Consider the following 46,730-nt stretch of genomic DNA (forward strand, 5'->3'; position numbering starts at 1 on the left):
GGGACGAACTGAGGGAGATCATTATGATCGACTACACGACCAGGTGGTCCCTTCCTCGTGGCAACTGGGTGGTCCCATCAGGCTGGCAAGCGACAATGGCGGGAGATGGTCGCGAAGAAGTGAAATCGGACAGACCTACGGGGCAGCCGCCGCCTTGCTCTCCGTCTTCGCATTGGCCGCGATCACTGTTTCCTTAGTCCTGCAAGCCCGTGAAGCCAAGCTGGCCCGGGAACAGGCGTCACGGGCCACTCACAATGAGTTGATCACGATGGCTCTGGAAAACCCGATTTATCGCGAGTGCTGGGGGGTGTTCAGCACCGAGACGGACGAGAGGTCCCTCAGGCAGCAGTTGTACACCAACCTCATCTTGTCCTACTGGCAGACCCGGTTCGAGCTCGGCACCTTTTCCGAGACGCATCTACGTCACGGCGCGACAACCATCTTCTCGGCCAGGCCTGGGCGGACTTTCTGGCATGAAGCCAGAGAAGCACGCATCCGGACGTCCCAGACGCGAAAGGCTCGGAGGTTCCACGCGATTCTCGATGAGGAGTACAACAGGTCGGTCGCGGCCACGCCCACGCTCGACCTGCCCTCAGAGCCGCGCGCCACGCGAATCGCCGGGCTCATGCGCAGGGTCGCCGATCGGCTGGACAGGTAGGTGTCGCCTCCGCGCCCGGCAGGGGAGGTGGAGTGTTGTTCTCTGGGGGGATCACGTGCAGTGTGTGGGGTGCCGTGCGTGGGAGTACCGCGGTGGTGGGATGGGCCTCGCGGAGCGCCCCGAGTACGAGAAGGAAGCATATTGAGCTCAGAGTCAGCGGGGCGTTTCGGTCTGGTCGGCAGCGGGTGGCGTTCGCGGTTCTTCCTGCGCCTGGCCAGGCAGTTGCCCGAGCGGCTGTCGGTGTCCGGCGTGGTGACCAGGTCGGCCGAGCGCGGAGCGGAGGTCGAGTCGGGCTGGGGTGTGCCGACGTTCCGCTCCGTCGGGGAGATGCTCGCCGCCGGACGTCCCGAGTTCGTCATCCCGTCGGTTCCGTGGCCGGTCACCCCGGAGGTGACCAAGGAACTGGTCGCGTCCGGCGTCCCCGTGCTGGCCGAGACGCCGCCGGCGGCCGACCTGGACGGGCTGCGCGACCTGTGGGCCGCCGTCGGTTCCAGCGGCCTGGTGCAGGTGGCGGAGCAGTACCTGCACATGCCGGGGCACGCGGCCAGGCTGGCGCTGATCCGTGAGGGCGTCATCGGGCAGGTGACCTCCGTGCAGGTCTCCTCCACGCACCTCTACCACGCCGTGTCGATGATCCGTCACCTGCTCGGCGCCGGCTTCGAGGCGGCCACGGTGAACGCCCGATCGTTCACCGGCCCGCTGGCCGACCCGCTGACCCCGGACGGCTGGACGGGTGACGCGTCGCCGAAGAAGGCGGCCACCACGATCGCCACGCTGGCGTTCGACCGCGGGATGGGGCTCTACGACTTCACCGACAACCAGTGGTGGAACCCGCTGCGCACACGCCGCATCGTCATCCGAGGGTCGCTGGGCGAACTGGTGGACGACCGCGTCGTGCGCCTCGCCGACCCCGCCACCCCGGTGGAGTCGCACCTCATCCGGCGCCAGACCGGGATCGACCTGAATCTCGAAGGCTTCGAGCTGGACCACATCAGCTTCGACGGGCGGATCGTCTACCGCAACGACTACAAGGGGGCGCGGTTCTCCGAGGACGACCTGGCCGTCGTCTCCCTGCTGTGCCAGATGACGGCCTGGGTGCGGGGCCAGGCGCCCGAGCCGTACCCCCTGGCCGACGGCTGCCAGGACCATCTGATCAGCCTGGCGATCGGCGAGTCGCTGCGCACGTCGGCCGACGTCACCACCACCCGCGAGGCCTGGGCGCGCTGACCCTCCGCCCTAGTAGGACGAAGGCCCACGAGGAGGACGAACACCCACGACGGCTCGCCCATGGACAGGGGTGGCCGTCGTGGGTGTCACCGGGCTCCCCCACTGCCGGCCGGTGGCGCGGCGACCTGGCGGAGTTCCACGTCGCCTACCACCTCGGCCTGGCGTGCCGCCCATTCGATCGCCTCCTCCCTCGATCTCACCTCGATCAACGCGAACCCGGTGATCAGTTCCTCCTCGCCGGCGGACGGGCCTCCTGTCACGATCCGCCTCCTCTCGAAGACCGAGACGCGTGCGCCCGCCGAGCCGGGCAGGAGGGCTTCGGCGGCGAGCAGTACGCCGGCCCGTACCATCTCGTCGATCAGCCTCCCCAGGCCGGCGAGCGGGTCGGCGGCCGGGTCGGCGGCCTGAACCACGCGCTGCCCGGTGGCCCTGTGCATCAGCATGAACCGCATCGTCGTGCCTCCTATAGGGACATTAGGGACATCTATAAGGACATCCGCGTCCATCTAGATGTCGATCGACGGGCGGGGACTTCGACAGGCTCTCGCGGGAACTTCCGACGTTTCGCTTCCCCGAGGCGTACGCATTGGGGTGCGGTATGGGCGCGGTGTGGGTACGAAACGGCAATGTCGCCCGACAAGCTGGACGCCTACCGGAGCAAGCGCGACGCCACCCGCACGCCGGAGCCCGTGCCCGAACCGGGGCCCCTCCCCACGGGCCAGGACGACACCTTCGTGATCCACGAGCACCACGCCCGCCGCCTGCACTGGGATCTCCGCCTCGAACGCGAGGGCGTGCTGGCCTCCTGGGCCATCCCCAAGGGCCTCCCCCTCGACCCCAAGACCAACCATCTGGCCGTGCACACCGAGGACCACCCCATCGAATACTCCACGTTCGAGGGAGAGATCGCCCAGGGCGAGTACGGCGGGGGCCTGATGCTCGTCTGGGACCGGGGCACCTACGAGACCGAGAAGTGGACGGACCGCGAAGTCAAGATCGTGGTACACGGGTCGCGGGCCTCCGGCCGGTACGTGCTGTTCCCGACCCACGGCAAGAACTGGATGATCCACAGGATGGACCCGCCGCCGGAACCCGGACTGCCGACCGCCGCGGACCTGCGTCCCATGCTGCCCGAGGAGCGCAGGCGCCTTCCTCGCGACCAGGACGCCTACGGCTTCGAGTTCGACCTCGGGGGCACGCGTGCCCTCGCCGGCATCGAGAACGGCAAGGTCGGCCTCTTCGCCGAGGACGGCACGCCTGTCGACCACCCCGACCTCGCCGGCCTCGGCAAGAACCTCCTCGGGCTGCCCTCCGTCCTCGACGGCCAGATCGTCGAGATGGACGGCACACCGATTTACATGATCTTCGACGTGCTGCGCCTCAACGGCGGAGTCCTGCTCGACCGGACCTACAGGGACCGGCGCCGCACCCTCGACCACCTGTCCCTGCGCGGCCCGCACTGGCAGACGACTCCATGGTTCCCTGGCGACGGCAAGGCGGTGCTCAAGGTGGCCAGGGAGCAGGGGCTTCCGGCCGTCCTGGCCAAACGGCTCGACAGCCCGTACGTCCCCGGCGCGCGGTCGCCGTACTGGCTGCGCGTCCCCGTAGGCGACTGACTCTCTCTCCTGGCCGAACGGCGGCTCGTACGCGCCGCCGCCGGTCAGCGGAAGTCGTCCGCGTGGTCCGCCGCCCACTGGGCGAACGTACGGGCGGGCCGGCCGGTGACCTTCTCGACGGTGTGCGTCACCAGGGCCTCCCGGCCGACGGACCTGGCCTGGAGGTCCATCAACGTGTCGACGATCTCCTCCGGGACGCGCTGGATCATGGCCTGCCGGGCGACCTCCGGCGGCACCTCCTCAAGGCGGAGCGGCCGTCCGGCGGCCTCGCCGACGATCCGTACCTGGTCGCTCAGTGTCAGCGAACGCGGGCCGGTCAGCTGGTACCGCGCGCCGTCGTGGCCGTCCGAGATCAGCGCCTGGACGCCCACGGCGGCGATGTCGGCCTCGTGGATCGGCGCCGTGGCGGCCTGGCCGAACGGAAGCCGCACGACGTCCCCCGTCTTGACCTGGCCCTGCCACTGGTAGGCGTTGGTGGCGAAGGCGCCGGGCCGTATGAAGGTCCGCTCCAGGCCGGACTCCTCGATCGTGTCCTCGATGACGGCGTGGAGGGCGGCGATGGGGTTCGGCTGAACCTCGGCGTCGTCGTCCACGGCGATGGACGAGAGCAGGACGACCCTGCGGACGCCGGCGTCCTTGGCGGCCTTGAGGAACGCGGGTGCGGTGCCCGGCACGGCGTACAGGAAGGCGGCGGTGACGCCCTGAAGCGCGGGAGGGAGGGTGCCGGGCTCGGACAGGTCCCCGCGGACCACCTCGGCCCCGGGCGGCAGGCTCGCCCTGTCCGGATCACGGGTGAGGGCCCTGACTTGCTGACCAGCGGCGAGAAGCTGCTCGACCACGTTCCGGCCGACGTTGCCGGTGGCTCCGGTTACCAGGATCATGAGCTTCCTCCAGAGTGGTGACCATAATCGCGGAACCATGGGTTTCAGCGAGTATCGGATGGCTTCTATCGCGAATGTCAGCCCAAGGATGATGATCCCCGGATGGCGGGTTCTCACCCGGCCGATCATCCAAGCCGCCCTCCCTCGACACCCGGACCAGGTACCTGACCAGGCAAGATGTGTGAGCAACGACACGCCGAGCTCGTGCACGATTTCACATGGCGTTCATAAATGGGCAACAGCTTTGAAACGGCCGGTTGACAATCTCGGCGTTGCGGACACGTGTGGGGTCTGCTTGTCTGAAGGGATCGTCGTGACCTACAAGGCCGAGTACATCTGGATTGACGGCACCGAGCCGACCGCCCGCCTCCGGTCCAAGACCAGGATTCTTGCCGACGGCGCGGAGCTGCCGATCTGGGGCTTCGACGGGTCGAGCACCAACCAGGCGCCTGGCAAGGCCTCCGACTGCGTGCTCAAGCCGGTGTTCACCTGTCCGGACCCCATCAGGGGCGGTGACAACGTGCTGGTCCTGTGCGAGGTCCTGCTCACCGACATGACGCCGCACCCGACCAACACGCGGGCGCAGCTCTCCCCCGTCGCCGAGCGCTTCGCCGACCAGGACTCCTGGTTCGGCATCGAGCAGGAGTACACCTTCTTCAAGGACGGCCGCCCGCTCGGCTTCCCGGTCGGCGGCTTCCCCGCCCCGCAGGGCTTCTACTACTGCGGCGTCGGCGCCGACGAGGTGTACGGCCGTGAGGTCGTCGAGGCTCACCTCGACGCCTGCCTGGAGGCCGGTCTGGCGATCTCCGGCATCAACGCCGAGGTCATGCCCGGCCAGTGGGAGTTCCAGGTTGGCCCCGCCGGCCCGCTCGCCGTCTCCGACCACCTGTGGGTCGCCCGCTGGCTGCTGTACCGCATCGCCGAGGACTTCGGCGTCACCGCCACGCTCGACCCCAAGCCGGTGAAGGGCGACTGGAACGGCGCGGGCGCGCACACCAACTTCTCCACCCAGGCCATGCGCTCCGGGTACGACCCGATCATCACCGCCTGCGAGGCCCTCGGCGAGAAGGCCGAGGAGCACATCGCGGGATACGGCGCCGAGATCGAGAACCGGCTCACCGGCATGCACGAGACCGCCCCGTGGAGCGAGTTCAACTACGGCGTGTCCAACCGTGGCGCGTCGGTCCGCATCCCGTGGCAGGTCGAGGTCGACAAGCAGGGTTACATCGAGGACCGCCGCCCCAACGCCAACTGCGACCCGTACGTCGTGACGCGTCTGATCGTGGACACCTGCTGCGCCGCCCTGGAGAAGGCCGGGCAGGTCTGACCCCGGCCCCGGCCCACACGGCCGGCCGACGTCCGACAGGTGGCGCCGCTTCCAGCGATGAAGGTTCTCGCGGGCGGCGCCACCGGCGTGTCATCTGGCCACGGACTTGACCAAGGTGGGCTTGCGCTTCCTGCTGGTGAAGATCTCGTCCACGATGCCGTAGGCCTTGGCCTCCTCGGCGGTGAGGATCTTGTCGCGTTCGATGTCCTTGCGGACGCTCTCCAGCGACCGGCCCGAATGGGCGGCGACGAGGCTTTCGAGGAGCGCGCGCATCCGCATGATCTCGCGCGCCTGGACCTCCATGTCACTCGTCGGCCCGAAGCTGCCCTCGGTGGAGGGCTGGTGGAGCAGGACGCGCGACTGCGCCAGCGCCGCCCGCTTGCCCGGTGTGCCGGCCGCGAGGAGTACGGCCGCGGCGGACGCCGCCTGGCCGATGCACACCGTCTGGATCTCGGGGCGGACGAACTGCATCGTGTCGTAGATCGCCGCCATCGCCGTGAACGAGCCGCCCGGCGAGTTGATGTAGATGCTGATGTCACGGTCGGGATCGAGTGACTCCAGGGTCAGCAACTGGGCCATCACGTCGTTGGCCGAGGTGTCGTCGATCTGCACCCCGAGGAAGATGATGCGATCCTCGAAGAGCTTGTTGTACGGGCTCATCTCCTTGACGCCGTAGCTCGTACGCTCGGTGAACGTGGGCATGACGTACCGGCTGTCGATCGGGGCGACCCTGGCGGGGATCCCGGGCCGGCTCTGATCACTCATAATGCCTCCACTCGTGCTTCGAGGTCATGCTCTGGCCGGTCAGGAGACCGGGCCGGCGGAGGGAACGAGGTTGGCGCTCCGCACCACGTGGTCGACGAAGCCGTAACTCCTTGCCTCCTCGGCCGTGAACCACCGGTCGTGGTCGGAGTCGCGCGCGATCTGCTCCACGGATTGGCCGGTGTGGAAGGCGATGCGCTCGGCGAACATCTTCTTCGTGTAGAGCATCTGCTCGGCCTGGATCTTGATATCGGAGGCCGTGCCGCCGATGCCGCCCAATGGCTGGTGCATCAGAATGCGGGCGTGCGGCAGGCTGTAACGCTTGCCGGCCGTGCCGGCGCAGAGCAGGAACTGCCCCATCGAGGCGGCCAGCCCCATCGCCACCGTCGAGATATCGTTTGGGACGTATTGCATGATGTCGTAAAAAGCCATGCCGGCCGTTACAGAACCGCCAGGCGAGTTGATGTAAAGAAAGATGTCCCGCTTGGAGTCCTCGGCCGAGAGCAGCAGCAGCTCTCCGCAGATCCTGTTGGAGATCTCGTCGTCGACCTCCTGGCCGAGGAAGATGATGCGCTCGCGCAGCAGCCGCTGGCTGATCGGATCGATCATCGAGGGTGAGGGCACCTCGACGGGATGCGAGCTGGACTCGAAGGTCGCCGCGAACGGGTCACGGCTGGAACGCCTCGGGGTCACCGTTTGCCACCTGCTCCCAGATTAGTCGCCGGAAATCGCGGTTTTTACGTGCCGCGAAATTCTGAGTTTAACGCTGCCAGAAATCACACCCGCCCGACAGCTTTTTCACTGTCGGCACATTTTCACTATGAGCGGATTCCGCTTTAAACGTATTCCGCTCACAACGTATTTCGCTTGACAGAGTTTTGGCGATTACACCAGATGATCAGACCAGTGGAGTGACCGCCTCCGCCCGGCGCGTGGGGCGGTTTCAGCCCGTCATGGGTCTCTATGTGTCGTCGCCCGGGGGTTGGGCCGCCTGGAGGCAGAGGGGGGGTGCCCTGGAGGGGTCCGGCCGGGGGCATCGGGTGAGGGTGGGAACGGGTGGCCTGGATCTCGCCATCCCGCAGCCACCGGGGAGACCAGGAGTTGGGTGGGCAGCACTCGGATCACCCGTCAACCGGATCACGGGGTGGGAACGGAACCCAACAAGCCCGACCTCTTTCTCCAATTCAGGCCAGATCCCCTCGATTTCTGCGGTGTCGGCGGTGTCGGCGGTGGATCCGGCCAGCGCTGTGCCTCGGTCCCGGGCGCGATCTACCGTCTGCTCGAATGGGACGGACACGAAGATGCGCAGGTCCCACCGGTCGATGAGTTCTGGGCGCAGGAGGAAGACGCCGTCGAACAGCAGTACGGCGTCTGCGGGGGCGGTCGTGGCCGGCGGGGACGATGGGGTGTCGGTGTCTCTGTCGTAGACCGCGTGTTGGAACCTTCGGTCTCCGCCTGGGCCCAGCGGATCGAGCAGGACCCGGCACAGCGCGGCGTGGTCGTGGGCGTCGAAGTAGCAGCCTTCGGCCGAGTACTGGCCGCGTCGGTAGCGCTGTGCACGGGGGAAGAGGAAGTCGTCGACGGTCGCGCGGATGACGTCGCGGTCCTGCGCGCGCAGGACGACGGCGAGCTCGTCGGCCAGTGTGGTCTTGCCGGCGGCGGGCGGCCCGTCGATGGCGACCCGCAGCGGGTGCGCGGTCGTGACGGACCTGATCGCCTCGGCCAGCCGACTGATGAGCTCGCCGCGGGTGCCTTGGTCCATTGCTGCCTCTCTCACGGTGTCTCTGTTTAGCACCGCACGTCAGGGTTTAGCACCGCACGTCAGGGTTTAGCACCGCACGTCAGGCTGCGGTCACCGGGTCGCGTTCGACGAGGACGCCTCGTTCGAAGCGGGCTCCGGCGCGGACGAGGGCGACTCCAGTAACTGAGGAGGTTGGAAAACCCTCAATAGCCGACGCGGATTCGGCGCTGGAACGACCCGGGTAAGCACGCTTGCGGGACTAGTCGCCGGGTTCGCTCTGCGCAGCGGCGGGCGGAAGGACGACGCAGCGGCTTCGTCGGCGGCGACGTCGCGGAGTTCCTCGCGGGCGCCCGGCGCCGCGCACAACGCAGCGGCGCACAAAGAACCGCGGGGACCGGCCGTGACGGCCGGATCCCCGCGGGCGGGACGAAAGGGCGGGGGAGGTTACCGGCTCACTCGGGTTTCGGTGCCCGCCAGCACGTTGCCCGGGTCGGTGGCGACCAGGACGAACGACGCCCCGGAGGGGTCGACGTACACGTTGAAGTTCGCCGAGCTGTCGCCCAGGTGGAACGACGCCTTCCCGCTGCAGTCGCTCTTGATGTTGTAGGAGAGCGTGATCGGGGTGTGGTCGTTCACCAGGGCGTCCTTCACCACGAAGGCGGCGATGCCGGTGCCGCCGCCCTTGCCGTCGAAGTAGTCGAGGCCGCCCGTGGAGATCGGGATGCTCTCGCCACTCGGGGGCACCGACGTGCCGTTGGCGCCGAAGATGTAGTGCCCCTTCAGCGTGGCGTTGCTGCACCGGATCGTCGACTTGCCGGGCGCGTCGGCGTCGGCGTTGGTGGGGGCGACGAACGTGAGGATACCCGCGGTGGCCAGGGCGCCGGCCGAGGCAAGGACGGCGATGCTCTTGCGCGGGCCGATCCTGGAGATGAGTGATCGGGACATGGGTCGCTCCACTTCTGGATGTTCGGGGGCGTCAAAGGCTCAGGCGCGCTGGACATACTGACATCGTTCACATACCGATGCTTCTTCTGCTTTGCGGTCATGGTCGTTTGTTTTCGGCCGTGATAGCCGCCACCCGGGGAAGGCGGCAGGAAGCCCGCTGAGGAGAAGGAGGGGCCACCGCTGGGTGGTCGAGCGGACCGTCTCCTGGCTGGCCGGCTGCCGACGCCTTCACCGGCGCCACGAACGCCGCGCTGACCACTTCGCGTCCTTCGTTGCCATCGCCGCTGCCCTATTTGCTACCGCCGCATGACCAAATGAGTCACGGTCCTAAGACGTTCACGCCCACCCGTCAAGCAATTGGCGGGTGATCCGTGTGCTGCCCACCCGAAAAGCCCGCCCCCGGAGACAGCAAGCCTGCCTCGCTACCCACCCATCAGGCTCACCACGAAATCACCATGGCGACAGGCTGAGAGCACAGAAAGGACCCCAACAAAAGGGACCCAGAGACGAAGTGAGCCCATCCACCGCACCACGAGAGACCACGACCTGGGTGGGCAACGCCCGGACCACCCGTCAACCGGGCCACGGGTGGGAACAAAACCCAACAAGCCCAACCAGGCCAGATACCCCGCAAAGAGCGGCAGCCATGGCCACCAAGCCACGAGCGCTCAGAATCCCGGCCGCTCAGAATCCAAGGCGCTCAGAGTCCCGAGTGCTCAGAGTCCCGAGCGCTCAGAGTCCAGGGCGCTCAGACGGGAGGGAGGCCGCCCGTTTCCAGGTGTTCGTGGATGAGGCGGATGGCCATGGAGCCCTCGCCGACGGCTGAGGCGACGCGTTTGATGGAGCCGCTTCGCACGTCGCCCACGGCGAAGACGCCCATCCGGCTGGTCTCCAGAGGGAACGGCCTTCCGGGCTTCTCCCACCGCTCGCCGTCGCCCCCGGCGCGTACGGCGTCCGGACCGGTGAGGATGAACCCCTTGTCGTCCAGCGCGACCTCGTCGGCGAGCCACTGCGTGTGCGGAGCGGCGCCGATGAACACGAAGATCGCGTTCGCCTCGATTTCGCGCCGCTCCCCGGTCCGGTTGTTCTCGGCGACGACGCCCTGGAGCACCTTGTCGCCGATCAGTTCCCTCACCTCGGTGTTTAGGAGGACCTGGATTCCCGGGTTGCGCTCGATCTCGTCGACGAGGTACCGGGACATGTCCCTGCCGAGGTCGCCCGACCGCACCAGGAGCCGCACGCGCGCCGCGTGCTGGGCGAGGAAGAGCGACGCCTGGCCGGCGGAGTTGCCGCCGCCCACGACGATCACGGGCTCGCGGAGGCAGAGCTGCGCCTCGAACAGGGTCGCGGCGTAGTAGATGCCCTCCCCTTCGAACTCCTCCAGGCGCGGCAGGTCGAGCCTGCGGTACCGCGCGCCCGTGGCGACGACGACCGCGTGCGCGTTGGCCACCTTGCCCTCGTCGAGGCCTATCACGTAGTACCCGTCCCGCTGGCCGAGCGAGAGGGCCTCGGCCGGCACCGAGAAATGGGCGCCGAACTTCTCCGCCTGGATGACCGCGCGATCGGCCAGCTCTCCTCCGGAGATGCCCGAAGGGAAGCCGAGGTAGTTCTCGATACGCGAGGACGTCGCCGCCTGCCCACCCGAGGCCACGGCGTCGATCACGACGGTGACGAGCCCCTCCGACGCCCCGTACACGGCGGCGGCCAGACCTGCGGGTCCCGCGCCGACGACCACGAGGTCACCGACGATCTCGCGTGCCAGCGGTACGGGCATGCCTATCCCGCGCGCCAGCTCGGCGTTGGACGGATTGCGCAGCACCCGCTCGCCGCGCAGGATCACGATCGGGGTGTCCTGCGGCGTGAAACCGAGGTGGTGGAGCAGTTCGTCGGCCTCCTTGTCCTCTTCCAGGTCGATCCACTTGTGGGGCACGCGGTTGCGGGCGGCGAACTCGCGGAGCCGCCGCGCGTCCGGCGAGTAGCGCGATCCGATGATCCGGAACCCGGCTCCCAGCTCGATCAGGATGGTACGCCGGATGAGGTAGGCGCGAAGGATCACGTCGCCCAGTTCGGGCTCCTTGGCGACCAGGGCGCGCAGCTCGTTCACGGGCACGGCGAGCACCTCGCCCGCCTCCCGGACGACGGCCCGCAGGAACCCGGCCTGCCCGGTGAGCAGCCCGAGCTCTCCGAGAAACCGGCCGCGTCCGTGGACGCCGAGCACGTGCTCCTCGTCGTCGTACCGCTCGACGATCGCGACCTTGCCGGAGAGGACGACGTAGAACGTCGGGCACGGCTCCCCCTCCCGGAAGAGGATCTCTCCTACCTGCGTCGGCCGCCGCTCGCCGCACCCTTCGAGGCGGGCGATCACCTCGTCTCTCAGACGGGGGTAGGCCCCGTAGAGATCGGGCGTCTCCTGTATCCGCTCGCTCATGCCGTTCCTCGCGTCGTAGGTCGCCTGCCTCCCCTCTGGACGGATCCGGCCGACCGAGGGCGTTCCGCTCGTACCGAGGGCGTTCCGCTCGTCCGAGGGCGATTCAGCTCGTCCGAGGGCGATTCAGCTCGTCCGAGGGCGATTCAGCTCGTCCCGAGTGCCTCCTCTGTCCAGGCGCGGAGTACGGGGCCGGGCGCGGCGCCCGCGCGCTGGGCCACGACCTGACCCTTGTTCATGATCATCAGCATGGGTACAGCCTGGATGCCGGACCGCTCGGCCACCTTGGGCGACCGGTCGACGTTCACCTTGACGAGCTTGACCTTGCCCGCGAGATCACCCGCCAGCTGTTCCAGCACGGGGGTGACCACCCGGCACGGCCCGCACCACTCGGCCCAGAAGTCGACGAGGACCGGGACGGACGCGGCCTCGACGACCTCACCGAAGTCGTCGTCGCCCGCCTCCGCGATCCACGGCAGCGGCTCGTGGCAGTTGCCGCAGCGCGGGATCCCGTCGGCCGCTGCGGGCACACGGTTCTTGTGCTCACAATTCCGGCATTTCACGATTGTCGAGATGGACATCCGTATGGCCTCCCTCACGTCAGACGACTATTTGGACCATTACGCCGCTCGCCGCCCGGCGGGGTTCTCGTACGAGACCGCGAGATGGTCGCCGACCAGGTCCACGCGGATGACCGCGCCCTCACGGACGTCCCCGGCGATCAGCGCGCGCCCGATCCGGGTCTCGACCTCGCGGGCGATGAACCGCCGCAGCGGGCGGGCGCCGTAGACCGGGTCGAAGCCCTGCTCGGCGATGAAGCGGAGCGCGGCCTCGCTGACGTCGAGGGTCATCTGGCGGTCGGCGAGCCGGACCCTGATGTCGTCGAACATCAGCGAGACGACCCGCTCGATCTCGGGCAGGGTCAGCGGCTTGAACAGCACCGTGTCGTCGATCCGGTTGAGGAACTCGGGGCGGAAGCGCGAGCGCAGCTCCGCCATGACCAGCTCGCGCGCCTCCGGCTCGATCTCGCCCGTGGACGTCACGCCGTCGAGCAGGTAGTGCGACCCGATGTTCGACGTCATGATGATCACGGTGTTGCGGAAGTCGACCGTACGGCCCTGCGCGTCGGTCAGGCGCCCGTCGTCGAGCACCTGGAGCAGGATGTTGAACACGTCCGCGTGCGCCTTCTCGATCTCGTCGAACAGCACCACAGAGTACGGCTTGCGCCGCACCGCCTCGGTGAGCTGGCCGCCCTCCTCGAAGCCGACGTATCCGGGAGGCGCGCCGACCAGCCGGCTGACCGTGTGGCGCTCCTGGTACTCGCTCATATCGACCCTGACCATGTTCTCCTCGGTGTCGAAGAGCGCCTCGGCCAGCGCCTTGGCCAGCTCCGTCTTCCCGACGCCCGTCGGGCCGAGGAAGATGAACGAGCCGATGGGCCGGCGGGGGTCCTTGATGCCCGAGCGGGCGCGGATGATCGCGTCCGCCACCGCCCGCACCGCCTCGTCCTGGCCGATGACCCGCTCGTGCAGGATCTCGTCGAGCCGCAGCAGCTTCTCCCGCTCGCCCTCCTTGAGGCGGCTGACGGGGATGCCCGTCCACCGGGACACGATCGAGGCGATCTCGTCCTCGGTGACGACCTCGCGGAGCAGCCGGTGGCCGCCCTGCTTGGATTCGAGCTGCTCCTCGGCGGCGTGGAGCTTCCTCTCCAGCTCGGGCAGTTTGCCGTGCGTCAGCTCGGCGGCACGGTTCAGGTCGTACATGCGCTCGGCCTGCTCGGCCTCGCGCCGCACGGCCTCGATCTCCTGGCGGAGCTGCTGCTCCTTCTTCAGGGCGTGCCGCTCGGCCTCCCACTGGGCGCGCATGGCGTCGGCCTCGGCCCGCAGGCCGGCCAGTTCCTTGCGGAGCGCTTCGAGCCGCTGCCCGCTCGCCGGGTCGTCCTCCTTGGCGAGCGCGGCCTCCTCGATCTCCAGCCGCATGACCCGGCGCGTGAGCTCGTCCAGCTCGGCGGGCATCGAGTCGATCTCGGTGCGCAGCATCGCGCAGGCCTCGTCCACGAGGTCGATCGCCTTGTCGGGCAGGAACCGGTCGGAGATGTAGCGGTGGCTGAGGACCACGGCGGCGACGATCGCGCTGTCCTGGATCCTCACGCCGTGGAACACCTCCAGGCGCTCACGCAGACCGCGCAGGATGGAGATGGCGTCCTCGACGGACGGCTCGTCCACGAACACCGGCTGGAACCGGCGTTCCAGGGCCGCGTCCTTCTCGATGTACCTGCGGTACTCGGCGATCGTGGTGGCGCCGATCAGGTGCAGCTCGCCGCGCGCCAGCATCGGCTTGAGCATGTTGCCCGCGTCCATGGCGCCCTCGGTGGCGCCCGCGCCGACGACGTTGTGCACCTCGTCGATGAACAGGATGATCCGTCCCTCTGAGGCCTTCACCTCGGTGAGGACCGCCTTCAGCCGCTCCTCGAACTCGCCCCGGTACTTCGCGCCCGCGATCAGGGAACCCATGTCGAGGCTGAAGATGGTCTTGTCCTTCAGTCCCTCGGGGACGTCTCCCCTGGTGATGCGCTGGGCGAGTCCCTCGACGATCGCGGTCTTGCCGACTCCGGGGTCGCCGATGAGCACGGGGTTGTTCTTGGACTTGCGGGACAGGATCTGGATGACCCGGCGGATCTCTGCGTCGCGCCCGATGACCGGGTCCAGCTTGCCGGCCCGGGCGGCGGCCACGAGGTCGAGCCCGTACTTCTCCAGGGCCTCGTAGGCGACCTCGGGGTTGGCGGAGGTCACGCGCTGGTTGCCCCGGATCTGGGTGAGCACCTCCAGCAGCCGTTCACGGGTCATCCCGTGGCCCTGGAGCAGGCGGCCGGCCGCGCTCTCGGCGCCCTCGTCCATGAGCGCGAGCAGGAGGTGCTCGACCGAGACGTAGTCGTCCTTGAGCCGCTTGGCCTCCTGATCGGCGAGGTCGAGCACGCGGGACAGACGCTGGGTGACGTACACCTGCCCGGGGGAGGCGCCGGGACCGCTGACCTTGGGACGCCGTTCAAGCTCGGCCTCCAGCTCCAGGCGTAGCTTGTCCGGGTCGCCGCCCGCCGCGGACAGCAGGCGGGGCACGAGCCCTTCGGGCTGTTCGAGCAGCGCCAGCAGCAGGTGCTCGCCGTCGACCTCGGTGTGCCCGTACCGGATGGCCTTGGTCTGCGCGTCGTGCAGGGCTTCCTGCGATCTCTGGGTCAGTCGGTTCGGGTCCACGATGAGACTCCCGTAGGTCGTGAGCGGGTACGCAGAGCCGACTCCAGCTCCGCGATACGGTCGAGCAGGTCGATCACCACGCCGAGCGACGCGTAGTTGAGCGCGAGGCCGGCGTGCAGGCGCTCGATCCGGCCGAGCAGGACGAGCTGCGAGGGCGGGAACCTCATGTCGTCCCCGCTCTCCGCCACGGGGTCGAGGAGCCCGAGGGCGACCAGCCGGCGCACCTGGTCGGGGTGGAGCCCTCCGGCACGCGCGAACGACTCCAGGCCGATGCCCGGCATCCGTACCAGAGCCGTCGTGGACCTCTGCGCGCCTTCGGCGCGCGGCCCGGCCCGGCGAGAGTTCATCGCGTCGACCTCCTCGGGTTGAAGTCGGAGACCGCCGCCAGCCGCTCGAACAGGTTCCGCTCCTCGCCGGTCAGACTGGGCGGCACCATGATCTGGGCCTCGGCGTACAGGTCGCCGGGCTGGCCCTTCGGGTTCGGCAACCCCCGCCCGCGCAGGCGCAGCCGGCGGCCGGTGGAGGTCCCCGGCGGCACCTTCAGCTTGGCCTCACCGCCGGGCGTGTCGAAGGCGACGGTCGCCCCGAGCGTCCCCTCCCACGGGGTCAGCGGCAGCGGCACGTAGATGTCGCGCCCCTCGACGCGGTAGCGGGGATCGGAGATCCGGACGACCAGGTACAGGTCCCCGGCCCTGCCGCCGTCGGCGCCGTGGCCGCCCTGGCCGGCGAGCCTGACGCGCCGGCCGTCCGTCACCCCGGGAGGGATCGTGACCTGGAGGGTGCGCGGCCCGTCCGGCCCCTGGAGGGTGATCGTGCGGCGCCCGCCGTGGTAGGCGTCGTCGACCGTGAGGGTGATCTCGGCCTCATGGTCGGCGCCGGGGACCGGCCCCCAGCGGCGTCCGCCTCCCCATGCCCCTCCTTGGGCCCCTCCTTGGCTCCCTCCTTGGGCCCCTCCGCCGAACATGCCGCCGAAGAGGTCTTCGAGGTCGACGTCCACGCCCTCGTCGGAGGTGAAGCGGAACCCCTGGCCCTGCCCGGCCGTACGGCCGCCGCCCGCGCGTCCCCAGCCTCCGCCTGCGCCCCAGCCCGCTCCGGCCCCGGCCCTCGCCCGCGACCTGGACCAGGCCTCCGGGTCGACGTCCTCGGGCACCGACCGCCAGTCGGCCCCGAACGCGTCGTACCGCCGCCGCTTGCCGGGGTCGGACAGCACGTCGTAGGCCTCGGAGACGTCCTTGAACTTCTCCTCGGCGCCGGGGTCCTTGTTCACGTCGGGGTGGTAGGCGCGGGCGAGCTTGCGGTAGGCACGCTGGATCTCGTCCTGGCTCGCCGTCCTCGGCACCCCCAGGACCTGGTAGTGGTCGCGCGCCGCCATCGCTCGCCTCACTCCGGCTTCGTGGAGACGACCGACTCCGGCTTCGTGGAGACGACCGCCGCGGCCGGGCGGAGCTGCCGCTCGCCGTCGCCGTAGCCGGGCCGTACGACCTCGACCACCGTCCCCGGCGGGAGGTCCGGATCCGCCACCGTGCTCACGGCTTCGTGGCGGCTCGGGTCGAACGGCACCCCGGCCTCGTCGTGGCGTGGGAACCCGAGCCGGGCGAGCAGCGCCACGGCCTGGTCACGCACCGCGCGCACGCCCTCGATGACGGCGTCCGGGTCGGCGCCGGCGTGCCGGAGGGCGAGGTCCAGGTTGTCGACGATCGGCAGCCACTCCCTCATCAGGCGGGCCCGCTCCTCGGCACGGATCCGCTCGGCATCCCTGGCTATGCGCTTGCGCAGGTTGTCCAGCTCGGCGGCGGACCTCAGCCAGCGGTCCTCCAGTTCGGCGATCTTCGCGTCCATGTCCGCGACGGCCGATTCGCCGGAGGGCGCCTCTGTGGCGGATGCCTCTGTCGCGGGCACCTCCCCTGTCGCGGGTGCCTCGGTCGCGGGCACGCCGAAGCCGGCGTCGAGGCCGGTGCCCCCGGCGGACGCGCCCGCCGGCGGCCGGCCCCCGCCGGGAGGACCCGCGCCCGGAGGCGTCTCGTCGTGGTGGCCGGCCATGTCAGTCCGATGTGGTGAACTCGGCGTCGATGACGTCGTCGTCACCGCCGCTGGACGGACCCTGCTTGGCGGACGTCTCGGCGCTTCCCGCCTCCGCGCCCTGGGGCTCGCCCTGCGGCGCGTGGACCGCGCTGAGGCTGTGGTAGATCTGCTGCAGCTCCGAGCTGAGGTCGCGCAGCCGCTCGACGGGCGCCTCCTCCTTGATCGCCTGGCGTGCGTCGGCGACGAGCTGCTCCGCGCGTGCCTTCTCGTGTACGGGCACCGTGTCCCCGAGCTCGGCCAGCCGACGTTCGACCTGGTAGGCCACCGAGTCCAGCGCGTTCCTCGCGTCGATCGCCTCGCGGACCCTGGCGTCCTCGCTGCGGTGTTGCTCGGCGTCCTGGACCATCCGGTCGATCTCGCCCTTGTCGAGGTTGGAGCTCTCGCTGATCGTGATGCGCTGCTCGGCGCCGGTGTCCTTGTCCTTGGCCGTGACGTTGAGGATGCCGTTGGCGTCGACGTCGAAGGTGACCTCGACCTGGGGGACTCCGCGGGGCGCCGGGCGGATGTTCTCCAGCCGGAACCGGCCGAGTGCCCGGTTGTCCGCCGCGCGCTCGCGCTCGCCCTGGAGGACCACCACGTCCACGGCGCTCTGGTTGTCCTCCGCGGTGCTGAATGTCTCCGTACGGCGTGCGGGGATGGTCGTGTTCCGGTCGAGGACCTTGGTCATCACGCCGCCCAGCGTCTCGATGCCGAGCGACAGGGGCGTGACGTCGAGCAGGAGGACGTCCTTGACCTCGCCCTTCAGTACTCCGGCCTGGACGGCCGCGCCGTCGGCCACGACCTCGTCCGGGTTGACCGTCATGTTCGGTTCCTTGCCGCCGGTGAGGCGGCGCACCAGGGCCTGCACGGCGGGGATGCGCGTGGAACCGCCGACCAGGATGACCTCGTCGAGGTCGTCGGCCGTCAGCTTGGCGTCCTGGATGGCCTGCTTGACCGGTCCCATGGTGCGTTCGATGAGGTCGTGGGTGATCTCCTCGAACGTGGAGCGCATGAGGGTGGTGTTCAGGTGCTTCGGGCCGTTGGCGTCCGCGGTGACGAACGGCAGGCTGATGGTCGTCTGGGTGACCGACGAGAGCTCCACCTTGGCCTTCTCGGCGGCCTCGAACAGCCGCTGGAGCGCCTGCGGGTCGCGCCGGAGGTCGATGCCCTCCTGCCTCTGGAACTCGTCGGCCAGGTGGTCGACGATGCGGCGGTCGAAGTCGTCGCCGCCCAGGTGGGTGTCGCCCGCGGTGGAGCGGACCTCGATCACGCCCTCGCCGATGTCGAGGATGCTGACGTCGAAGGTGCCGCCGCCGAGGTCGAAGACCAGGACGGTCTCGCTGCCCTTCTTGTCCAGGCCGTAGGCGAGGGCGGCCGCCGTCGGCTCGTTGATGATCCGCATGACCTCCAGGCCCGCGATCTTGCCGGCGTCCCTGGTGGCGTGGCGCTGGGCGTCGTTGAAGTAGGCGGGCACCGTGATGACCGCCTCGGTGATCTTCTCTCCCAGGAACTTCGCCGCGTCGCCGACCAGCTTGCGGAGGATCAGGGCGGAGATCTCCTCCGGCGCGTAGAGCTTGTCCCTCACCTTGAACCGGACCGCGTCGTCGGGGCCCGGCACGACGTCGAAGGACACGGCGTTGATCTCGCTCTGGACCTCGTCGTAGCGGCGCCCGATGAACCGCTTGACGGAATAGATCGTGCCCTTGGGGTTGAGGATGGCCTGCCGCCGGGCGAGCTGGCCCACCAGGCGTTCACCGGTGTCCGTGAACGCGACCACCGAGGGCGTGGTCCGCTGCCCCTCGGCGTTGGGAATGACGACCGGCTGGCCGTCTTCCGTCGTCGCGATGACGGAGTTGGTCGTGCCGAGATCGATCCCGACTGCCTTCGCCATTTCTACCTCCCCTGGCGGCGTGCGCACTGGCACAGCGAGACGCGCGCCCGCCCCGGCACCGCGTGCCGCCACGTGCGCCCACACCTTGACCCTCGCCAGTGGAGAAGAGCCCCACATCCTCCAACCTGCTAGTCGTTGAGGTGCCCGGACCCGGCGCTCACGCCCGGCGCGGGCCGGGGAACCGGCGAGAACCCGATCGCGGGAGCCGAGCAGGCGGCGCGCGGACGCCGATGTCTATCCGAATTGAGGATGCCTCCCCGTTCGAGAAGCCGTTCCCGGGCCATGTGTACTGTGGTCAAAGGCAGGTGACCCGGTGAGGAACGCGGCCGGCCACCGGTTGAGCGGGGTCGCTCACCCCGGCGGGTCTAAGGACCCGCGCCGAGGACGGCACCCCGTCACAGGGGGAGACATGCGTGGACGCGAGCCCGAATGGCACACCTTCATCCACCTCCTGAGAGCGGCCGGAGACGGCCGAGGGGGGACGCTGCTCGTCGAGGGCGAGCCCGGGACGGGCAAGAGCCTGCTGCTGGCCGAGGCCGCCGCCCATGCCTCCCGGCAGGGGTTCCTCCCGGTGACGGGCGGGTCGGAGGAGCTGGAGGAGGTCATCCCGCTGGCCCCGCTGTTCATGGCCCTGGACGAGCCGCCCGCCCACGCCTCCCGCAACGAGGAGCTGGACCCCCGCGTCCAGGTGGTGGAGCAGCTACGGGTGCGACTGAAGAGCTGCACGGCCACCTGTCCCGTGCTGGTCGGCCTGGACGATCTCCAGTGGGCCGATCCCGCGACGCTCGCGGCGCTGCGGACGCTCCACTGGGAGCTGATCGCCGAACCGGTCGTGTGGCTGCTGGCCCGCCGCACCGTCACGGGCCCGTCGCCGGCCCTGAGCCTCCCAGGGCCGTCCCGGACCCGCGGAGCCTCGTGGACCCCGGAAGCCTCGCGGACCCCGGGAGCCTCGCAGACGCCGGGAGCCTTGTGGACGCCGGGAGCCTTGTGGACGCCGGGATCTCGCAGGACGTCCGGACCCGGCACGGCACGCGACGACGAGGCCGAGCGCCTGTTCCGCTGCCTCGAAAAGCACGGGGCGATCCGCGTCGAGCTCGGGCCGCTCCCGGACGACATCGTGGCCGAGGTGGCCGCCGACGTCCTCGGCGCCGTACCGCAACCGGACCTCCTCGCCCTCGCCGCGGGCGCCGGCGGCAACCCCTTCCTTCTCACCGAACTCCTCTCCGGCCTGCGCGAGGAGGGCTCCGTCGAGGTGGCGGGAGGCCGGACCCGCCTGCTCTCGGCCAAGGCCCCCGAACGGGTCCACGCCCTCGTACGGCACCTGCTCGACGGCCTGAGCCGTGACACGCGGCAGCTCGTGGAGGCGGCCGCCGTGCTCGGCCGGTCCTTCTCACCCGAGGACGCCGCCGAGCTGGTCGGGACGTCCCCGGCCGCGCTGCTCCCCGCCTTCGAAGAGGCCATGGACGCCGGGATCCTCGTGACCACGCAGGAGGCGCTGGAGTTCCGGCACGAGCTGGTCTGGCAGGCCGTCGTCGCCGCCCTGCCCCCTCCCGTGCGCCACGCGCTGCACCACCAGATCGGCAAGATCCTCCTCGACCGGGGCGGTTCGCCCATACGTGCCGCCGGCCACCTGATCGAGGGCACCCGGCCCGGCGACGCGCGTACCCTGATCGGCCTCGACCAGGCCGTCGCCGAAGTCCTGGCCTGCTCCCCCTGCGCCGCCGCGGACCTCGCCGTACAGGCCGTCGAGCTCAGCGACCTCTCCGACCCGAGCAGGTTCGCCCGGGTCGTCACCGCCATCGAGGCCACCACCGAGGCGGGACGCCTCGACGACGCGGGGAGGCTCGTGCGTTCGGCGCTGGCCCGGCCGGTGTCGCCTCAGGCCGCCGCCGAGCTGCGCTGCGCGCTCTCTGGCCTGCTGTTCATGAACGGCCGGGCCGCGGAGGCCGTCGCGGAGGCGCGTGCCGCGCTCGCGGAGCCGGGCCTGCCCTGCCACCTACGCGACCGCGCCACCCTCGCCCTGCTGTACGGCCTCGCCGGGCTGCCCGACGGCCGGCGGGCCGCCGAGGAGGCCGAGGCGGTCCTGACGGCGGCCGACCGCCACGGGGAGGCGGTGGTCGTCGGCGCGATGGTGGTCCTGGCGACGGCCCGATGGAACTCCGGGCGGCTCGCCGACGGGCTCCAGCTCGCGCGCGAAGCCGTGCGGCGGGCGCAGGGCGGCTCGGTGGCGGTGCGCCGCACCCATCCGCGCCTGGCCCTGGCGTCGATGCTGACCGACATACGGCGGCTCGACGAGGCGGAGATCGCCGTCAGGGAGGCCGGGGAAGAGGTGGAGGCGCTCGGCCACAGCGCATGGGCCTCCGCCCCCGCCGTGCTCCGCGCGCGGGCCGAGCTCGTGGCCGGGCGGCTGGACGACGCCGTGGCGGACGCCCAGGATGGTCTCGACCTGGCGGGAAGCCTCGGCACTCACCTGTTCAGCTCGCTGGCGGCCTCCGTGCTGAGCACCGTGGCGCTGCGGCGCGGAGACCTGCGAACCGCCGCCCAGCACGTCGAGGCCGACCGCGACCGGCTGACCCGCCATGCCGCCCAGCACGTCGAGGCCGACTACGACCGGCTTTCCCCCCACGCCGCCCCCGCCGCTCCCGGGTGGTGCGCGATGCCCGCCGCCCGGGTCGCCGAGGCGCGCGACGGCCCTGTGGAGGCGATGAAGCTGGTCGGGGGCCTGTATCCCGCGCTTCGGGAGCACTGCCGGGTCCTCGTGGACGACCCGGCCTGCGCCCCCTGGCTGGTCCGCGTCGCCCTCGCCGCGGGCGACCGCGCCAGCGCCGTGCTGGCGGTCACGGCCGCCGAGAGCCTCGCGGGCGGCAACCCGGGTTTCCGTACGGTCCGCGCCGCCGCCACGCACGCGCGCGCGCTGCTCGAAGGGGACGCCGAAGCGCTGGGCCTGGCCGCCAAGGAGGGGACGGACGCGTGGGCGCGCGCCTCGGCCGCCGAGGACCTCGGCGTGGTCCTGGCCGCCTCGGGCGACCGCCAGGAGGCGGTCCGGAGTCTTGACCAGGCGCTCGCCGGCTACGAGGAGACCGGTTCGGCCAGGGACGCCGCCCGCCTGCGCCGCAGGCTGCGCAGGATGGGCGTACGGCACCGGCACTGGGCGACCGCCGAGCGGCCGATCTCCGGCTGGGCCAGCCTGACCGACACCGAGTGCGCGGTCTCGCTCCTGGTCACCCAGGGTTGGACCAACCGCCAGGTCGCCGACCAGATGTTCATCAGCGCGCACACGGTCGCGTTCCACCTGCGCCAGATCTTCCGCAAGCTGGGGATCGCCTCCCGCGTCGAGCTGACCCGCCTGGCCGTCGAGCAGCGCCGCGACCTGGAACACCCCTCACGGGCGAAGGGTCACGGGTAGAGGCGCAGCAGGTCCTCTTCGGTCTCGCGGCGGACGATCACGCGGGCCGAGCCCTCGTTCACGGCGATCACGGGCGGTCGGGTGACGTGGTTGTAGTTGCTCGCCATCGCCCGCTGGTACGCCCCGGAGGCCGGGATCGCCAGCAGGTCGCCAGGGCGCAGGTCCGAGGGCAGCGGAAGGTCGCGGATCAGCACGTCACCGCTCTCGCAGTGCCTGCCCACGACCGTCACCACACGAGGCGGGGCGTCGGAGCGGCGGGAGGCCAGGGTGGCCGTGTAGGCCGCGCCGTACATCGCCGGGCGCGGGTTGTCGCTCATCCCGCCGTCCACGCTGACGTACGTCCTCACGCCCGGGATCTCCTTGACCGTGCCCACCTCGTACAGCGCGACCGTGGTCGGCCCGGCGATCGAGCGGCCGGGTTCCACCGCCGGCCGTACGTGGCCGGGGAGCGCCGCGCGCAGGGCCGCCACCACGTCGGCGGGCCGGGGCGGGACCGGGTCGCCCGGACGGTGGGCGATGCCGAGGCCCCCGCCGAGGTCGAGCTTGGGGATCGAGACGCCGTGCTCCACCTCGCAGGCCAGGAGGAACCCGGCCATCCGGCGGGCGGCGAGCGCGAACCCGTCGAGGTCGGTGATCTGCGAGCCGATGTGGGAGTGCAGCCCGGCGAGCTCCAGCGAGGGCTCCGCCAGCACCCGCCTGACCGCCTCCGCCGCCAGGCCGGCGTTGAGGGAGAACCCGAACTTGGAGTCGTCGCCGCCGGTGGCGATGAACTCGTGGGTATGGGCGTTCACGCCGGGGGTGACGCGGACCATCACGCTCTGCCGCACACCCGCCTCGGTGGCGACGGCGGCCAGCCGCTCGATCTCGGTGAACGAATCGACCACGACGCACCCGACGCCCCATGCGACGGCGGCGCGCAACTCGGCGACCGACTTGTTGTTGCCGTGGAACACCACGCGCGCGGGCGCGATGCCGCCCGCCCGCGCCACGGCAAGCTCTCCCCCGGTGCACACGTCGAGGCACAGGCCGAGCCGATCGAGCCAGCGGACGATCTCGGGGCACAGGAACGCCTTGCCGCCGTAGTGGACCTCACCGCCGGGGAGCGCGTCCCGCCATTCGGCGCATCGGGCTTCGAACTCCGCCTGGTCGACGACGTAGGCGGGGGTCCCGAACTCGGCGGCCAGCTCGCGCGCGCCGACCCCGCCGATGGTCAGTTGCTCTCCGGCCCAGGCCGCCGTACGGGGCCACACATCGTCGATCACCAGTGTCATGGGCTCCGACGCTAGAACGCCGGACGGCTCGCCGGGGGTGAGCATCGAAGACTTCGAGGCTGAGGCTCGCAAGCATTCACGACTGTTGGGACCGAGACCTCCCGTCGCCAGCATATGGTCAGGCACCAGCAAAGTAGGAGATTCCATGACAAAGCGCCTATATGTGGCCATTGCCGCCACGCTGGCTCTCACAGCGGTCGCCGGCGGCTGCGGGCGTTCGTCGTCGGGGGCCGAGACGGGCAAGAGCACGACCGCCGCCCAGGCCAAGACGGCCAAGGACCTGGTGCCTGAGGCGCTGCGCACGTCCGGGGAGCTGCGGGTGGCCACCTCCGAGGGGTACCCGCCGATGGAGATGTACAAGGAGGGCACCCAGGAGCTGACCGGCGTCGACCCCGACCTCGCGGCGGCGGTCGCCACCAAGCTCGGGCTGAAGGTCAAGGTCACGAACGCGGCGTTCGACGGCCTGATCCCCGGCCTGCAGGGCAAGCGGTGGGACCTCGTGATGTCCTCGCTGAGCGACACCGAGCAGCGCCGCGCCGCCGTGAACTTCGTCGACTACTTCAACGCCGGTGGCGCGATCATGGTCAAGAAGGGCAACCCCGAGGGGATCACGACCCTCGACGACCTCTGCGGGAAGACCGTCGTGCTCGCCAAGGGCAGCTCGAACCTCGCGATCGGGCAGAGGCAGAACGACAAGTGCGCCGAGAAGATGCGGATCATGCAGAGCGAGGACGCCCCGACGGGCCTGCTCAGCATCGACTCCGGCCGCGCGGTCGCCACGATCGTCGACTCCCCCGTGGCGGCGATGTACGCCAAGGAGACCGGCAAGTACGACGTGCTCTCCGAGCAGTACGACGCCGGGCCGTGGGGCATCGCGATCGACAAGCGTGACGAGGGCCTGCGGGACGCCGTGGCCAAGGCCATGGAGGAACTCCTGGCCGACGGCGGCTACAAGGCGATCCTCGACCAGTACGGGGTGAGCGCCAACGCCGTTCCCCAGGTGCTCGTCAACACCAAGCCATGGCAGTGAGCCCATCCTTGGACTCCACACCGGACTCCGCATCGGGCTCCGGACCGGACTCCGGACCGGACTCCGGGCACGGGCCGCATCGCGGCCCCGGGCTCGCGGCGCGAAGCGGCGAGCTTCCGATCAGGGCGGTCCATCCGCCGCGCCCCGGCCGGTGGATCATGGCGGCGCTGGCCGCGCTGTTCCTGGTCTGGCTGGCCTACACGATCATCGTCAACGAGAACCTGCACTGGGACGTCATCGCGTCCTTCCTCGTGGACGGCAGGATCCTCGGCGGCCTGTGGGTGACGATCCAGCTCACCGTGCTGTCGATGGCCATCGGACTGGCGCTGGGCGTGCTCGCCGCGGTGATGCAGCTGTCCGGCAGCCCGGTGCTGCGCGGGGCATCCGCGCTCTACACCTGGTTCTTCCGCGGCACGCCGCTGCTGGTCCAGCTGATCTTCTGGTTCAACATCGGCCTGGTCTTCCCGGCGTTCAGCATCGGCATCCCCTTCGACGGGCCCAAACTGATCGAGTGGCAGGCCAACGAGCTGATCACCCCGTTCACGGCCGCGCTGCTCGGCCTGGCGATCAACGAGGGCGCGTACATGGCCGAGATCGTGCGGGCGGGCATCCGATCGGTCGACCCCGGGCAGCGCGAGGCGGCCGAGTCGCTCGGCATGTCCCACCGCCAGGTGCTCAGCAGGGTCGTCCTGCCCCAGGCCATGCGCGTGATCATCCCGCCGACCGGGAACCAGTTCATCTCCATGCTCAAGACGACCTCGATGGTGTCGGTCATCGCCGGCGCCGAGCTGCTGACCGTGGCCCAGCGCATCTACCTCGGCACCTTCGAGGTCATCGCGATGCTCGTGGTGGCCTCGATCTGGTACGTCGTGCTCACCACGCTGGCCAGCATCGGCCAGCACTTCATCGAGAAGCGGTTCGAACGCGGCCACCACACGATGCCGGGGAGGGTCCGCCGCAACCTGCGGCCGTTCGCGAGGGGCGGGGTGTCATGACCGGGCCCATGGTGAGGATCCGCTCGGTGCGCAAGAACTTCGGATCGCTGGAAGTGCTGAAGGGCATCAGCCTGGACGTTCCGGCGGGCGGGGTCGTGTGCGTCGTCGGCCCGTCCGGCTCAGGCAAGTCGACCCTGCTGCGCTGCGTGAACCGCCTGGAGACCATCGACGCGGGGCGCATCTGGGTCGACGGCGAGCTGATCGGCTACCACGAGCAGGGCGAACGCCTCCACCTGCTCCGCCCGGCCGAGCTGTCCCGGCAGCGGCAGGGCATCGGCATGGTCTTCCAGCGCTTCCACCTCTTCCCGCACCGCACGGCGCTGGAGAACGTCATGGAAGGGCCGGTCACGGTCAAGGGCGTCTCGAAGGCGGAGGCGCGGCGGGCGGCCGTCGAGCTGCTGGAGCGGGTGGGGCTCGCCGACCGGGCGCACCACTACCCCGCGCAGCTCAGCGGGGGCCAGCAGCAGCGGGTGGCCATCGCCCGCAGCCTGGCCATGGACCCCAAACTGATGCTGTTCGACGAGCCCACCAGCGCGCTCGACCCCGAGCTGGTCCAGGAGGTGCTCGCGGTCATGCGCGACCTCGCCGCCAGCGGCATGACCATGATGGTGGTCACTCACGAGATGGGATTCGCCCGCGAGGTCGGCGACCACCTCGTATTCATCGACGACGGCATGATCGTCGAGGAGGGCGACCCCCGGAAGGTCCTCGCCGACCCGCGCCACGAGCGCTTCCGCGCCTTCCTCGGACAGGTCCTGTGAGCGGCACGGGCCCGAGGCGCTTCGACCTGCTGGTCCGCGGTGGCCTCGTGGTCGACGGCACGGGGGCGCCGGGACGTATGGCCGACGTCGGCGTGGCGGAGGGACGGATCACCGTGCTGCCGCCGGGCCGTCCCGTGGAGGCGCGGGAGGTGCTCGACGCGGGCGGGACGGCCGTCGCGCCCGGCTTCGTCGACGTGCACACCCACTCGGACGGCGTCGCCCTGATCGGCGCGGACGGTGACCGTTCGCTCCTGTGGGCGTCGGTGCTCCAGGGGGTGACCACCGAGATCTGCGGGAACTGCGGCTCCAGCCTCTTCCCGGCCCTCCCCGAGCGGCTGGAGGAGCTGCGTGGGGAGACCCGGATCAGCTTCGGCGGCGAGGTCGGGATATTTCGGGACTTCGCGGGGTTCGCCGCGCGGCATTCCGCGCTGCCCAGGGCCAACCACCTCGCCTCCCTCGTCGGGCACGGCACCCTCCGCGCCGGCGTGATGGGCCATGTCGACCGTCCCGCGACGCCCTCTGAGCTCGGCGCCATGTGCTCGCTGCTCGATCTGTCGCTCTCCCAGGGGGCCGCCGGCCTCTCGACCGGGCTCATCTACACCCCCGGCACGTACGCGGGCACCGACGAGGTCGTCGCGCTCGCCGCCGTCGCGGCCCGCCACGGCAAGCCGTACGTCACGCACCTGCGCGACGAGATGTCCCGGGTGGAGGAGGCGCTGGAGGAGGCCGTCGAGATCGCCCGCCGGAGCGGGGCGGCGCTGCACGTCTCCCACCACAAGACCGCGGGCAAGTACGCCTGGGGCCGCACCTCGCGCACCCTGCCCCGCATCGCCGGGCTGCGCGCCGGGGGCATGGACATCACCTGCGACGTCTACCCGTACACGGCGGGCAGCACGGCCCTGGCCGCGATGCTCCCGCCCTGGGCCAACGACGGCGGCTTCGCGGCCCTGGCCGTACGGCTGGCGGATCCCGCCGAGCGCGATCGCATGCGGCGGGCCATCGCGGAAGGCGTCCCCGGCTGGGAGAACACGGTCGGCAACGGCGGCTGGGACCGCGTCTCGATCGCCTGCGCGCCGCGCCACCCCGAGGTCGAGGGCCGTACGGTCGCGGAGCTGGCCGAGTCCAGGCACGCCGACCCGGTGGACGTCGCCGCCGACCTTCTGATCGCCGAGGACGGCGAGGTGACGATCATCAGCCACTCGATGGTCGAGGAGGACGTGCGGCGGGTGCTGGCCTCGCCGTACGCCATGATCGGCTCAGACGGCGTGCCGAAGCCGGGCGGGCGCCCGCACCCCCGCTGGGCGGGCACCTACCCGAGGGTGCTCGGGCACTACGGCCGCGACGTCGGCCTGCTCACGCTGGAGGCGGCGGTGCACAAGATGACCGGCATGGCCGCCGCCCGCTTCGGACTCGCCGGTCGCGGGGTGATCCGTGACGGCGCCCATGCCGACCTCGTAGTATTCGACCCCGCCACCGTGGCCGACCGCGCCACCTTCAGCGAGCCGCTCCTGCCTCCCGCCGGGATCGGAGCCGTGATCGTCGGCGGGCAGATCGTGGTCAGGGACGGCACCCCGACCACCGCCCGCCCGGGAACGGTGCTCGCCACATGATCGACCTGGACTCCCTGGGAGACGAGTGCCCGGGGACGCTCGCCGTCTCCGTGCCCGGCCTGCTCGCCCTGAACGAGGACGTGGAGCTTCCGCTGGCCAGCGCCGGGAAGCTCCTGCTGCTCGCCGAGGTCGCCCGGAGCGTCGCCGCGGGGTCCCTCGACCCCGCCGAGCCGGTGACGCTGCTGGACGAGGACTACCGAGGTGGGTCGGGCCTGCTGGTCGGACTGTCGGCCCGCCGCTGGACCGTGGCCGACCTCGCCCTGCTCACGGCGGCGGTGAGCGACAACACGGCGACCAACGCGCTGCTGCGGCGGCTCGGACTCGACCGCGTCAACGCCAGGGCCGCCGACCTCGGGTTCGCCCGCACCCGGATCCTCGACCTGATCCGCGAGCCCCGCCTTCCGGAGCACCCGCCCACCTTCTCGGTGGGCACGGCCGCCGAGCTGGCCCGGTTCGCCGCTCTGCTGGTCGCGGACGGTACGGACGAGGCGCCGTGGAAGGCGATGCTGCTGGGCTGGATGGCGCACAACACCGACAGGAGCCTCGTGCCCGCCCTGCTCCCCCACGAGCCGGAGGACCGCGTCATCCCCTCGGCGGCTCCGCCCGGCACCGTCTGGGTGGCGAACAAGACGGGCACCGACACCGGCGTCCGTACGGATGTGGGCGTGCTGGTCGGCGCCCGCGGCGTCGGCTACGCCGTGCTGGCCAGTGGACCGGCGGGCCAGGAGCACGACCTGGTCAAGGCCGTACGGCAGGCCGGGCTGAGGATCGGCGCCCTGGCCCTGCGGCGCGAGTGACCGACGCGTTGGTCGGCGCGAGTGACCGGTACGGGGCATCCGGTCCGGCCAGGATGGTGAGGGGTCAGCGCTGGGCGTTGCGTAGCTGGGCCGAGGCGTCGCGCAGGTAGTCGATGAAGGAGCGCAGCGCCGGGTTCGGGTTGGTGGGCCGTATGGCCGCGCCGATGCGGCGGAAGAGCTTCGGCCCCTCGACCCGGCAGACGTGGATCCCCGTGGCGCCCTGCGCGCCGAGGCTCGGCACCAGCGCCACGCCCAGCCCGGCCCGTACGAGCCCGAGCGTGACCTCGTAGTGGTCGCTGCGGCAGCGGATGGCCGGGCTGAAGCCTTCCAGCGCGCTGGCACGCTCCAGCACCGAGACCGGCGTGCCGGTGCCGTAGGTGGTGATCCAGGGCTCGTCGGCCAGGTCGGCCAGCCGTACCTTCGGGCGCTGCCCGGCCGGATGCCCCACCGGCACGACCAGGAGCTGCGGCTCGTCGAACAGGTGGATCACCTCGACGCCGTCGGGAGCCTTCCAGGGGTCCAGGGCGTTCTCGAACACCACGAGCACGTCGAGCGCGCCGCGTTCGAGGTCGGGAAGAAGCTCGTGCGGCTGGCCGAGGACCAGGTCGAGCTCCACGCCGGGGTGCCGGGCGCTGAACGTCGACAGCGCCAGGGGCAGCAGCCGGTAGCCGGCGGAGGCGAAGAAGCCGATGCTCAGCTGCCCGGAGTCCGCCCGCGCCTGGGCGAGCAGATCCTTCTCGGCGGCCTCGATGATGTCGAGCACCTCCTGCGCCCGGGTGGCGAGCCGGCGCCCGGCCGCGGTGAGGCGCAGGCTGTGCGCGTCACGCTCGACCAGCCCGATGCCCGCTTCCTCCTCCAGCCTGGAGAGCTGATGGGACACGGCGGACGGCGAAAGGCGCAGGCTCCGCGCGGCTCCGGCGATGCTGCCGGTGCGGAAGACCTCCAGGAGCACCCTGAGGCGGTGACTGCTCAGCACCCCCCCAGTATCGGCGCAGACCGGGACAGGTCGGGGCAGGTCGGGCACCCCGGCGGGGCCTCACGGGGAGGCACGACCCGGCGGGCGTCAGGCGGAGGTGCGGTCGCGGCCGAGTGCGAAGGGAGCGGTGAAGGCGGCCCACACCAGCTTTCCGTGGCCCTCCTGGAGCCGCCAGCCCCAGGAGCAGCTCAGGCTCTCGACCAGCCACAGGCCCCTGCCGCTCTCGGCGAAGTAGTCGGCCTCCGTGACGACCGGCGGCCGGTCCTCGGGGTCGAAGACGGCGCACACCACGTGGGACGCGCGGTGGAGCAGGCGGAGCCGGGTGGGCTCCCCGGCGTGCCGCACGGCGTTGCTGACCAGCTCGGAGACGACCAGACGGGCGTCGCAGGTCAGCTCGTCAAGACCCCAGTTGCTCAGAGTCGTCACCGTGAAGTCCCGTGCCATCTTGACCGACGCGCCCGTACGGCCGAGGGCCCGCAGCTCCGCGACGGGCTCCCAGAGGTTGTCCTCCATCGCGGGCAGCAGCCACCAGGGAGCCTCACCCCGTACAACGGACTGGCGGCGTGCCAGGTGGTGTGCGGTCATCAAGGTCCTCACTACGTTGGGCCGTTCACGCGGTCGGGACATGACGTGGACAGTCAATCTTTCTTCACGTTGCGTACGGATGCAAGGACAGATGCACGTGCAGGCCGCTCTTTTCTCACGGAACTGTGACATTCACTCTTAAAACAGGGGTCATTCTGGGGGGTTAGTCCGAAAAGACCCACTCTGTGAGACGCGGTATACGACCGACACCCGAGGATGAGACACTGTCGGCTCATTCATCCGAGGCTCCAGGGAGCTCGCATGATTTCGGCGCTGGGGTCTGACGATTCTCCTGACGGGCATCTCCTTGCCCACACCACCCGAGGCGGGCCCACCGCGCTCCGCATCCTCCTGGGCTCCCAGTTGCGCCGCCTGCGCACGGCCAAGGGCATCACGCGCGAGCAGGCGGGCGAGGCCATCCGCGCCTCCCACGCCAAGATCAGCCGTCTGGAGCTCGGCCGGGTCGGCTTCAAGACCCGCGACGTCGCCGACCTGCTCACCATGTACGGCGTGGGCGAGTCCGAGGAGCGCGCCACGTTCCTCCATCTGGCCGAGAAGGCCAACGCGCCGGGCTGGTGGCACAAGTACAGCGACCTGCTCCCCACGTGGTTCGAGCTCTACGTCGGGCTGGAGGAGGCCGCCTCCGTCATCCGCACGTACGAGATCCAGTTCGTCCCCGGCCTCACGCAGACGGAGGACTACGCCCGTGCGGTGATCAGGCTCGGCCACTCGGAAGCGCCCACGGAGGAGATCGACCGCCGCATCTCCCTGAGGATGGCCCGGCAGCAGCGCATCGCCTGCTCCGACGGCCCGAAGTTCTGGGCCCTGCTCGACGAGGCGGCGCTCCGGCGCCCGCTCGGGGGCCCGAAGGTCATGCGCGCGCAGGTCGAGCACCTCCTGGAGCTGACCGCGTCGCCCACGATCACCCTTCAGATCGTCCCGTTCGGCCACGGCGGGCACGCGGCGGCGGGCGGACCGTTCACCATCCTTCGGTTCCACGAGCGCGAGATCCCCGACGTCGTCTACATGGAGCAGCTCACCAGCGCCCTGTACCTCGACAAGCGCGAGGAGACCGACCCGTACATGAAGGTCATGGACCGCCTGTGCGTCGAGGCGTCCACCGTGGCCGAGTCCAGGCGGTTCCTGGAGACACTCCTCAAGGAGATGTGAGACTCCGTAGGCTCCGGCGCATACACGCCAAGATGCCGGGCACGGGGCTAGCGAGGAAGGAAACGCAGCTCAGAGGAGTCAACATGCTTCAGGGCAAGACGATCGCCTTTCTGGTGGCCCCCGAGGGGATCGAGCAGATCGAGCTCACCGAGCCGTGGAAGGCCGTGGAGCAGGCCGGAGGAACCCCCCGGCTGATCTCCACCCTGCCGGGCAAAGTGCAGGCCTTCAACCACCTCGACAAGGCGGACACGTTCGACGTCGACGCCACCGTCGAGGAGGTCAGCGCCGGCGACTTCGACGGCCTCGTGCTGCCCGGCGGCGTCGCCAACCCCGACAACCTGCGGCTCGACGCGAACGCCGTGCGGTTCGCGGGGGCGTTCTTCGACGCCGGCAAGCCGGTCGCGGCGATCTGCCACGCGCCGTGGACGCTCATCGAGGCGGGCGTCGTGGGCGACCGCGCGATGACCTCCTGGCCCAGCCTCAAGACCGACCTGCACAACGCGGGGGCGTCCTGGGTCGACCAGGAAGTGATGATCTGTACGAACGGCCCGAACACGCTCATCACCAGCCGCAGGCCCGACGACCTCAAGGCCTTCTGCCAGGCCGCCGTCGACGCCTTCAGCGGCTAGGCGGGCCGTCCGCGAACCGGCGGTCATGCCGCAGGAGATGCCGAAGTCGTCATCTCATTGTGAGTGACATCGGTCTCTGCCATGCTTTCGGCCATCCGCGGCAGATGGGCGTTGTCGCATGGCACGAAAGATCCTGACATGACCGAGGTCTTCACGCTCGGAGAGGCGCTGGGTGTCATCTCCGCCGACCGTCTCCGCCACGACACCGACGTACGTCTCGACGTCGCCGGGGCCGAGTTCACCGCCGCCGTCGGCCTCGCCCGGCTCGGCCACTCCGTGACCTGGCTGGGGAGGGTCGGCGCCGACGAGCTGGGCGCCCGGGTGCTCACGGTGCTGCGCGGCGAGGGGGTCGACGTCTCCCACGCGCAGTCCGACCCCGGCGCTCCAACCGGCATGGCGATCAGGCAGCGGCGCATCGGCCGGGTCGGCCACGTCGTCCACTACCGGGGCGGGTCCGCCGGGTCCCGGCTCGGGCCGGGCGACGTCCCCGCGCGCGCCCTGCAGTCGGCCAAGGTGCTGCACATCACCGGCATCACCCCGGCGCTGAGCGGCACCGCCTGGAGCGCCGCCCACCACGCGATCAAGCTCGCCAGGGACTCCGGCACGGCCGTCTCGGTCGACGTGAACTACCGGCCGCAGCTCTGGGTCGACCGCCAGGAGGCCGTCGAGGCGCTCAACGAGCTGGCGACCGGAGCCGACGTCCTGTTCGCCAACCAGGACGAGTTGCAGCTCATCGAGCCGGTCATTGGAACGATCCGCGAGCTGGTGGTCACCAGGGGCGCCAAGGGCGCGAGCGCCACGATCAACGGCATGCGGTACGACGCGCAGGCCGCGCCCGTGAGCGTCGTGGACCCGGTGGGCGCCGGAGGCTCCTTCGCCGCCGGGTACCTCAGCGGGCTCCTGGAGGAGCTGCATCCGACCGATCGGCTGCGCCGGGGGTGCGCGCTGGCCGCCTTCACGGTGGCCAGCGGGAGCCCCTGGCAGGGCCTCCCCACCCGCGCCGAGCTTCCCCCGCTCACGTTCTGAGCTCCGCCGCGAAGGCCGGTCAGCACTCCCGGATCTTCGCAGGTCCGCGAGGTCGAGGGCATGCGGAAGCCCGCCGCCCGTGGCGTTCCCCAGGGCGGCGGGCGGGCCGTTCGTCACCGCCTCAGGAACCGGATCCCTCGCCAAACCGGTTCCGCCCGCGGCTCACGGGTGGGTCAGAGTTTCAGCGGCAGCCGGGCCAGCCGCCAGGAGCCCGGCATCGGCTGGCGTTCCAGCTCGGACGGTTCGACGGCCAGGGCCAGGTCGGGGAAGCGCCGGAGCAGTGCCGCGAACGCGACCTCGCCCTCCTGGCGGGCGAGCGCCGCGCCCAGGCAGTAGTGCAGGCCGTGCCCGAACCCCACGTGGTTCTCCCGGCGCCCGTCCGGCTCGCGGGTGATGTCGAGCCTTTCGGGGTGGTCGAACTCCCGGGGGTCGTAGTTGGCTCCGACCAGCACCGCCATGACCGCCTCCCCCTTGCGCACCGGCATGCCGCCGATCTCGACGTCCTGAGCGGCGTAGCGCAGCCGGGTCGCCTGTACGGGACCGCACCAGCGCATGAGCTCGTGGACGGCCCGGGGCATCTGCCCCGGATCCTTCCTGAGAAGGTCGAGCTGGTCGGGATGGGCGAGCAGGGCGGCGGTCCCGTTGCCGATGAGGTGGGCCGTGGTCTCGTGTCCCGCCAGCACGAGGGTCAGGACGAGCGTGACCATCTCGGTGTCGCTGAGCCGGTCGCCGTCCTCGTCGTGCGTGCGGATGAGCCCGGTGAGCAGGTCGTCGGTGGGGGCGGCGCGGCGCCGCTCGATCAGCTCGTGGATGTGGGTGATCATGTCCCGCAGGGCGGTCGCCATGCCTCCCGACTGCAGCGTGACGAGCGCCTTTCCCCACTCTCGCCACTGCGCGCGGTCCTCTTCGGGGATGCCCACCAGCTCGCAGATGACGGTGATCGGCAGCGGGTAGGAGAAGTGCTCCATCAGCTCCACGACACCGCCCTCGGCCGTGGCCGCGAGCCTGTCGAGCAGGCCCTCGGTGATCTCCTCCACGCGTGGCCGCAGCTCCGCGACCCGGCGGGCGGTGAACGTGCGTGACACCAGCTTGCGCAGCCGGATGTGGTCGGCGCCGTCGGCGTCCAGGACGCTGTCGAGCACGTACTGCGCGTACTCCTTGGGGATGCCCCGGGCCTCGATCTCCTTCTCGCGGATGTTCTCGATGTCCAGGCCCGGCACGCTGGCCGGGTTGTTCACGAACCGGGGGTCCCCGAGCACCATCTTGACGTCGTCGTACCTGGTGACCAGCCAGATCCGCGTGCCGCGTCCGAAGAAGGAGCCCCGTACGAGGGGTGCCTGCTCGCGCATCCGGGAGTACCCGCCGAAGGGGTCCCTCATCAGCTCCAGGTCCATCATGTTGACCGTGGCCGCCATGGTGGCGGCGCCCGCGCCACCGGGTGTGTCGTCGGTGCTGGCCGTGCTGTGATCGGCCGAAGTGCCCATGCTTGCCCTCCTCGGGCGTTGGGTGATGTTCCGCCTGGTGTTCCCTCCTGTTTCCGGCTCCGCGGTGCTCGACGCGGCCACCGCGCAGTCAAGAGGACCGCGTAGTTCTATGCGCGTTCCTGGTACGTCTCAACCCTGCTTCACGGAACTGTCGAACCGGTGTAAGCCCCGTCAACCCCTGGGACGCCTCTACGAGCCGGGGAGGCGGCGGACGCGCTTGTTGCTCGGGTCGTAGAGCGGCTCGCCGGCGATCTCGGCGGTGACCCACCCGCCGTTGACGCCGACCTCGACCCGGCCGGTGAGCTCCGTGCTCTCGGCGCCGGGCTCGCCGGCCGGCAGGTAGGCGTAGGCGATCGAGCGGTCGACGCGGTGGCCGTACCCGCCGCTGGTCACCCGGGACGCGGGGATGCCTCCGACCCGCACCGGCTCTCCGCCGAGGCAGATCTGCCTGGGGTCGGCGAGCACGAGGCAGCGCAGCGCGTACCGGGGGGCGCCCAGCGCGTCACGGCCGACGAAGTCCTTGTCCCCGTGAACGGCGAAGCCCAGGCCTGCCTCGATGGGCGTCGTCTCCGGCGTGATGTCGAGCCCCCAGACGCGGTAGCCCTTCTCCAGCCGCAGGGAGTCCAGGGCCCGGTAGCCCGCGGGGCGCATGCCGTGCGGCAGTCCGGCCTCCATCAGCGCGTCCCACAGGGTCAGCCCGTACTCGGTAGGACAGTAGAGCTCCCATCCGAACTCGCCGGCGAAGGTGACGCGCTGCGCCAGCACCGGCACGAGCCCGACGCTGATCTCCCGCGCCCGCATGTAGCCGAAGGTCAGGTCGTCGCCGGTCAGCTCGCCGAGGATGTCGAGCGCCTTGGGCCCCCACAGGCAGTAGCAGGCGTACGCCGAGGTGACGTCCCGCACGTCGAGCCCGTGGCGGCGCAGCCAGGCCGCGTCGTGCACGCCGAAGGCCGTGCCGGTGACCATGCGGAACCGATCGCCGGCCAGCCGGGTCACGGTCACGTCCGCCTCGATGCCCCCGCGCTCGTTCAGCATCTGGGTGTAGACCACCGAGCCGGCGGGCCGGTCGAGGTCGTTGGCGCAGAGCCGCTGGAGACCGGCCAGCCCGGTGATCTCCAGCTTGGAGAACGAGGTCTGGTCGAACAGCCCGGCGGCGTCGCGGGTCGCCAGGCACTCGGCCCTGATCGCGGGCGACCAGAACTTCCCGGCCCATCCGGCGGGCCGGAACTCCTCGCCCTCGCGCGCGTCGCCGGGGGAGAACCAGTTGACCCGTTCCCAGCCGGCCTTCTCGCCGAACTCGGCGCCGAGCTCCACGTGCCGCGCCCACGCGGGCGAGCGGCGCAGCGGGCGAGCGGCCGTACGCTCCTCGCCCGGGTACACCACGTCGTAGTACTTGCTGTAGGAGTCGAGTGCCTTGGCACGCGCCCATCGGGAGCCGCGCGCGTGGGAACCGAACCTGCGGACGTCCATGCCGAAGACGTCGTACTCAGGCGAGCCGTCGACGATCCACTCGGCCATGACCTTGCCGACGCCGCCCGCCGCCGCGAGCCCGTGGACGCAGAACCCGGCGGCGACCCACAGCCCGGCCACCGCGGTCTCCCCGAGCAGGAACTCCCCGTCGGGGGTGAACGCCTCGGGCCCGTGGACGACCTTGGCGAAGGCGGCGGGGTCCTGGCCGCCGCCGCTCTCCGTGCGGGCCAGGTCGCGGAGCTCGGGAAGCCGCCGGCACGCCGACTCCCACGATTCACGAAATTTCGGCATATTGGGGGCGAAGAGGGTCCGTGGCTCGGCCAGCGGCGCCTCCGCCTCCCAGATCTCCGGGGTGCGGATGTAGCCGCCCACGAGGATGCCGCCGCCGTCCTCCCGGAAGTACACGATGTTGTCCGGGTCGCGAACGGTCGGCGTGCTCGCGGGCACCCCGAACGGCCGCGTCACGACGTACTGGTGCTTGATCGGCACGATCGGGATGTCGGCCCCCGCCAGCCGCCCGATCTTCCCGGCCGCCGCCCCCGCCGCGTTGACCACGGTCTCTGTGGCGATGACCTGCTCGCCCACCCGGACGCCGCGTATCCGGCCGTCCTGGACGTCCAGCCCGGTGACCCGCGCACCGGTCACGATGCGCACGCCGAGCTTCTCCGCGCCCGCCGCCAGGGCCCGAGCGAGGCTCGCCGGGTCGAGCCAGCCGTCGCCCGGCAGCCACAGGGCCGCGCGCACGTCGCCGACCTCCATCAGGGGCAGCAGGTCCCGCGCCTCGGCCGCCGACAGGACGTCCAGGTCGAGCCCGTACGTCTCGGCGGCGCCGGCCTGGCGGAGCAGCTCCTCCAGCCGCTCGGCGGTGGTGGCGAGCCGCAGGCCGCCCGCGCCGTGCCAGCCGGGGTCGAGCCCGGTCAGATCCCTGAGCTCGGGATACAGCCCGGCCGAGTACATGATCATGCGGGTCTGGGTGACGGTGGACCTGAGCTGGCCGACGAATCCGGCCGAGTGCCACGTGGTCCCTTCCGTCAGCTCGTGCTGTTCGAGCAGGATGACGTCCGTCCAGCCGAGTCGTGCCAGGTGGTAGGCGACACTGCACCCGGCGACACCGCCACCGACGACAACAGCCTGCGCCTCGGCGGGAAGTTTCACCATTGGTACCCCCGTGTAACACCCAACCCGCAGAATCGGATCAATGGTCTGAAGGTAGACCAAAGGAGGCCCGCGTGCCAGATGTCCTCAGCTCGGCACTCGAACTCGTGACGGCCTGGGCCGGCCGACCGGTCACCCATACCCAGATCAAGGGTGGCCTGAGCCACCGCATCGTCCGGGTGGACACCGAGGCGGGCGACCGCTGGCTGCTGCGGATCCTCGACCCCAGGGTCTCGGCCGCCGGGCTCGGCATCCCCCTCGATCTGGAGATCGTCAACACGGCCAGGGCCGCCCAGGCCGGGGTCGGCGCGAAGGTGCTGCTCCGGCTCCCCGGCGCGGTGCTGCTGGAGTACATCGAAGGCCCCACGCTCGACGCTGCGGCCGTGCGGGATCCGGCGATGACCGAGGGCATCGCCGAGGCCTGCCAGCGCCTACACGCGGGGCCGCGGTTCGCGACCGACTTCTCGATCTTCCGCAAGCTGGACGAGCTGCTGGCGCTCTGCCACGCCCACGCGCTGAGGATCCCCGGGGGCTACGAGGACTGGCTGCCGGCCGTGGCCGCGATCGAGGAGGCGCTGGCCGTACGGCGGGTGCCGACCGTGCCCTGCCACAACGACCTGCTGCCGGAGAACTTCATCTTCGACGGCTCGGCGGTGCGCATCGTCGACTACCAGCTCTCGGGGAACAACGACCCGGCCTTCGAGCTGGGGGACATCGCGGCCGAGGCGGATTACGACCAAGAAATGGTCAAGCGGTTGACGCGTGCCTACTTCGGGGACGAGGATCCCGCGTCAAGAGTCCAGCTTTATCTAATTATGTCCAACTTCACCTGGACGTTGTGGTTCAGCGTCCACCACGGCCTGCTCGCCGAGCAGGCCGCTGCCGCCGACTTCGACTACGACGCCGAAGCGGCCGACAAGTTCGCCCAGGCCGTACGGGACCTCAACGATCCCGGACTCGGCCTGCTCATCGACGACGTCCGAGGCCGGCGACGGCCCCGGGACCCCGATCCACGCAGCCCCTCTCCTCCGGCCGCGCCGTCTCCGCCGTTCCCACCGGCCTGACGTCTAGCCACCCGCGGCACCGCATCACCCGCGCCACGCAAGGAGGCCTGATGGCCCAGCAGTCTTACCTCGACGACGATGCCGAACGCCTGGCCGAGCTCGGTTACAAGCAGGAGCTCTCGCGAAGCTGGAGTGGCTTCTCCAACTTCGCGATCTCCTTCTCGATCATCTCGATCCTCGCCGGCTGCTTCACGACGTTCGGCCAGGCATGGAACAACGGCGGCCCGATCGCCATCTCCATCGGCTGGCCGCTGATCTCGATCTTCATCCTCATCATCGGCCTGTGCATGTCCGAGCTGGTGTCCGCCTACCCGACCGCGGGCGGCATCTACTGGTGGGCGGCCAAGCTGGGCAAGCCCATCCACGGATGGTTCACCGGCTGGCTCAACCTGATCGGGCTCATCGCGGTCACCGCCTCTGTGGACTACGGCTGCGCCACCTTCCTCAACATCACCATCGGCCGGTTCAGCGACGGCTGGGCGCAGGGCGACCCGCTGCGGCAGACGTTCCTGCTGTTCGCGATCGTGCTCGTGCTGCACGCGCTGATCAACATCTTCAGCCACCGGCTCATCTCGATCCTGCAGAACATCTCGGTGTGGTGGCACGTCTTCGGCGCGGCCGTGGTCGTCCTCATCCTGATCTTCGGCCCGTCCAAGCACCAGAACGTGGGCTTCCTGTTCGAGCAGTTCAACAACTCGGGCTTCGGGTCCAGCTCCTCGGGCCTGACGTTCTGGCTGTACGTCCTGCCGCTCGGCTTCCTGCTCACGCAGTACACGATCACCGGCTTCGACGCCTGTGCCCACGTGTCGGAGGAGACGCAGGGCGCGGCCATGAGCGCGGCCAAGGGGCTCTGGAAGTCGATCTTCTACTCGGCGATCGGCGGCTGGGTGCTGCTCCTGGCCTTCCTGTTCGCGGCCACCGACGTCGACGCCGTCAACAAGGAGGCGGGCTTCGTCGGCGCGATCTTCACCTCGTCGCTGACGCCCGGCCTCGCGACCGTGATCTTCGGCATCTCGACGATCGGGCAGTTCTTCTGCGGCATGAGCTGCGTGACGTCGATGTCCCGCATGACCTACGCGTTCTCCCGTGACGGCGCCGTCCCCGGCTGGAGGCTGTGGTCGCGCGTCGACAGGAACAAGACGCCGGTCAACGCGATCATCGCCGGCTGCGTCGTGGCCCTGCTGATCACGATCCCCGCCCTGTACGCGCCGGAGGGCACCACGACCCCCGTCGCGTTCCTGGCCGTCGTCTCGATCGCCGTGATCGGGCTCTACCTGGCGTTCCTCATCCCGATCTGGCTGCGCCTGCGCATGGGCGCCGCGTTCAAGCCGGGGCCGTGGACGCTGGGCGGCAAGTACAAGGTGATGGGCTGGATCGCGGTGGTCGAGATCATCATCATCTCGATCTACTTCATCATGCCGATCAGCCCGGCCGGCGTGCCGGGCAACGCGGACTTCACCTGGACCTCGGTGAACTACGCGCCGCTCGCGGTAGGCGCGGTGCTGATCGGCATCGCCCTGTGGTGGGCGCTGTCGGCCCGGCACTGGTTCACCGGGCCCCGCCGCAACATCGAGGACGTCCCGCTGGGTGACTCCGAGCCCGTCGCCTGAGCTCTTCTCCGCCGTACGGCCCGCCGCGCGCGGGCCGTACGGCGGGCGTCTCAGACCGCCTCGAACACCTCGGAGACCACCCGGCGGACGTGCTCGGAGGACGGCGGGCCGGCCAGCTCGCGCGCCAGCGAGGTCATGTCGACGTCCGGCATGCCACAGGGGACGGCGTGGTGCCAGGGGTCGAGGTCGCCGTCGACGTTCAGCGCGAAGCCGTGGCTGGTGACGCCCCTGCCGGCCCGCATACCGATCGAGACGATCTTCCGCCCCGTCTCGCGCGTCCAGACGCCCGTGAGCAGCTCCGAACCCTGCGGGGTCTCACGGCGCTCCGACGGGAGTCCGAGCTTCTCCAGCGCCTCGACCAGCCGGAGCTCCACCTCGCGGACGTAGTCGACGACCCCCTCGTCGGCGCGGAGCTTGACGATCAGGTAGCCCACGAGCTGCCCCGGCCCGTGGTAGGTCAGCTGACCCCCCCGGCCGGTGGGGACGACGGGGATGCCGTATGAGGGGTCGGGAAGGTGCTCGGCGGCGGTCCTCTTCCCGACCGTGAAGACCTGCGGGTGACTGAGCAGCCACAACGTGTCCGGCTGGTCGTCACGCTGCCGCGCGCCGACCAGCTCGGTCATGCGTTCCATGGCCTTCTCGTAGTCGACCAGGTCGTCCTGGATCAGGGCCAGTGGCCGTGCCCGTATGGTTCGCTCGCTCACGACTCCGAGCATACGTCCTACGAATAGACGTTTACGGCACAGCCGGGGCGGATCACCACTGACCGGCGCGGGCGGGAGCCTTCGGGATGAAGGCCCACATGATCAGGTAGATGATGAACTGCGGTCCAGGAAGGACACAGGAGAGAACGAACAGCAGGCGCACCATGGTGGGCGCCCAGCCCCACTTCTCCGCGATACCACCACAGACACCCGCGATCATCTTGTGCTCTCTTGACCGATACATAGCGGCTCCTCCCCCGATTCGCTTCACTCTGCCCAACGATCCAGTCTCCTGCCCCGTTCCTGGAAAGTCATTCGTCGCCCATTCCTGGTTGGGACGCAGGCGTAGGACCGGTACGAAAAGCCTTAGAGTGGCAATCCCCTGACTATGGAGAACAAAAGTGGACCCCCAAACCCTGCAGGCGCAAACCCGCCTGCTCGTGCGCCAGAAGATCACCATGATGGTGAACCGTTATGTGGTCCATCTGGAGCAGCCCGATGGGTCGGAAGGTCCGATGGTCGCCTTCGCCGAGCAGAAGCGGATGGCGTTCAAGGAGCAGGTCACGCTCTACACCGACGATTCGAGGCAGTTCGTGCTCGCCGGGTTCAAGGCGCGCAAGGTGATCGACCTCGGCAGTGGATACGACGTCGTGGACCACGCCGGCCAGCCGATCGGCTTCTTCAAGAAGGAGTTCGCCGCGTCGCTGATCCGGTCGACGTGGCACTTCCAGCAGCCCGGCATGCCGACCTTCACAGGGCAGGAGCGCAACGTCTTCGTCAGCCTCCTGCGCCGGTTCGTCGACTCGCTCTCGTGGTTGCCCTACCACTTCGACTTCGGCGTGGGCGCCCAGATCGCCTTCTCGGTCGACCGCAAGTGGGGCCTGCGCGACCGGTACATCGTGGACATCAACGACCCGCGACTCGACCGGCGTCTGATCATCGCGATGGCGGTGGCTCTCGACGCCCTGCAGTCGCGATGACGTTCAGCACCAGCCAGGCGGTCCATCCGGCGATGAGCACCGCCCAGTAGGAGATCAGACGGTAGATCGCCACGACGGCGGCCGCGGCCACTCCCGTCATGCCCGCGCTGACGAAAGTCGCGGCCATGCCGATCTCGGCGATGCCGAGCCCGCCCGGCACGAGCGCCAGCACCCCCGCCGCCTTGGCGGCGACGTAGCCGAGCAGCACCGTGTGCGGGCCGACGGAGACGCCGGTGGCGGCGCATACGGCCGCCAGGCAGGCCAGGTCGAGCAGCCAGTTGAGCAGGGCTAGGCCGGGCAGGACGACGCGGTCGCGCGGAGTGAGCGTGATGGCCGCCCGCGCGCCGCGCAGCTGGGCGAGCACCGCCTCCGTACGGGCTCCCGAGAGCCACCTGGCCGGCACCCTCGGCCGGAACGTCACCAGCGCGAGGACCCCGAGACCGGCCGCGATGAAGGCCCACAGCGCCGTGATCCGGGTCGCGGGCTCCGCCAGCAGCGCCACGGCGCCGAGCGCGACGAAGGTCATGGTGGACAACACGGCGGTGAGCACCAGGGTCGCGGCGATCAGCGGGGTCGTGGCCCCGAGGCGGCGCAGTTGCCGGGTCGTGTAGGCCACGCTGAGCACCTGGCCGCCGGGCAGGGAGTTCGACACGGCGTTGCGCGCGTAGGTGACCGCCACGGCGCGCGGCAGCGTGAGCTTGGCGCCGCCCGCCACCAGCAGATGCCTGATCAGCCGGGCGAAGGCCCGCATGGAGGAAGTCTCGGCCACGACGGCGACGATCAGCCAGCCGGGATGCGCGGCGGCGATGAGCTTCCAGACCTCCGCCGGGCTCGGCAGCCGGTCTCGGAACAGGAAGACCACGCAGACCACGGCCGCGACCATGAGCGATCGGACGGCCGCCCGGCGGCCCGCGCCGGGGTTACGAGATGGGGTGGTGGGCACCGCCGGGGCCTGGACCGGTGCCACCGTACTCTGACACGCCATCATCGCCTCCTCGTGAGGATCATGACGTTGATCAGCGGGCCGGGCGAGTGCCAGATCGCGACAGATACCCCGCCCGATGTTTCCGGTTTCCCGCAACGGCTCGGCCGGTCGGCCGGTCGGGTTCCGGGAAAGGTGCGGCAAATTCAACAGCAACTATCAGATGCTAGCGGCTGCCGTTTGGCATGGTGCGACCGGCTCGGCGGAACCCCGCACCGCACGGATGGCGCGTACCATTCGGGCACGAAGCGCGCGCCGAGCAGGCCACCGTTCGCGTCGAGCCCGAACGGCGATCTCCTGCTCGACTGAACCATGCCGGTGCGCTTCGTCACCGTAAAGGACGGGCACGCACGTGCGATCCACGACCGCAGACCACGACCCGACAGGCGACGACCATGCCTGTGGATGACGCACGGGCGAGCGCCCTTCCCGTGCGGCACGCCCTGCCGGAGCTTCGCGAGGCGCTGGAGAAGGACGGCGCCGCCGTCCTCACCGCCCCTCCCGGCACGGGCAAGACGACCCTGGTCCCGCTCGTCCTCGCCGGTCTGGACGCGGGCGGACCCCTCCGCCGCGTGATCGTCGCCGAGCCCCGGCGCATCGCGACCCGCGCGGCGGCCCGGCGCATGGCGTGGATGCTCCGGTCGGAGGTCGGCGAGGAGGTCGGCTTCACCATGCGCGGCGAGCACCGGCCCGGACGCCACGTCCAGGTGATGACGACCGGCGTGCTGCTCCAGCGGCTCCAGCGCGATCCTGAGCTGGAAGGCGTCGACGCCGTGCTGCTCGACGAGTGTCACGAGCGGCACCTGGACGCCGACACCGCGCTCGCGTTCCTGCTGGACGTCCGCGCGACCCTCCGCCCCGACCTGCGGCTCGTCGCCACCTCGGCCACCGCGGACGCCGCCCCCTGGGCCCGGCTCCTGGGCGACGCCCCCGTGGTGCACGCCTCGGGCACGACGCATCCGGTCGAGATCGTCTGGGCGCCCCCCGCCAAGCCCGTATCCCCGCCCCACGGCATGCGCGTCGACCCCGCGCTGCTCGCCCACGTCGCCGGGGTCGTACGCCGTGCCCTGGACGAGCGGGCCGGTGACGTGCTGTGCTTCCTGCCGGGAGTGGGGGAGATCGCGAGAGTGGCCGGTGCGCTGACGGGCCTGCCCGATGCCGACGTCCTGCAGATCCACGGCAGGGCCGGCACGCTCGACGCGGTGCTCTCGTCCGGCCCGCGCAGGCGGGTGATCCTCGCGACCTCGGTGGCCGAGTCGAGCCTCACCGTCCCCGGGGTGCGGGTGGTGGTCGACGCCGGGCTGGCGCGTGAGCCGCGCACCGACCAGGGCAGGGGCCTCGGGTCGCTGACGACCGTACGGGTGTCGAGGGCGTCCGCCGACCAGCGGGCCGGGCGCGCCGGGCGCGAGGCCCCGGGCGCCGTCTACCGGTGCTGGACGGCCGCCGAGCACGGGCGACTGCCCGACCACGCCCAGCCCGAGATCGCCCTGGCCGACCTGACGGGCTTCGCCCTGCAGGCCGCCTGCTGGGGCACGCCCGACGCCTCCACGCTCTCGCTGCTCGACCGGCCTCCCGCCGCCTCCATGGCCGTGGCGAGCCGTACGCTGCACGCGCTCGGCGCGCTGGAGGACGGGCGGGTGACCCAGCGGGGCCGCCGCATGGCCGGCATCGGCGTCCATCCCCGGCTCGCCCGCGCGCTGCTCGACGGTCCACCGGCCGCCGCCGAAGTGGTCGCCCTGCTGTCGGACGAGCTTCCCCGCTCCGCCCCCGACGACCTCGTGGCGGTCTGGCGCGAGGCCCGCCGCAGCGGGTCGCGCGACTGGCGGAGGGAGACCCGCCGCCTGAACCAGGCCGTACGTACGGACGCGCCCGGCACGGCGGCCTCGGTGAGCCACGGCGGGACCGACGACGCGGTGGCCGGGCTGGTCGTGGCGCTGGCCTACCCCGAACGGGTGGCGCGCCGCCGTTCCGGCGGCTATCTCATGGTCTCGGGTACGGCCGCGACGCTGCCCCGCGATTCGCGCCTGGCCTCTGCCGAGTGGCTGGCGATCGCGGTCGCCGACCGGCCCGCCGGCGCCGCCTCCGCCCGGGTGCGGCAGGCCGTGGTGATCGACGAGGACGTGGCAAGGAAGGCCGCCGGGCCGTTCCTCCAGGTGGAGGACGAGATCGGCTGGGAGGGCGACGTCGTCGCGCGGCGGGTGGAACGCCTTGGGGCGGTCGAGCTGGCCTCGGTCGCGCTGCGGGACGCCGACGTACGGGACGCGATCCTGTCGGGTCTGCGCAAGGAGGGGCTGTCGCTGCTGCGCTGGACGCCGGAGGCCGTGGCGGTGCGCGAGCGCATGGCGTTCTGCCGCCGGGTGCTGGGCGAGCCGTGGCCGGACGTCTCCGACGAGGGCCTGGTCGCCGCCGCCGAGAGGTGGCTGGACCTGCCCCGCCTGCGCCGCCGTTCCGACCTCGCGCGGGTGGACGTGGCCACGGCACTCAAGCGGCTGCTGACGTGGCGGCTCAGACTCGACGAGGTGGCCCCCGAGCGGGTCTCGGTGCCCACCGGGTCACGGATCCGGGTGGACTACTCCGGTGACCAGCCGGTGCTCGCGGCCAAGCTCCAGGAGCTGTTCGGCTGGGAGGAGACGCCCCGCGTCGCCGGCGTGCCGCTGGTGATCCACCTGCTGTCCCCGGCGGGAAGGCCCGCCGCCGTCACCGCCGATCTGGCGTCCTTCTGGCGCGAGGGCTACCGCGCGGTGCGCGCCGAGCTGCGCGGCCGGTACCCGAAGCATCCCTGGCCCGAGGACCCTCTCGCGGCCGCGCCGACCCGGGGGACCAACCGGCGCAAGCCAGGTTGATCCCGCGAGCCGGTGGGGTCAGATGCCGATGGGGTGCCAGACGGTCTTGGTCTCCAGGAAGGCGGTCATCCGGCCGGTGCCGGGGTCGGCGAGCCAGTCGGTCTTCCCCGACGGGCGCAGGACGCGCTTGAGATTCTCGGCCGCGTCCTGCTCGCAGGCCACGGCCAGGTCGTCGGAGCAGCCCGTGAGGTCGACCGCGTTGACGTCCATGTGGGACGACAGCCACGGCGCGAGCTCGGCGGGCCTGCCCGTGAGCAGGTTGACGACGCCGCCCGGCAGGTCGGAGGTGGCCAGCACCTCGGCCAGCGTGATCGACGGCAGCGGCGCCCGCTCGGAGGCCACCGCCACGCAGGTGTTGCCCGTGACGATCACCGGGGCGATCACCGAGATCAGGCCGAGAAGCGGCGCCTCCTGGGGAGCCACGATCGCCACGACGCCGGTCGGCTCGGTGGTGGAGAGGTTGAAGTACGGCCCGGCGACGGGGTTCGCCGCGCCCCGCACCGCTCCGATCTTGTCCGACCAGCCCGCGTACCAGACCAGCCGGTCGACGGCCGCGTCGACCAGCTCCCCGGCCCTGCGCGCCGACACCCCGTCGGCGTCGACCAGCTCGGACACGAACTGGGCCCGGCGCCCCTCCAGCATCTCGGCGACGCGGTAGAGGATCTGCCCCCGGTTGTACGCCGTGGCGCCCGACCAGCCGGGGAACGCCTTGCGGGCGGCCGACACCGCGTCGCGGGCGTCCTTGCGCGAGGCCTGGGAGGCGTTGGCGAGGAAGTCCCCCTTCGAGGAGGTCACGACGTAGGACCTTCCGCTCTCTGAACGCGGGAACGCCCCGCCGATGTACAGCTTGTACGTCTTGCGTACGGCGAGCCTGCTGGGCTCAGTCATCGCCTCTCCAGGTCATCTCTTCGGGCGAGAGCCGTGCCGGCACGAAGACCTGGCAGCAGCGGCTCACCCCGCAGCGGTGGGCGAACCACCCCTGGCGGGCGGTCGAGTTCGTGCGGCCGGCCCGCCCGTAGGCGTACCCGCGGGTGATCTGGCCGCGCCGGGACCGGCGCGGCCTCAGGCGGTGCTCACAGTGCTCAGACATCGAGATACGCCTCCAGTCCATGCCGTCCGCCTTCGCGGCCGTATCCGGACTCCTTGTAGCCGCCGAACGGCGACGTGGGGTCGAAGCGGTTGAAGGTGTTGGCCCACACGACCCCCGCGCGGAGTTTGTCGGCCATCCACAGGATCTGGGAGCCCTTCTCGGTCCATACCCCGGCCGACAGCCCGTAGGGGGTGTTGTTGGCCTTCTCCACGGCCTCGGCCGGGGTGCGGAAGGTCAGCACCGACAGCACCGGGCCGAAGATCTCCTCCCGGGCGATCCGGTGGGACTGGGCCACCCCGGTGAACAG

Annotated in this window: 42 protein-coding genes; 18 read left to right on the plus strand and 24 right to left on the minus strand. The window is 70.7% G+C overall.

The window, feature by feature from the left end:
• Positions 1 to 658, plus strand: a 658-nt coding sequence (locus ACGFIV_RS33055) for a DUF6082 family protein (protein ID WP_392838892.1), incomplete at its 5' end; no start/stop codon positions are given.
• A gap of 141 nt (positions 659 to 799) precedes the next feature.
• Positions 800 to 1,885 carry a Gfo/Idh/MocA family oxidoreductase gene (locus tag ACGFIV_RS33060; protein WP_358552252.1) on the plus strand — a complete coding sequence of 362 codons (1,086 nt, stop codon included), beginning with the start codon at positions 800 to 802 and terminating at the stop codon, positions 1,883 to 1,885.
• A gap of 86 nt (positions 1,886 to 1,971) precedes the next feature.
• Here the strand turns inward: ACGFIV_RS33060 and ACGFIV_RS33065 are convergent, their stop codons facing one another.
• The gene (locus ACGFIV_RS33065) at positions 1,972 to 2,328 is read right to left on the minus strand and encodes a YciI family protein (RefSeq protein ID WP_392838895.1); all 357 of its coding nucleotides are present in this window, start codon (positions 2,326 to 2,328) and stop codon (positions 1,972 to 1,974) included.
• A 183-nt stretch (positions 2,329 to 2,511) separates the two neighbouring features.
• Here ACGFIV_RS33065 and ACGFIV_RS33070 point away from each other — a divergent pair, with 183 nt between their 5' ends.
• Positions 2,512 to 3,501: a DNA polymerase ligase N-terminal domain-containing protein gene (locus ACGFIV_RS33070; protein ID WP_392838897.1), complete on the plus strand. Its 990-nt coding sequence runs from the start codon at positions 2,512 to 2,514 to the stop codon at positions 3,499 to 3,501.
• A gap of 44 nt (positions 3,502 to 3,545) precedes the next feature.
• Here the strand turns inward: ACGFIV_RS33070 and ACGFIV_RS33075 are convergent, their stop codons facing one another.
• A complete protein-coding gene (locus ACGFIV_RS33075) occupies positions 3,546 to 4,382 on the minus strand; it encodes an NAD(P)H-binding protein (protein WP_392838899.1) in 837 nt (278 codons plus the stop codon).
• Positions 4,383 to 4,677: 295 nt separating this feature from the next.
• Here ACGFIV_RS33075 and glnII point away from each other — a divergent pair, with 295 nt between their 5' ends.
• Complete coding sequence (gene glnII, locus ACGFIV_RS33080) at positions 4,678 to 5,709, plus strand: glutamine synthetase (RefSeq protein WP_358552260.1); 1,032 nt, start codon at positions 4,678 to 4,680, stop codon at positions 5,707 to 5,709.
• 90 nt (positions 5,710 to 5,799) lie between these two features.
• Here glnII and ACGFIV_RS33085 read toward each other — a convergent pair whose 3' ends face one another.
• The 4 genes from ACGFIV_RS33085 to ACGFIV_RS33100 form a co-directional block, all read right to left on the minus strand.
• Positions 5,800 to 6,474 (minus strand): ATP-dependent Clp protease proteolytic subunit, encoded by a 675-nt coding sequence (locus ACGFIV_RS33085; protein WP_358552262.1) that lies wholly within the window; start codon positions 6,472 to 6,474, stop codon positions 5,800 to 5,802.
• Positions 6,475 to 6,513: 39 nt separating this feature from the next.
• Positions 6,514 to 7,080: an ATP-dependent Clp protease proteolytic subunit gene (locus ACGFIV_RS33090; RefSeq protein ID WP_392838902.1), complete on the minus strand. Its 567-nt coding sequence runs from the start codon at positions 7,078 to 7,080 to the stop codon at positions 6,514 to 6,516.
• A 352-nt stretch (positions 7,081 to 7,432) separates the two neighbouring features.
• Positions 7,433 to 8,233, minus strand: coding sequence for a cytidylate kinase family protein (locus tag ACGFIV_RS33095; RefSeq protein WP_392838904.1), 801 nt, complete (start codon positions 8,231 to 8,233; stop codon positions 7,433 to 7,435).
• A 423-nt stretch (positions 8,234 to 8,656) separates the two neighbouring features.
• The gene (locus tag ACGFIV_RS33100; protein WP_392838906.1) at positions 8,657 to 9,157 is read right to left on the minus strand and encodes a hypothetical protein; all 501 of its coding nucleotides are present in this window, start codon (positions 9,155 to 9,157) and stop codon (positions 8,657 to 8,659) included.
• Positions 9,158 to 9,341: 184 nt separating this feature from the next.
• Here ACGFIV_RS33100 and ACGFIV_RS33105 point away from each other — a divergent pair, with 184 nt between their 5' ends.
• On the plus strand, positions 9,342 to 9,467 hold the full coding sequence (locus ACGFIV_RS33105; protein WP_392838908.1) for a hypothetical protein: 126 nt from the start codon (positions 9,342 to 9,344) through the stop codon (positions 9,465 to 9,467).
• 438 nt (positions 9,468 to 9,905) lie between these two features.
• Here ACGFIV_RS33105 and ACGFIV_RS33110 read toward each other — a convergent pair whose 3' ends face one another.
• The 7 genes from ACGFIV_RS33110 to dnaK form a co-directional block, all read right to left on the minus strand.
• Positions 9,906 to 11,585 (minus strand): FAD-dependent oxidoreductase, encoded by a 1,680-nt coding sequence (locus tag ACGFIV_RS33110; RefSeq protein ID WP_392838910.1) that lies wholly within the window; start codon positions 11,583 to 11,585, stop codon positions 9,906 to 9,908.
• A gap of 143 nt (positions 11,586 to 11,728) precedes the next feature.
• Complete coding sequence (gene trxA / locus ACGFIV_RS33115) at positions 11,729 to 12,163, minus strand: thioredoxin (protein ID WP_358557366.1); 435 nt, start codon at positions 12,161 to 12,163, stop codon at positions 11,729 to 11,731.
• A gap of 39 nt (positions 12,164 to 12,202) precedes the next feature.
• Positions 12,203 to 14,833 carry an ATP-dependent chaperone ClpB gene (gene clpB / locus ACGFIV_RS33120; protein ID WP_392838913.1) on the minus strand — a complete coding sequence of 877 codons (2,631 nt, stop codon included), beginning with the start codon at positions 14,831 to 14,833 and terminating at the stop codon, positions 12,203 to 12,205.
• Complete coding sequence (locus ACGFIV_RS33125; RefSeq protein ID WP_358557360.1) at positions 14,815 to 15,180, minus strand: chaperone modulator CbpM; 366 nt, start codon at positions 15,178 to 15,180, stop codon at positions 14,815 to 14,817. The genes clpB and ACGFIV_RS33125 overlap by 19 nt, the downstream gene beginning before the upstream one ends.
• The gene (locus ACGFIV_RS33130; protein WP_358557357.1) at positions 15,177 to 16,205 is read right to left on the minus strand and encodes a DnaJ C-terminal domain-containing protein; all 1,029 of its coding nucleotides are present in this window, start codon (positions 16,203 to 16,205) and stop codon (positions 15,177 to 15,179) included. The genes ACGFIV_RS33125 and ACGFIV_RS33130 overlap by 4 nt, the downstream gene beginning before the upstream one ends.
• An 8-nt stretch (positions 16,206 to 16,213) precedes the next feature.
• A complete protein-coding gene (locus ACGFIV_RS33135) occupies positions 16,214 to 16,873 on the minus strand; it encodes a nucleotide exchange factor GrpE (RefSeq protein ID WP_358557353.1) in 660 nt (219 codons plus the stop codon).
• Between the two features lies 1 nt (position 16,874).
• Entirely contained in the window at positions 16,875 to 18,785 is a 1,911-nt protein-coding gene (gene dnaK, locus ACGFIV_RS33140) for a molecular chaperone DnaK (protein ID WP_358557350.1), read from the minus strand.
• Between the two features lie 409 nt (positions 18,786 to 19,194).
• On the opposite strand from dnaK, the gene ACGFIV_RS33145 reads away from it, so the two are divergent.
• A complete protein-coding gene (locus ACGFIV_RS33145; RefSeq protein WP_392838917.1) occupies positions 19,195 to 22,191 on the plus strand; it encodes an AAA family ATPase in 2,997 nt (998 codons plus the stop codon).
• Here the strand turns inward: ACGFIV_RS33145 and lysA are convergent.
• Entirely contained in the window at positions 22,182 to 23,462 is a 1,281-nt protein-coding gene (lysA, locus tag ACGFIV_RS33150) for a diaminopimelate decarboxylase (RefSeq protein ID WP_358557344.1), read from the minus strand. The genes ACGFIV_RS33145 and lysA overlap by 10 nt on opposite strands.
• Before the next feature lie 145 nt (positions 23,463 to 23,607).
• Between lysA and ACGFIV_RS33155 the strand changes: the two genes are divergently transcribed.
• The 5 genes from ACGFIV_RS33155 to ACGFIV_RS33175 are packed head-to-tail and all read left to right on the plus strand — an operon-like array spanning position 23,608 to position 28,655.
• Positions 23,608 to 24,492: an ABC transporter substrate-binding protein gene (locus ACGFIV_RS33155; RefSeq protein ID WP_392838919.1), complete on the plus strand. Its 885-nt coding sequence runs from the start codon at positions 23,608 to 23,610 to the stop codon at positions 24,490 to 24,492.
• A gap of 8 nt (positions 24,493 to 24,500) precedes the next feature.
• Positions 24,501 to 25,487 carry an amino acid ABC transporter permease gene (locus ACGFIV_RS33160; protein ID WP_392838921.1) on the plus strand — a complete coding sequence of 329 codons (987 nt, stop codon included), beginning with the start codon at positions 24,501 to 24,503 and terminating at the stop codon, positions 25,485 to 25,487.
• The gene (locus ACGFIV_RS33165) at positions 25,484 to 26,248 is read left to right on the plus strand and encodes an amino acid ABC transporter ATP-binding protein (RefSeq protein WP_358557335.1); all 765 of its coding nucleotides are present in this window, start codon (positions 25,484 to 25,486) and stop codon (positions 26,246 to 26,248) included. The genes ACGFIV_RS33160 and ACGFIV_RS33165 overlap by 4 nt, the downstream gene beginning before the upstream one ends.
• Positions 26,245 to 27,858 carry an amidohydrolase family protein gene (locus ACGFIV_RS33170; protein WP_392838924.1) on the plus strand — a complete coding sequence of 538 codons (1,614 nt, stop codon included), beginning with the start codon at positions 26,245 to 26,247 and terminating at the stop codon, positions 27,856 to 27,858. The genes ACGFIV_RS33165 and ACGFIV_RS33170 overlap by 4 nt, the downstream gene beginning before the upstream one ends.
• A complete protein-coding gene (locus ACGFIV_RS33175) occupies positions 27,855 to 28,655 on the plus strand; it encodes a serine hydrolase (protein WP_392838926.1) in 801 nt (266 codons plus the stop codon). The genes ACGFIV_RS33170 and ACGFIV_RS33175 overlap by 4 nt, the downstream gene beginning before the upstream one ends.
• Positions 28,656 to 28,719: 64 nt before the next feature.
• Here ACGFIV_RS33175 and ACGFIV_RS33180 read toward each other — a convergent pair whose 3' ends face one another.
• On the minus strand, positions 28,720 to 29,631 hold the full coding sequence (locus ACGFIV_RS33180; RefSeq protein ID WP_358558056.1) for a LysR family transcriptional regulator: 912 nt from the start codon (positions 29,629 to 29,631) through the stop codon (positions 28,720 to 28,722).
• A gap of 87 nt (positions 29,632 to 29,718) precedes the next feature.
• A complete protein-coding gene (locus ACGFIV_RS33185; protein WP_392838928.1) occupies positions 29,719 to 30,216 on the minus strand; it encodes an ATP-binding protein in 498 nt (165 codons plus the stop codon).
• A gap of 261 nt (positions 30,217 to 30,477) precedes the next feature.
• On the opposite strand from ACGFIV_RS33185, the gene ACGFIV_RS33190 reads away from it, so the two are divergent.
• The 3 genes from ACGFIV_RS33190 to ACGFIV_RS33200 all read left to right on the plus strand — a co-directional run bounded on the left by ACGFIV_RS33190 (position 30,478) and on the right by ACGFIV_RS33200 (position 33,041).
• Positions 30,478 to 31,386, plus strand: a complete 909-nt coding sequence (locus ACGFIV_RS33190; RefSeq protein WP_358558050.1) for a helix-turn-helix transcriptional regulator — start codon at positions 30,478 to 30,480, stop codon at positions 31,384 to 31,386.
• 83 nt (positions 31,387 to 31,469) lie between these two features.
• Entirely contained in the window at positions 31,470 to 32,015 is a 546-nt protein-coding gene (locus ACGFIV_RS33195; RefSeq protein ID WP_392838931.1) for a type 1 glutamine amidotransferase domain-containing protein, read from the plus strand.
• A 138-nt stretch (positions 32,016 to 32,153) separates the two neighbouring features.
• Positions 32,154 to 33,041, plus strand: coding sequence for a sugar kinase (locus ACGFIV_RS33200; RefSeq protein ID WP_358558044.1), 888 nt, complete (start codon positions 32,154 to 32,156; stop codon positions 33,039 to 33,041).
• Between the two features lie 173 nt (positions 33,042 to 33,214).
• Here ACGFIV_RS33200 and ACGFIV_RS33205 read toward each other — a convergent pair whose 3' ends face one another.
• A complete protein-coding gene (locus ACGFIV_RS33205) occupies positions 33,215 to 34,525 on the minus strand; it encodes a cytochrome P450 (RefSeq protein ID WP_358558041.1) in 1,311 nt (436 codons plus the stop codon).
• 189 nt (positions 34,526 to 34,714) lie between these two features.
• Positions 34,715 to 37,153 carry an FAD-dependent oxidoreductase gene (locus ACGFIV_RS33210; RefSeq protein WP_392838934.1) on the minus strand — a complete coding sequence of 813 codons (2,439 nt, stop codon included), beginning with the start codon at positions 37,151 to 37,153 and terminating at the stop codon, positions 34,715 to 34,717.
• Between the two features lie 71 nt (positions 37,154 to 37,224).
• Between ACGFIV_RS33210 and ACGFIV_RS33215 the strand changes: the two genes are divergently transcribed.
• A complete protein-coding gene (locus ACGFIV_RS33215) occupies positions 37,225 to 38,214 on the plus strand; it encodes a phosphotransferase (protein WP_392838936.1) in 990 nt (329 codons plus the stop codon).
• A gap of 50 nt (positions 38,215 to 38,264) precedes the next feature.
• Positions 38,265 to 39,824 carry an amino acid permease gene (locus tag ACGFIV_RS33220; protein WP_392838938.1) on the plus strand — a complete coding sequence of 520 codons (1,560 nt, stop codon included), beginning with the start codon at positions 38,265 to 38,267 and terminating at the stop codon, positions 39,822 to 39,824.
• A 50-nt stretch (positions 39,825 to 39,874) separates the two neighbouring features.
• Here the strand turns inward: ACGFIV_RS33220 and lipB are convergent, their stop codons facing one another.
• Positions 39,875 to 40,528 (minus strand): lipoyl(octanoyl) transferase LipB, encoded by a 654-nt coding sequence (lipB, locus tag ACGFIV_RS33225; RefSeq protein WP_358558029.1) that lies wholly within the window; start codon positions 40,526 to 40,528, stop codon positions 39,875 to 39,877.
• Positions 40,529 to 40,580: 52 nt separating this feature from the next.
• Positions 40,581 to 40,772, minus strand: coding sequence for a PspC domain-containing protein (locus tag ACGFIV_RS33230; protein ID WP_358558026.1), 192 nt, complete (start codon positions 40,770 to 40,772; stop codon positions 40,581 to 40,583).
• A 157-nt stretch (positions 40,773 to 40,929) separates the two neighbouring features.
• On the opposite strand from ACGFIV_RS33230, the gene ACGFIV_RS33235 reads away from it, so the two are divergent.
• Complete coding sequence (locus ACGFIV_RS33235) at positions 40,930 to 41,508, plus strand: hypothetical protein (protein WP_358558023.1); 579 nt, start codon at positions 40,930 to 40,932, stop codon at positions 41,506 to 41,508.
• Here the strand turns inward: ACGFIV_RS33235 and ACGFIV_RS33240 are convergent.
• Positions 41,465 to 42,493, minus strand: a complete 1,029-nt coding sequence (locus ACGFIV_RS33240) for a YbhN family protein (protein ID WP_358558020.1) — start codon at positions 42,491 to 42,493, stop codon at positions 41,465 to 41,467. The genes ACGFIV_RS33235 and ACGFIV_RS33240 overlap by 44 nt on opposite strands.
• Positions 42,494 to 42,885: 392 nt before the next feature.
• Between ACGFIV_RS33240 and hrpB the strand changes: the two genes are divergently transcribed.
• Positions 42,886 to 45,333 carry an ATP-dependent helicase HrpB gene (gene hrpB / locus ACGFIV_RS33245; RefSeq protein WP_392838943.1) on the plus strand — a complete coding sequence of 816 codons (2,448 nt, stop codon included), beginning with the start codon at positions 42,886 to 42,888 and terminating at the stop codon, positions 45,331 to 45,333.
• An 18-nt stretch (positions 45,334 to 45,351) separates the two neighbouring features.
• On the opposite strand, the gene ACGFIV_RS33250 is transcribed toward hrpB, so the two are convergent.
• From ACGFIV_RS33250 to ACGFIV_RS33260, 3 genes are all read right to left on the minus strand, one after another.
• Complete coding sequence (locus ACGFIV_RS33250; RefSeq protein WP_358558014.1) at positions 45,352 to 46,221, minus strand: aldehyde dehydrogenase family protein; 870 nt, start codon at positions 46,219 to 46,221, stop codon at positions 45,352 to 45,354.
• Positions 46,214 to 46,423 (minus strand): hypothetical protein, encoded by a 210-nt coding sequence (locus ACGFIV_RS33255; protein ID WP_392838946.1) that lies wholly within the window; start codon positions 46,421 to 46,423, stop codon positions 46,214 to 46,216. Before ACGFIV_RS33255 ends, ACGFIV_RS33250 begins: the two co-directional genes overlap by 8 nt.
• On the minus strand, positions 46,416 to 46,730 hold a 315-nt coding region (locus tag ACGFIV_RS33260), incomplete at its 5' end, for an aldehyde dehydrogenase family protein (protein WP_392838948.1). The genes ACGFIV_RS33260 and ACGFIV_RS33255, both read right to left, overlap by 8 nt.

Origin of the sequence: Sphaerisporangium sp. NPDC049003, assembly GCF_043197795.1 — a bacterium.
Lineage (GTDB): Bacteria > Actinomycetota > Actinomycetes > Streptosporangiales > Streptosporangiaceae > Sphaerisporangium.

Excerpts from the sequence above, each read along its gene's own strand:
- ACGFIV_RS33100 (WP_392838906.1), bottom strand. The coding sequence starts at position 9,157 with ATGTCCCGATCACTCATCTCCAGGATCGGCCCGCGCAAGAGCATCGCC.
- ACGFIV_RS33200 (WP_358558044.1), top strand. The coding sequence starts at position 32,154 with ATGACCGAGGTCTTCACGCTCGGAGAGGCGCTGGGTGTCATCTCCGCC.
- ACGFIV_RS33065 (WP_392838895.1), bottom strand. The coding sequence starts at position 2,328 with ATGCTGATGCACAGGGCCACCGGGCAGCGCGTGGTTCAGGCCGCCGAC.
- ACGFIV_RS33130 (WP_358557357.1), bottom strand. The coding sequence starts at position 16,205 with ATGGCGGCGCGCGACCACTACCAGGTCCTGGGGGTGCCGAGGACGGCG.
- ACGFIV_RS33135 (WP_358557353.1), bottom strand. The coding sequence starts at position 16,873 with ATGGCCGGCCACCACGACGAGACGCCTCCGGGCGCGGGTCCTCCCGGC.
- trxA (WP_358557366.1), bottom strand. The coding sequence starts at position 12,163 with ATGTCCATCTCGACAATCGTGAAATGCCGGAATTGTGAGCACAAGAAC.
- ACGFIV_RS33095 (WP_392838904.1), bottom strand. The coding sequence starts at position 8,233 with ATGGACCAAGGCACCCGCGGCGAGCTCATCAGTCGGCTGGCCGAGGCG.
- ACGFIV_RS33145 (WP_392838917.1), top strand. The coding sequence starts at position 19,195 with ATGCGTGGACGCGAGCCCGAATGGCACACCTTCATCCACCTCCTGAGA.
- ACGFIV_RS33110 (WP_392838910.1), bottom strand. The coding sequence starts at position 11,585 with ATGAGCGAGCGGATACAGGAGACGCCCGATCTCTACGGGGCCTACCCC.
- ACGFIV_RS33085 (WP_358552262.1), bottom strand. The coding sequence starts at position 6,474 with ATGAGTGATCAGAGCCGGCCCGGGATCCCCGCCAGGGTCGCCCCGATC.
- ACGFIV_RS33205 (WP_358558041.1), bottom strand. The coding sequence starts at position 34,525 with ATGGGCACTTCGGCCGATCACAGCACGGCCAGCACCGACGACACACCC.
- ACGFIV_RS33210 (WP_392838934.1), bottom strand. The coding sequence starts at position 37,153 with ATGGTGAAACTTCCCGCCGAGGCGCAGGCTGTTGTCGTCGGTGGCGGT.
- ACGFIV_RS33175 (WP_392838926.1), top strand. The coding sequence starts at position 27,855 with ATGATCGACCTGGACTCCCTGGGAGACGAGTGCCCGGGGACGCTCGCC.
- ACGFIV_RS33090 (WP_392838902.1), bottom strand. The coding sequence starts at position 7,080 with ATGATCGATCCGATCAGCCAGCGGCTGCTGCGCGAGCGCATCATCTTC.
- ACGFIV_RS33125 (WP_358557360.1), bottom strand. The coding sequence starts at position 15,180 with ATGAACTCTCGCCGGGCCGGGCCGCGCGCCGAAGGCGCGCAGAGGTCC.
- ACGFIV_RS33240 (WP_358558020.1), bottom strand. The coding sequence starts at position 42,493 with ATGGCGTGTCAGAGTACGGTGGCACCGGTCCAGGCCCCGGCGGTGCCC.
- ACGFIV_RS33070 (WP_392838897.1), top strand. The coding sequence starts at position 2,512 with ATGTCGCCCGACAAGCTGGACGCCTACCGGAGCAAGCGCGACGCCACC.
- ACGFIV_RS33250 (WP_358558014.1), bottom strand. The coding sequence starts at position 46,221 with ATGACTGAGCCCAGCAGGCTCGCCGTACGCAAGACGTACAAGCTGTAC.
- ACGFIV_RS33155 (WP_392838919.1), top strand. The coding sequence starts at position 23,608 with ATGACAAAGCGCCTATATGTGGCCATTGCCGCCACGCTGGCTCTCACA.
- lysA (WP_358557344.1), bottom strand. The coding sequence starts at position 23,462 with ATGACACTGGTGATCGACGATGTGTGGCCCCGTACGGCGGCCTGGGCC.
- ACGFIV_RS33190 (WP_358558050.1), top strand. The coding sequence starts at position 30,478 with ATGATTTCGGCGCTGGGGTCTGACGATTCTCCTGACGGGCATCTCCTT.
- hrpB (WP_392838943.1), top strand. The coding sequence starts at position 42,886 with ATGCCTGTGGATGACGCACGGGCGAGCGCCCTTCCCGTGCGGCACGCC.
- ACGFIV_RS33195 (WP_392838931.1), top strand. The coding sequence starts at position 31,470 with ATGCTTCAGGGCAAGACGATCGCCTTTCTGGTGGCCCCCGAGGGGATC.
- ACGFIV_RS33185 (WP_392838928.1), bottom strand. The coding sequence starts at position 30,216 with ATGACCGCACACCACCTGGCACGCCGCCAGTCCGTTGTACGGGGTGAG.
- dnaK (WP_358557350.1), bottom strand. The coding sequence starts at position 18,785 with ATGGCGAAGGCAGTCGGGATCGATCTCGGCACGACCAACTCCGTCATC.
- ACGFIV_RS33075 (WP_392838899.1), bottom strand. The coding sequence starts at position 4,382 with ATGATCCTGGTAACCGGAGCCACCGGCAACGTCGGCCGGAACGTGGTC.
- ACGFIV_RS33220 (WP_392838938.1), top strand. The coding sequence starts at position 38,265 with ATGGCCCAGCAGTCTTACCTCGACGACGATGCCGAACGCCTGGCCGAG.
- ACGFIV_RS33255 (WP_392838946.1), bottom strand. The coding sequence starts at position 46,423 with ATGTCTGAGCACTGTGAGCACCGCCTGAGGCCGCGCCGGTCCCGGCGC.
- ACGFIV_RS33165 (WP_358557335.1), top strand. The coding sequence starts at position 25,484 with ATGACCGGGCCCATGGTGAGGATCCGCTCGGTGCGCAAGAACTTCGGA.
- ACGFIV_RS33230 (WP_358558026.1), bottom strand. The coding sequence starts at position 40,772 with ATGTATCGGTCAAGAGAGCACAAGATGATCGCGGGTGTCTGTGGTGGT.